Source organism: Halomonas maura (genome assembly GCF_030409305.1).
GTDB classification, from domain to species: Bacteria; Pseudomonadota; Gammaproteobacteria; order Pseudomonadales; family Halomonadaceae; genus Halomonas; species Halomonas maura.
In genome coordinates this window covers 458,541-505,555 of sequence record NZ_JAUFPQ010000023.1, presented here as the reverse complement: position 1 = coordinate 505,555, position 47,015 = coordinate 458,541, and the positions used below count along the sequence as shown (strand labels likewise).

At 67.3% G+C, this 47,015-nt stretch carries 45 protein-coding genes (1 of these 45 only partly in view); 27 read left to right on the top strand and 18 right to left on the bottom strand.

Annotated features, from left to right (window positions below; all coding sequences use genetic code 11):
- Positions 1–215: 215 nt before the first annotated feature.
- The 6 genes from QWY76_RS16985 to QWY76_RS16960 all read right to left on the bottom strand — a co-directional run bounded on the left by QWY76_RS16985 (position 216) and on the right by QWY76_RS16960 (position 9,266).
- Positions 216–1,178 carry a glycosyltransferase family protein gene (locus QWY76_RS16985; protein WP_290312515.1) on the bottom strand — a complete coding sequence of 321 codons (963 nt, stop codon included), beginning with the start codon at positions 1,176–1,178 and terminating at the stop codon, positions 216–218.
- An 86-nt stretch (positions 1,179–1,264) separates the two neighbouring features.
- Positions 1,265–2,317 (bottom strand): hypothetical protein, encoded by a 1,053-nt coding sequence (locus QWY76_RS16980; protein ID WP_290312514.1) that lies wholly within the window; start codon positions 2,315–2,317, stop codon positions 1,265–1,267.
- On the bottom strand, positions 2,314–5,691 hold the full coding sequence (locus QWY76_RS16975) for a toxin VasX (RefSeq protein ID WP_290312513.1): 3,378 nt from the start codon (positions 5,689–5,691) through the stop codon (positions 2,314–2,316). Before QWY76_RS16975 ends, QWY76_RS16980 begins: the two co-directional genes overlap by 4 nt.
- Positions 5,688–7,868 (bottom strand): type VI secretion system Vgr family protein, encoded by a 2,181-nt coding sequence (locus QWY76_RS16970; RefSeq protein ID WP_290312512.1) that lies wholly within the window; start codon positions 7,866–7,868, stop codon positions 5,688–5,690. The genes QWY76_RS16975 and QWY76_RS16970 overlap by 4 nt, the downstream gene beginning before the upstream one ends.
- A gap of 239 nt (positions 7,869–8,107) precedes the next feature.
- Positions 8,108–8,626 carry an Hcp family type VI secretion system effector gene (locus tag QWY76_RS16965; RefSeq protein WP_126483821.1) on the bottom strand — a complete coding sequence of 173 codons (519 nt, stop codon included), beginning with the start codon at positions 8,624–8,626 and terminating at the stop codon, positions 8,108–8,110.
- A gap of 220 nt (positions 8,627–8,846) precedes the next feature.
- Positions 8,847–9,266 (bottom strand): VOC family protein, encoded by a 420-nt coding sequence (locus QWY76_RS16960; RefSeq protein WP_290312511.1) that lies wholly within the window; start codon positions 9,264–9,266, stop codon positions 8,847–8,849.
- A gap of 214 nt (positions 9,267–9,480) precedes the next feature.
- Between QWY76_RS16960 and QWY76_RS16955 the strand changes: the two genes are divergently transcribed.
- On the top strand, positions 9,481–10,140 hold the full coding sequence (locus tag QWY76_RS16955; protein ID WP_290312510.1) for a peroxiredoxin: 660 nt from the start codon (positions 9,481–9,483) through the stop codon (positions 10,138–10,140).
- Between the two features lie 79 nt (positions 10,141–10,219).
- Here the strand turns inward: QWY76_RS16955 and QWY76_RS16950 are convergent, their stop codons facing one another.
- A complete protein-coding gene (locus QWY76_RS16950; protein WP_290312509.1) occupies positions 10,220–12,775 on the bottom strand; it encodes a heavy metal translocating P-type ATPase in 2,556 nt (851 codons plus the stop codon).
- Positions 12,772–13,230: a MerR family transcriptional regulator gene (locus QWY76_RS16945; RefSeq protein ID WP_290312508.1), complete on the bottom strand. Its 459-nt coding sequence runs from the start codon at positions 13,228–13,230 to the stop codon at positions 12,772–12,774. The genes QWY76_RS16950 and QWY76_RS16945 overlap by 4 nt, the downstream gene beginning before the upstream one ends.
- A gap of 286 nt (positions 13,231–13,516) precedes the next feature.
- Between QWY76_RS16945 and QWY76_RS16940 the strand changes: the two genes are divergently transcribed.
- The 8 genes from QWY76_RS16940 (at position 13,517) to QWY76_RS16905 (ending at position 21,816) form a co-directional block, all read left to right on the top strand.
- A complete protein-coding gene (locus tag QWY76_RS16940; protein WP_290312507.1) occupies positions 13,517–14,854 on the top strand; it encodes an OmpP1/FadL family transporter in 1,338 nt (445 codons plus the stop codon).
- Positions 14,855–15,153: 299 nt separating this feature from the next.
- Positions 15,154–16,252, top strand: a protein-coding gene (gene prfB / locus QWY76_RS16935; RefSeq protein WP_435388995.1) for a peptide chain release factor 2 whose coding sequence is annotated in 2 segments (ribosomal slippage) — positions 15,154–15,228 and positions 15,230–16,252 — 1,098 coding nt in all. Because the reading frame shifts where the segments join, the coding sequence is not laid out codon by codon here.
- 163 nt (positions 16,253–16,415) lie between these two features.
- On the top strand, positions 16,416–17,951 hold the full coding sequence (lysS, locus tag QWY76_RS16930; protein WP_290312506.1) for a lysine--tRNA ligase: 1,536 nt from the start codon (positions 16,416–16,418) through the stop codon (positions 17,949–17,951).
- Positions 17,952–18,105: 154 nt separating this feature from the next.
- The gene (locus tag QWY76_RS16925) at positions 18,106–18,492 is read left to right on the top strand and encodes a hypothetical protein (protein WP_290312505.1); all 387 of its coding nucleotides are present in this window, start codon (positions 18,106–18,108) and stop codon (positions 18,490–18,492) included.
- Positions 18,493–18,767: 275 nt separating this feature from the next.
- Complete coding sequence (locus QWY76_RS16920) at positions 18,768–20,180, top strand: MFS transporter (protein WP_290312503.1); 1,413 nt, start codon at positions 18,768–18,770, stop codon at positions 20,178–20,180.
- Positions 20,181–20,208: 28 nt separating this feature from the next.
- Positions 20,209–20,520 carry a BolA family protein gene (locus QWY76_RS16915; protein WP_290312502.1) on the top strand — a complete coding sequence of 104 codons (312 nt, stop codon included), beginning with the start codon at positions 20,209–20,211 and terminating at the stop codon, positions 20,518–20,520.
- Positions 20,517–21,362: a hypothetical protein gene (locus tag QWY76_RS16910; protein WP_290312500.1), complete on the top strand. Its 846-nt coding sequence runs from the start codon at positions 20,517–20,519 to the stop codon at positions 21,360–21,362. Before QWY76_RS16915 ends, QWY76_RS16910 begins: the two co-directional genes overlap by 4 nt.
- Complete coding sequence (locus QWY76_RS16905; RefSeq protein ID WP_290312499.1) at positions 21,355–21,816, top strand: GNAT family N-acetyltransferase; 462 nt, start codon at positions 21,355–21,357, stop codon at positions 21,814–21,816. Before QWY76_RS16910 ends, QWY76_RS16905 begins: the two co-directional genes overlap by 8 nt.
- Positions 21,817–21,823: 7 nt before the next feature.
- Here QWY76_RS16905 and QWY76_RS16900 read toward each other — a convergent pair whose 3' ends face one another.
- Both QWY76_RS16900 and rsmD read right to left on the bottom strand, forming a co-directional pair.
- Positions 21,824–22,021, bottom strand: coding sequence for a cell division protein ZapB (locus tag QWY76_RS16900; protein ID WP_126483849.1), 198 nt, complete (start codon positions 22,019–22,021; stop codon positions 21,824–21,826).
- A gap of 85 nt (positions 22,022–22,106) precedes the next feature.
- Positions 22,107–22,745: a 16S rRNA (guanine(966)-N(2))-methyltransferase RsmD gene (gene rsmD, locus QWY76_RS16895; protein ID WP_290312497.1), complete on the bottom strand. Its 639-nt coding sequence runs from the start codon at positions 22,743–22,745 to the stop codon at positions 22,107–22,109.
- A gap of 91 nt (positions 22,746–22,836) precedes the next feature.
- On the opposite strand from rsmD, the gene ftsY reads away from it, so the two are divergent.
- From ftsY to rpoH, 4 genes are all read left to right on the top strand, one after another.
- A complete protein-coding gene (gene ftsY, locus QWY76_RS16890) occupies positions 22,837–24,129 on the top strand; it encodes a signal recognition particle-docking protein FtsY (RefSeq protein ID WP_290312496.1) in 1,293 nt (430 codons plus the stop codon).
- On the top strand, positions 24,126–24,794 hold the full coding sequence (gene ftsE, locus QWY76_RS16885) for a cell division ATP-binding protein FtsE (RefSeq protein ID WP_290312495.1): 669 nt from the start codon (positions 24,126–24,128) through the stop codon (positions 24,792–24,794). Before ftsY ends, ftsE begins: the two co-directional genes overlap by 4 nt.
- On the top strand, positions 24,791–25,762 hold the full coding sequence (gene ftsX / locus QWY76_RS16880) for a permease-like cell division protein FtsX (RefSeq protein ID WP_290312494.1): 972 nt from the start codon (positions 24,791–24,793) through the stop codon (positions 25,760–25,762). The genes ftsE and ftsX overlap by 4 nt, the downstream gene beginning before the upstream one ends.
- A 106-nt stretch (positions 25,763–25,868) precedes the next feature.
- Positions 25,869–26,735, top strand: a complete 867-nt coding sequence (gene rpoH / locus QWY76_RS16875) for an RNA polymerase sigma factor RpoH (protein WP_290312493.1) — start codon at positions 25,869–25,871, stop codon at positions 26,733–26,735.
- Positions 26,736–26,885: 150 nt separating this feature from the next.
- Here rpoH and slmA read toward each other — a convergent pair whose 3' ends face one another.
- The 5 genes from slmA to coaBC are packed head-to-tail and all read right to left on the bottom strand — an operon-like array spanning position 26,886 to position 31,679.
- Positions 26,886–27,494, bottom strand: a complete 609-nt coding sequence (gene slmA, locus QWY76_RS16870; RefSeq protein WP_290312492.1) for a nucleoid occlusion factor SlmA — start codon at positions 27,492–27,494, stop codon at positions 26,886–26,888.
- A 36-nt stretch (positions 27,495–27,530) separates the two neighbouring features.
- Complete coding sequence (argB, locus tag QWY76_RS16865; RefSeq protein WP_290312491.1) at positions 27,531–28,451, bottom strand: acetylglutamate kinase; 921 nt, start codon at positions 28,449–28,451, stop codon at positions 27,531–27,533.
- A gap of 37 nt (positions 28,452–28,488) precedes the next feature.
- Complete coding sequence (locus QWY76_RS16860) at positions 28,489–29,886, bottom strand: phosphomannomutase/phosphoglucomutase (RefSeq protein WP_290312490.1); 1,398 nt, start codon at positions 29,884–29,886, stop codon at positions 28,489–28,491.
- Positions 29,887–29,919: 33 nt separating this feature from the next.
- Positions 29,920–30,387, bottom strand: coding sequence for a dUTP diphosphatase (gene dut / locus QWY76_RS16855; RefSeq protein WP_183385456.1), 468 nt, complete (start codon positions 30,385–30,387; stop codon positions 29,920–29,922).
- Positions 30,388–30,413: 26 nt separating this feature from the next.
- The gene (gene coaBC / locus QWY76_RS16850; RefSeq protein WP_290312488.1) at positions 30,414–31,679 is read right to left on the bottom strand and encodes a bifunctional phosphopantothenoylcysteine decarboxylase/phosphopantothenate--cysteine ligase CoaBC; all 1,266 of its coding nucleotides are present in this window, start codon (positions 31,677–31,679) and stop codon (positions 30,414–30,416) included.
- 126 nt (positions 31,680–31,805) lie between these two features.
- On the opposite strand from coaBC, the gene radC reads away from it, so the two are divergent.
- From radC to QWY76_RS16800, 10 genes are all read left to right on the top strand, one after another.
- The gene (gene radC, locus QWY76_RS16845) at positions 31,806–32,480 is read left to right on the top strand and encodes a RadC family protein (protein ID WP_290312487.1); all 675 of its coding nucleotides are present in this window, start codon (positions 31,806–31,808) and stop codon (positions 32,478–32,480) included.
- A gap of 152 nt (positions 32,481–32,632) precedes the next feature.
- Positions 32,633–32,869, top strand: a complete 237-nt coding sequence (gene rpmB, locus QWY76_RS16840) for a 50S ribosomal protein L28 (protein ID WP_126483875.1) — start codon at positions 32,633–32,635, stop codon at positions 32,867–32,869.
- Positions 32,870–32,892: 23 nt separating this feature from the next.
- A complete protein-coding gene (rpmG, locus tag QWY76_RS16835) occupies positions 32,893–33,048 on the top strand; it encodes a 50S ribosomal protein L33 (RefSeq protein WP_021819788.1) in 156 nt (51 codons plus the stop codon).
- Positions 33,049–33,162: 114 nt separating this feature from the next.
- Positions 33,163–33,993, top strand: coding sequence for a bifunctional DNA-formamidopyrimidine glycosylase/DNA-(apurinic or apyrimidinic site) lyase (mutM, locus tag QWY76_RS16830; RefSeq protein WP_290312485.1), 831 nt, complete (start codon positions 33,163–33,165; stop codon positions 33,991–33,993).
- 52 nt (positions 33,994–34,045) lie between these two features.
- Positions 34,046–35,242 carry a class I SAM-dependent rRNA methyltransferase gene (locus QWY76_RS16825; RefSeq protein ID WP_290312484.1) on the top strand — a complete coding sequence of 399 codons (1,197 nt, stop codon included), beginning with the start codon at positions 34,046–34,048 and terminating at the stop codon, positions 35,240–35,242.
- Positions 35,243–35,286: 44 nt separating this feature from the next.
- Entirely contained in the window at positions 35,287–35,607 is a 321-nt protein-coding gene (locus QWY76_RS16820; RefSeq protein ID WP_290312483.1) for a putative signal transducing protein, read from the top strand.
- Between the two features lie 49 nt (positions 35,608–35,656).
- Positions 35,657–36,103 (top strand): acyl-CoA thioesterase, encoded by a 447-nt coding sequence (locus QWY76_RS16815; RefSeq protein ID WP_290312482.1) that lies wholly within the window; start codon positions 35,657–35,659, stop codon positions 36,101–36,103.
- 167 nt (positions 36,104–36,270) lie between these two features.
- On the top strand, positions 36,271–37,386 hold the full coding sequence (gene ald, locus QWY76_RS16810) for an alanine dehydrogenase (RefSeq protein WP_290312480.1): 1,116 nt from the start codon (positions 36,271–36,273) through the stop codon (positions 37,384–37,386).
- Between the two features lie 160 nt (positions 37,387–37,546).
- Entirely contained in the window at positions 37,547–38,572 is a 1,026-nt protein-coding gene (gene trpS, locus QWY76_RS16805; protein ID WP_290312479.1) for a tryptophan--tRNA ligase, read from the top strand.
- A 121-nt stretch (positions 38,573–38,693) separates the two neighbouring features.
- A complete protein-coding gene (locus QWY76_RS16800) occupies positions 38,694–40,373 on the top strand; it encodes an NAD-dependent malic enzyme (RefSeq protein WP_290312478.1) in 1,680 nt (559 codons plus the stop codon).
- Between the two features lie 99 nt (positions 40,374–40,472).
- Here QWY76_RS16800 and acnA read toward each other — a convergent pair whose 3' ends face one another.
- Positions 40,473–43,220: an aconitate hydratase AcnA gene (acnA, locus tag QWY76_RS16795; protein WP_290312477.1), complete on the bottom strand. Its 2,748-nt coding sequence runs from the start codon at positions 43,218–43,220 to the stop codon at positions 40,473–40,475.
- A 175-nt stretch (positions 43,221–43,395) separates the two neighbouring features.
- Here acnA and QWY76_RS16790 point away from each other — a divergent pair, with 175 nt between their 5' ends.
- From QWY76_RS16790 to trxB, 3 genes are all read left to right on the top strand, one after another.
- Positions 43,396–43,605 (top strand): zinc ribbon domain-containing protein, encoded by a 210-nt coding sequence (locus QWY76_RS16790; RefSeq protein ID WP_290312476.1) that lies wholly within the window; start codon positions 43,396–43,398, stop codon positions 43,603–43,605.
- Between the two features lie 151 nt (positions 43,606–43,756).
- Positions 43,757–44,359: a peroxiredoxin gene (locus QWY76_RS16785; RefSeq protein ID WP_290312475.1), complete on the top strand. Its 603-nt coding sequence runs from the start codon at positions 43,757–43,759 to the stop codon at positions 44,357–44,359.
- A 142-nt stretch (positions 44,360–44,501) separates the two neighbouring features.
- A complete protein-coding gene (gene trxB, locus QWY76_RS16780) occupies positions 44,502–45,452 on the top strand; it encodes a thioredoxin-disulfide reductase (RefSeq protein WP_290312474.1) in 951 nt (316 codons plus the stop codon).
- Positions 45,453–45,642: 190 nt separating this feature from the next.
- On the opposite strand, the gene QWY76_RS16775 is transcribed toward trxB, so the two are convergent.
- A complete protein-coding gene (locus tag QWY76_RS16775; RefSeq protein ID WP_290312473.1) occupies positions 45,643–45,888 on the bottom strand; it encodes a SlyX family protein in 246 nt (81 codons plus the stop codon).
- 141 nt (positions 45,889–46,029) lie between these two features.
- Here QWY76_RS16775 and QWY76_RS16770 point away from each other — a divergent pair, with 141 nt between their 5' ends.
- Entirely contained in the window at positions 46,030–46,494 is a 465-nt protein-coding gene (locus QWY76_RS16770; protein WP_281380451.1) for a cold-shock protein, read from the top strand.
- Positions 46,495–46,674: 180 nt separating this feature from the next.
- Here QWY76_RS16770 and QWY76_RS16765 read toward each other — a convergent pair whose 3' ends face one another.
- Positions 46,675–47,015, bottom strand: the 3' portion of a protein-coding gene (locus tag QWY76_RS16765; RefSeq protein WP_290312472.1) for a baculoviral IAP repeat-containing protein. 46 nt of this gene lie beyond the right edge of the window; the window shows 341 of its 387 coding nt (coding positions 47–387); the start codon falls outside the window, past its right edge; its stop codon occupies positions 46,675–46,677.

Genomic DNA, 47,015 nt, shown 5'->3' with positions numbered 1-47,015 from the left:
TCAATCAACAGGATACGCCACCCTTCCTACCTTCTCCCGTACACCAGAAATCACCATAGCTCCATCACTGATCTGCTGGTAGGGATCTATGCCAGCGTAATCACCAAACGGCAGCAGGTCTTCTCCCGTACGCTCGCGAGCTTTGGGAGACTCGGGCAGCGGCGGAATAGATTCGGCACGATAGGCGCCAGACGCCGATGTAGAAGCTGAAACCGTTATACCGCCCCCTCAGCAAGCTGCTCACGATACCGCGACATCTCGATTTTCCCGAGCATAGGCGTCAGTCGGCACTGCTGCTTTTGCCAGGGATAATCCATCTGGGCCTTAAGCAGGGCGGCACCCTCTCCTTCTTTCCAGGTCTCGATATCGAGATCACGCCAATACCGCGGGTCACGCCCCGTCTGGCGGTCATGCTCTGCGGTCACAGGATCGCGGTCCCGGAAGGGCTCCAGACGAGGCACATCAGGCAGGGGCTGGGAGACATCCATATAGCGTTGCAGCATATCCCACTGGGCGTGCACCTCCTGCTTGTGCGTCACCGTCTGGCTGAACGAAGTATGGTGGAACTCCTTCCCCGTGTAGCGATGCACCAGCATCAGCTTGTAAAACACCCCGCCACGCTGGATAACGCGCTCGACATAGCCATCGAATTCGACAAAAGGGGCGACAAGGGGAGTTTTCTTCTTTCCTTGGGCCATGCTTACACGGCCGGTGCAGCGGTTGAATTCGCTACACCTATCCTCGGTGTAGCGATCAAAACGATTTTCAAACCATCCGTGTAAAGGCTTGAAAAACCTAGCAATGAGACCCATTAAGGGCTGTGTCGTATAAACTGCTAAAATGCTAGATGCAATAACCCCAGATATAATTATTAATACGTATCCAAAAACAACAGCACCTGATGTTTCCTGGAATGATTTAAAAAATTCGCCAGAAAGATATACAACCATCCCCAGCAATAAAAACCACCACACGACAGGCACTGCCATTAGCAGAATGGACAATCCAGCTTGACTTTTTAGGAAACGAATCCACTGGTGATCCCACCACCAATCTTTGGATTGATAAAACTCCGAATCTTCTTTTTCCTGATACTGAACCAACTCGGCATCTTCACAGAGCTGCTGCTGGGGATCGATACCGGCATAGTCACCAAACGGCAGCAGGTCTTCTCCCATCCGCTCACGAGCTTTGGGAGACTCGGGCAGCGGCGGAATGGCCTCGGCACGATAGGCGCCAGACGCCGATGTAGAAGCTGAAACCGTTATACCGCCCCCTCAGCAAGCTGCTCGCGATACCGCGACATCTCGATTTTCCCGAGCATAGGCGTCAGCCGGCACTGCTGCTTTTGCCAAGGGTAGTTCATCTGAGCCTTGAGCAGGTCGGCGCCCTCTCCTTCTTTCCAAGCCTCAATATCCAGATCGCGCCAGTAACGAGGGTCGCGCCCCGCCTGGCAGTCATGCTCTGCGGTCACAGGATCACGGTCCCTGAAGGGCTCCAGACGCGGCACATCGGGCAGGGGCTGAGAGACATCCATATAGCGCTGCAACATGTCCCACTGGGCGTGCACCTCCTGCTTGTGCGTCACTGTCTGGCTGAACGAAGTATGGTGGAACTCTTTCCCTGTGTAGCGATGTACCAGCATCAGCTTGTAGAACACCCCGCCACGCTGGATAACGCGCTCGACATAGCCATCGAACTCTATAAAGGGGGCCACAAGGGGAGCTTTCTTTTTTCCTTGAGCCATGCTGACAAACCCAGTTTGGCGGTTAAATTCACTGCAGCGATCTTCGGTGTAGCGATCAAAACGATTTTCAAACCATCCGTGTAAAGGCTTGAAAAACCTAGCAATGAGAACCATAAGAGGCTGTGTTGTATAAACCACCGCAATACTGGACACAACAAATCCTAAAACAAGAATCAAGATATATCCTAAAAAAACAGCGCCTGACTTTTCGGAAAAAAAATTAACAAAGGTGCCAGACAGGTATAGAGTCCCCCCCAACAATAATAGCCACCACACGACAGGCACTGCCATTAGTAGGATGGACAATCCAGCTTGACTTTTAAGGAAACGAATCCGCTGGTGATCCCACCACCAATCTTTGGATTGATAGAACGCCGAATCCTCTTGTTCCTGATACTGCACCAATTCAGCATCTTCACAGAGCTGTTGGTGGGGGTCTATACCGGCATAGTCACCGAACGGCAGCAGATCTTCTCCCCTTCGCTTTCTGGCCTTGGGTGGTTCAGGCAACGGCGGTATAGCATCGGCACGATAGGGCGCCGTCTCATAGGACGATGCTTGCAGACTCATAACCTTACCTCCACCTCAGTGATCGACCAGTAGGGAGTTGTCTCTTGCCCCATAAACATTGATGCCATCATGTCTATTATCGGGTTTTGGTAGCCGGTTTCGACCTCAGGCGGCTGGCGATGGTCACTGGCCTGATAAGCCTCATAGCTCTCCAAAGTAGGGGTCGGCAATACCATCGAGCCAAGTTCAGTATCAATACGAGCCTGCACGGCCACTCTAAGGGCACCATTACGCATTTTGCTGCCAAAGATACCGGAACTGTGTGAAGGCATCACCTCTCGATGCGCCAGGAAGCGGACAGCACTTTGTTCGGGCAGCACCTGCCGCTTCTCGACACGGCGCAACTCCCTCACCTTATCGACGAAAAGCGAACTGGTGCTGCTATAACCGGCACTGGTAGTACTCAGGTTGTACTCCAACTCTTGAACCTGCAGACGAAGCGACTCACCGATACGAAAACGACTTATCAGCGGTGTGGTCACCGTCACCACATAATCCTGAGGCGAGATATCATCGATCTGTCCGGCACCATCATGGCGCAGGGCGTCAACCTCGTCTCGAGGCATTTCGGCAACACTCTGTGCCTGTACCTGAACTGGACAGAACCGAGTCAGTAACTGCGGATAGTAGGTCTGATCGTCAATGCCCACGACGTCTTGATCAGGGTAGGTGCCGAGCGGCCCCTGCTTGAGCAGTCGCTCCAATGGATCGTCTTTGGCAAAGCCGGCATAACTACCGCCGCCAAGTGCCATCCCCAACCCAAGCAACACCCAACCCCAGCCTGGCACCATTAACAAGCCAGCCATCAACGGAGCGGCCAGGAAGAGAGCGCCACCTGCCATGGCGATGCCATGCCCCAAGGCAGCGTCGAAATCGCCTTGAGAAAGACTGTTGCGAAGCTCCCAGCCGCTGACGCCCACAGCTATCAAGCCAGCACCGAAGTTGAAAAGACCAATAGTTCGGACGACTGTGCCGGCACCGACCCGAGTCAGTCTGGCTCCTATCAGCGGCCAGCGTTTCATATCGAACAATTGCCGTTGGATAAACATACCTGTTGATGTTGTTGAATTGGGATACAACAGACTATGTAGCTTCATCCAAGCGGCGGTCAGGTCTGCCAAGCTTCCCAGAACTTTGGCACCGTGGTCAGGATAAGAAAAATTATCTTGCTTGTATGCTCGACTAGCATTAGATATTTCAGCAAAAAGGTTATAAATGGCCATCCCTATAAGCATCCCAGACATAGCTGGCCCATCAACCACGGCGTTAGCGCCTTCAGCCAAGTGCAGGCGTAAAGCACTGAATTTGAGTGCCTCGGGATGATCTACCGGCAGCACAAATACCAGGGTATGACCCGCCGCTTTGCGAATAGCTTCCTCAAGCTCATCGGCCATGCGTGACGGGCTGGTGGAAGCCAAAAGCTTGCCTCCTGCTCCACGCTGATCGGCATACAGATAGTGCTGGTTGCGGGTCATTGCACTGCTCTGACGATCGGAGGGAGTAAGGCCCCAGCGCAGATTCTTGCCATGCACCCCCACGATGACATAACGCGTATGATCCACGGCACCGCGAGGCATAACCTGAAGCTCTCCGTTCAGATTACGATTGATCAGGTTGGCATGTAACCCGACGGCCGTGAAAACACGCTGAAACTTGATGACTTCCACATCTTCCGCAAGCTGACTGGCGGCCTTCAGCACTGCCTGGCTCCACTTGTCCAGCACGTTGTTGAGCAGCCCACTCACTCTGCCTGCATAGACCACGGAAACATGGGCCAAGGGGGAAGCCGATGCGTATTCATCCTCGGATGACTGCGCGATGATGCCAAGTGACTGCAGACCAAGCCCCTCGATCTGTTTGTCATTTATCTCGCTATCATCATTGGCCAACATCTCAAGAAAATCTTGACGGAATCTACCGCTGCCATCGTTGTTGTTATCCGCGTCAGAACTTCCCTGGGATGCCTCCGCCTCACTCCACAGGGCAAGCATCTCTTCATCGGTCAGCAGCCTATTGAGAAGGCCCGGCATTCTTCCCGCGACCTCTCGATCTCCCTGGTCACGCAGGATACCGGGAAGTTGCTGCAGAACGCCGAGCAGGTCCCCGCAGAGGGCATAGCTTTCACAAACCCCAAGCCCCTCGTGACTGGTGAAGTCGCGCAATATAGGTGTTAGCTGACTTCCTTGAACCAGCATTTCGATAGCATCGATTCGTTGCTTGATGTTGGCTAGCGCCTGGTCGCGCTCTGCCTGATCAAGCACCTTATCCAGTTCGGCTTGATCGATGGCCTCTCGATATTTCTCAAGCCCACTCGCTTGACCATTCGAACGCTCCTCGAAGAGTGCCTGCCGAACCAGCTTGGCCGAGTGACCTAGGGATTTGTCCTGCAGGGTGCTGTCCAGACCGTCCAGATAGTGCATGGCCAAGTGGAGTTGGACCAAGGCATGGCGTAGCCGGAACAAAGGATCGGGCAAGGCCAACGCCACTATGCCGGGCGTGGAGCGCAGGCCCTCTAGCAGATCCTCGCTGGCTGCAGCATCGAGTGTGAGTGTCTCGGCACGCTGGGTTTCACCGGCTTGCGCCCACAAAGCCTTCAGACGCTGGCAGAGATCATCGTCGTTCGGTTCGTTATAGTCCGGCGTGAAATCCGCAGGGTTGGTGAGCATTAATTCGATGCCCAGGTCGCGCTGTCGCACCTCTGGGGCCGACTCGACACGTTGCGCGGAAGAACCGTTGGCAAAGGTAAGAGATGTCACCAGGGCCGCAGGATAAGCCTGGCCCACAGATACGGTGCGTTTCGTCAAATCGCTTTCATGCTGCTCGAGCCATTCGATCCGCGGCCAACTCCAGGCGATCTCGCTATAGGCAACACGTACCTCCTGAAGCGTCGACTGACCCTGCAGCAGCACCGGCAGCAGTACGTCGGAGAGCCATTGCCCCTCACTGTTGCGGTCGTTGGGAACTGCTCCGTTCTCGGCTTCACGACGATACCTTGAGACATCGACATCGCTCAGTTGCCCCATGACATCGACTTCGAGTTCTCTCCATAACTTGCCACGCAGGAACACGTAGAGATATCCAGGCCGCAGCATGGCCACTGACTTGCCGGTGTAGGTCGTGACACCCTGATGGGTGGAGGGCACTTCCCCGCTCAGCTCGGCCAGAGGACGCACACGTATCAGTGTATTGTCCTGGTAGCTGTCTTTTTCTTGAGTGGTTCTGGCCCCTTCCAGCAAGGGAATAAGAATCTCACCTCCCTGGCGCTTGGGGATCGTCAGCACCAAGGAGCCGTTCTCATCATCCTTGTACTCGGTGCGGCGTCGGGTGCCGAGGTCGATCTCTTCGTCCTGGAGCGATTTAAGTTCTTCGCTCATGTCGGCTCTCCTTCGCTATGCGAGTGGCCCTTGTGCAGACGTACTTGCCCGGCAGGTTCTCCACCACCGATAACATCGACAATCAGCTCCTTCGGGCCCAGCTCCTCGAAGGGTATCAAGTCGCTTTCCTCGGTGGGCGACTGGCTAGACGCCTTTATTCGATTGTGTCCAACCTCAGTGGCTTCCCCCGGCAACAGCGGCGCCTGGGCGCCCTGACCGGTGCCGCTACCGGGGCTGCCGCCGGCGTTCACCTTGACGCTGGGGCCGCTGATGGTGATGCCGCTGCCGTCAACCTTGAGGAAGCTGCCGCCGGCCTTGAGGGTCAGCTCGCTGCCGGCTTCCATGACCACCTTCTGGCCGGCCTTGATGTGCAGCTCGCGGCCGCTCTCGGTGAGCCAGGCCTGGCCGGCGCTCAAGTGCAGGCTGCCGTCGATGGTCAGGTGCTGGGCGCCGTCGCTCTTCTCGCGGCGCTCGCCGTGCACGCTGTGATGATCGTCGCGGTCGATCTCCGTGATGCGGTCGCGCTTGACCTTGAGATCGCTGTCGCGGCGGATCTCCTCGGTGCGGTCGTTCTCGGTCAGCAGTTCCAGATCTTTCTGGGCGTGCCACCAGATCTGCTCCTGGTCGTGCTGATCCTCGAAGCGCAGTTCGTTGAAGCCCTCGCCCTGGTGGGTCTGGGTGCGCAGCACGGTGCGCGTCTTGTGCTCCGGCAGCGAATACGGCGGGGTATTGACCGCGTGGTAGGTGCGGCCGGTGATCAGCGGCTGGTCGGGGTCACCTTCCAGGAAGGAGACGATCACCTCGTGGCCGATGCGCGGAATCGCCAGCATGCCGTAGCCGCCGCCGGCCCAGCCCTGGCTGACCCGCAGCCAGGCGCTACTGGTTTCGTCACCTGGTGCGTAGCGGTCCCAGGGGAACTGGCAGCGCACCCGGCCGTGTTCGTCGCAGTGGATCTCTTCGCCCTCGGGGCCGACCACGAAGGCCACCTGGGGGCCATCGACACGCGGCCTGGGCTGGGGCTCGGGGCGCCAGGCGGCGTCGTCCGGGGTCAGCGTCAGGGTGTTGTGATAGCGGGTCATGGCTTCCGACCCTGACTTTCCGTCCTGGCCCCGCAGGCCATCACGATCACTGGCCGTAATACCCACGGCATCGTCTTCCAGCGCCTGGGGCTGCTCGCCCTGGTGGACCACCTTGATGACCTGCCAGCCGCGGTTGAAGTCGGCGACGTCGTGGTCGGCCAGGGTAAAGCGCGCGCGCGGGGAAAGCTCCGGCAGGTCGCTCTCGCCCTCGAGGGTCAGGGCGTCGTGGCGCAGGTGCTCGAGGCGGTGGCGGGTAAAGGCCTGGCCCGAGGCGTCGGCCTTGTAGCGGCCCGGGTAATCGTAGTGCTCGTAGTCCGCTCGTTGCGAGTGGGCTTCCAGCCCCGGTGCCTCCCGCTCGTGCAACTGACCGTAGGCAGGCTGTTTAAAGCTGTAGTCCTTGAGCTGGGCGCGGGCCGGGCGCACCCGGGCGGTCTGGGTCAGCCGGCGCAGGTGGCGCTGGGGCGCGCTGCCGCCGGCGCGATGGTGATAGGTGCGCTCGCCGAGCCCGGTGAGCACCTGGGGGTCGTCGGCAAACACCAACCGCTGGGCGCCGAGGTCGGCATCCTCGAATTCATGGAAGTAGAACAGCCCTTCCTCGGCGGCCAGCCGTTCGATGAAGTCGAGGTCGGTCTCGCGGTACTGCACGCAGTACTCGCGTTCCTCGGGCTCGCGGGTCACCGCGAAGGCCACATCACGAAGGCCGCGCTCCTCGCACAGGGTGTTGAGGATCGTCAGCGGCGAGACGCGCTGGAAGATCCGCGAGTTCTGGCGCAGCGAGAGGCGCCACAGCGAGGGGCGGATGACCGCCTCGTAGTGGCTGCGGCGATGGCCGCGGTCGCCGCGGCCGAACTCGGCGACGATGCCGTGGACCCGCCGCTGGGCCACGCCACCCTGCCAGACGGTGAGACTCGCCGGGCGGTCGAGCAGCGTCTCCGGCGAGAGATCGGCGGCGCGACTGGCGAAGCGCACGCGCAGGTGGAAGGGTGCCGAGAGCGCCTCTTCATGGGTGAAGTCGATCACCGCCAGCTCGGCCTGGCCTGGGCCACGAGGGAGACCGGCAAGGCTCAGGGTGAACTGGAGTCCCTTGGGCTGAAGCATGGCATCCCTCCTGGAGGCCGTATCCGTTCCGTGGTCCGCCAGCGCCAGACGGCCAACGGCATCGGTAGGTTACGCGCTCGCGTCGCCAAGACAAGGCGTCGTCGGCATGCGTAAGCGATCGCTTACAAGGAAGATGGGCAAACGCTGACGCATGCCGCCGCCAGGGCCGGAGCCCTGGCGGCGGGATCGGTGCCCGCCGGCGCGAGCATTGGCGTGGGCACCGTCGGTGACGCGAGGCCTCAGGCCTCGATGGGGGCGCGCCAGTCGTCGGAGCCGGAGGTGCCGGCGACGGTGTGCTCCCAGTCGATCTTGCGGTAGGCCAGGGAGACATCCATCAGCTGGGTGAACTCGGACTTGTTGATGTCCTGGGCGTGGGGCATGCGCAGGTTGATGTCGACGATGGTGGCGTCGGTCAGGGTGGTGGTGAAGAAGTGCTCCTGCTTGCCCTCCACGGAGGTGCGGTACCACTTCAGCTCGACGTTGGGCAGCATCTCGCCGGAGGCCAGGGCGTTGTACATCAGCGGCACGGCCTTGTTGAGGGCCACGGTGAAGATGAACGGCTTGTGGGCACGCTGGCCGGAGGGCTGGCCGGACTGCGGGTCGGTGGGGACGGTGACGATGTGCTTGAATTCCTGTACCAGCATCTGGTCCTCGTGGCCCTCGACATAGATGTTGCCGACGGACTCGGGGGTGAAGGCACCGGCGGTGATGTTGCCCTGGGTCTGGCCTTCGATGCTGATATAGCACGGGGTAGGCATGAGTCTGCTCCTTGACGATGAATGACGATGTCCGATGGACACCCCTGAGGGAGCAGGCGGCATGCCAGTCACTGGTTAACGTTTTTATTTCAGTTGCTTATGGGTTCTTTGCGGCAGGCGGCGAGGTTTGGTTAGGCAACGTCTTGCCCCAGGCGGGCAAGAACTTGCCCCGCTGGCAAGCTCTTGCCCGCCCGGGCAGGGGCCGGGTGCGAGGCATGTCTCAGTAGTTGGGCCAGACGCCGGGCGTGGCCAGTTCCAGGAGGTGGCCATCGGGGTCCCGGAAGTAGAGGCTTTCCCCGCCCCGTGGCCAATGGGTGCGGCCCTCGATCTCGACGCCGTGGTCGGCCAGCTGGGCCTCCCAGGCCGGCAGCTGTTGGGCGGTGATGGCGAAGGCCATGTGCACGCGGCCCTGGCCGTCGTGGGGGGGAATGGTGCCCATCTCGTCCGGCAGGACCACGGTCTCCAGGGTCTCGCCATGCAGGAATACCAGCAGGACCGAGCCGCCACCGGCGTCGTAGGCGGTGAAGCGGTGGTCCGCGGTGAAGGGGGTGAGTCCCATCACGCCCTCGAAGAAGACGCGAGCCCGGGGCATGTCCTTCACGTAGAGCGCGGTTTCCAGTACGCCGTTCAGGCTTGGCATGCATTGCCTCCCTAGCTGCTGCAGATGCCGTTCTGCCGTTCACCGGCAGAGGTTTGCCTATATTCAATCTAGCAGCCGTTGCGCCTTGCGGATGAGTGAAAGTGGCATACGCTGAACATGGCGCCGGCCCCGGGGAATGCCACGGGGCAGGCCGTCTGCTGGTGGCGATGCCGCCTCCACCACGAACCGCTCCTATCTCCCGAGGGACAAGACCATGAGCCTACGAATCGGCAGTACCGCACCGGACTTTACCGCGGAAACCACTCAGGGGACCCTGCACTTCCACGAGTGGATCGGCGATGGCTGGTGCATCCTGTTCTCGCATCCCAAGGACTTCACGCCGGTATGCACGACGGAGCTCGGCTACATGGCGAAGCTGAAGCCCGAATTCGACAAGCGGGATACCAATATCATCGGCCTGTCGGTGGACCCGGTCGACAACCACCAGGCCTGGTCCAAGGATATCGAGGAAACTCAGGGCGCAGCGCCCAACTATCCGATGATCGGCGACGACAGGCTCGAGGTCGCCAAGCTCTACGACATGTTGCCGGAGGACCTCGAAGGGAACGCAGAAGGGCGTACCCCGGCGGACAATGCCACGGTGCGTTCGGTGTTCATCATCGGGCCGGACAAGAAGGTCAAGGCGATGCTGACCTATCCCATGACCTCGGGGCGCAACTTCGACGAGGTGCTGAGGCTGCTGGATTCCATCCAGCTGACGGCCGCCCATACCCTGGCGACACCCGTGAACTGGCGCCCGGGCGAGGATCTCATCATTCCGCCCTCGGTCAGCGACGAGGAGGCGCGGCAGAAGTATCCGCAGGGCTTCACGACCCTGAAGCCCTACCTGAGAACGGTCAAGTCACCGGTCTGAGGGCCCGCCTAGCCGGCCACCCAGAACCACCAGACGATCAGGGCGATCAGCGCGAGGCCGGCGAGATTGACGATCCAGCTCATGCGGGCGACTCCTGTGGGGTAGTGGCCGGGGCAGGGGAATCGCTCGCGCGGCTTGGAGCGAACAGGCGCAGGCGATTGGCATTGCTGACCACGGTGATCGATGACAGCGACATGGCGGCGCCGGCGATCATCGGCGAGAGCAGGGTGCCGGTCAGGGGATAGAGCGCCCCGGCGGCGATGGGGATGCCCAGGGCGTTGTAGCCGAAGGCGCCCACCAGGTTCTGCTTGATGTTGGTGAGCGTCGCGCGGCTGATCTCGATGGCGGCGGCGACCCCATGCAGCGAGCCGCGCATCAGGGTGATGCCGGCACTCTCGATGGCCACGTCCGTGCCCTGGCCGATGGCGAAGCCGACGTCGGCCCGGGCCAGGGCCGGCGCATCGTTGATGCCGTCGCCGACCATGCCCACCACCTCGCCGACGGCCTGGCGCCGCTCGATCTCGGCGTGCTTGTCCTCGGGCAACAGGTCGGCGTGGAAGTCGTCGATGCCCACCTCGGCGGCGATGGCGGCGGCGGTATGGGCGTTGTCGCCGGTGAGCATCACCACCCGCAGGCCATCGGCCTGCAGCCGCCGGATCGCCGCGACGGTGTCATGACGCAGCGGGTCACTGATGCCGAACAGGGCGGTCAGGGTCCCGTCGACGGCCAGGTAGACCACGGTGCGGGCCTGGTCTTCCAGTTCGCCGGCGATCTCGCGGCCCGCCGTAAGGGCAATGCCGGCGTCCTCCAGCAGTCGGGCATTGCCCAGCAGCAGCGGCCGGCCGTCGGCGGTCGTCGCCGTGACGCCGCCGCCGGTGACGGTATCGAAGCCCGTGATCTCGGCGGGGGCGATGCCCTGTGCCTCGGCATGCGCCATCAGCGCCGCGGCCAGCGGGTGCTCGGAGCCCCGTTCCAGGGCCGCCACCAGGGCGAGGGCCTGCCGTTCGTCCCCGTCGAGGACCTCGGCCTCGGTGACCCGCGGCCTGCCCTCGGTGAGGGTGCCGGTCTTGTCCACCACCAGGGTGGTGAGCCGGCTGGCGGTCTGCAGGGCCTCGCCGCTGCGCACCAGCACGCCGTGCTCGGCGGCCTTGCCGACCCCGATCATGGTGGAGATCGGCGTGGCCAGGCCCAGGGCGCAGGGGCAGGCGATGATCAGCACCGTGGTGGCGGTGACCAGCATATGGATCACCCGGGGCTCGGCGCCGACGTTGAACCACACCAGCGCGGTGATCACCGCGATGATCATCACCGAGGGCACGAAGAGGCTCGACACCCTGTCGGCCAGTTGGCCGATGGGCGGCCGGGAATTCTGGGCGCTGGCCACCTGTTCGGTGATCCGGCCGAGTCGCGTGTTCGCCCCGACCCGGGTGGCGCGGTAGACGAGGCCGCCCTTGCCGTTGACGGTGCCGGCGCTGACCTCGTCGCCCTGGCCCTTGGCCACCGGCAGGGGTTCCCCGGTGAGCATCGACTCGTCGATATGGCTGTGGCCCTCGGTCACCTCACCGTCCACCGGCAGGCGTTCGCCGGGGCGTACGCGGAGTCGGTCGCCCTCGCGCACCGCGTCGATGTCGACCTCGCGTTCCTCGCCGTCGCGGATCACCCGGGCGGTCCGGCTCTGCAGGTCGAGCAGCCGCTTGAGGGCCTCGCTGGTGCGGCCGCGTGCGCGCAATTCCAGGGCATTGCCCAGCAGCACCAGGCCGATGACCATCGCCGAGGCCTCGAAGTAGATGCCCCGCGCCGCCTCGGGCAGCGCCGGCCCGACGGCCACCACCGCCATGGAGTAGAGCCAGGCGGTGCCGGTGCCCATGGCGATCAGGGTGTCCATGTTGGCCTGGTGGTGGCGGAGGTTCTTCCAGGCATTGACGAAGAAGTGGCGGCCCGGCCCGGCCATGACACCAAGCGTCAGCACACCCACCGCCAGCCAGTAGAGGCGGCCGGCGCCCAGCGGCTGGGGATGATGGACGAACATGCTGGCCATCAGCGGCACGGCCAGCGCCAGCGACAGGAGGCTGCCCCGGATGCGCCGGCGATACGTCGCCTGGTCCTTCTCCGCCCGGGCCCGTTCCGCCTCGCGCATGTCGACGATGGGCTCGGCGCCGTAGCCCACGCCCACCACCGCCCGAACCAGCGCGTCCGGGTCGGCATCGCCGCGCACCTGGGCGGTATGGGTGCCGAAATTGACGGATGCCGAGACCACGCCGGGCGTTCGCGCCAGGGCCTGCTGCACGGTCCTGACGCAGCCGGCGCAGCTCATGCCGCTGATCGACAGCCGCCGGGTGGTGGCGCGGCCGGTGTCATCGGGAGGTGCCGCCGTCTCGATGGTCCCCCCCGGTGGCCCGTCGTCGTGCTCGGCAGCCGGCGAGGCGCCGTCGTCAGGCGGGTAGCCGGCAGCCTCCAGCGTCTCGTCCAGGGCGGTAACCGAGAGGGCGGTGACGACCTCCAGGCGTTTCTCCGAGGGGATGCCGGTGACCTCGGCCGTCGCGTCGCGGGCCTGGATGGCCTGGCGCATCCTGCTTACGCAACCCTGGCAGCTCATGCCGGGGATGCGACGAGAATGCTCGACAGGGACGTTCATGACACCTCCTTGTCCGGTTCCCCGCCGCGAGCGTCCCGGAAGTGGGTGAGGGGTTCCGGAAAGCTCTCGATCAAGCGGCACAGGCTGTGGCCATCCGGGGTGCCGTCGGGCATGTCGGCCCAGGCGTCGAGGGCCTGTTCCATGCGGGTGGCCAAGGCCTCGAGCTCCCGGATGCGGGCGCGAATCTCCGGCAGCCGGCTGGCCAGCAGGTCTCGCACCAGGGGGCAGGGCGAGTCGCCCTGGTCGGCGTGCTCGAGGATCTCGCGGATCTCGGCCACCCCGAATCCCAGGGTGCGGGCCCGCTGGATAAAGCGCAGCCGTTCCAGGTTGGTCTCGTCATAGAGCTGGTAGCCGTTGTCGGGGTGGCGCTCGGGGCGCAACAGCCCTTCCCGGGTGTAGTGGCGTACCGTCTCGGCGGTCACGCCGGCCTGGCGGGCGAGTTCGCTGACTTTCATCGCATGGCCTCGTGGGGCTTGGCAGTGAGGGCCAGTGTAAAACCCTTGGGTTACACAAAGGTCAAGCGACAAGCTAGGCGTGCCGGGTGCAGGCATGGATCAAGAGCTAACTGCTTGAAAAGGCGAGGTGCCGAACTGTCGTGCCACTAAAGTATTAGCAATTTTAGGATTAAAACGAACGTTTGGACTTGATCCCGTCGGCGAGATGCGCAAACACTGACTCCACCTGACCGTCCAGCGGCAAGAACGACAACAATCCTCCACCAGGAAAGGGATGCCTCGCCATATGTCCATCAAGTACAACAAGCTGACCGTTGCCATCGCCCTCGCCTCCGGGGCCCTGATCACCAGCCAGGCGACCGCCTCCGGCTTCCAGGTTCGGGAACAGAGCGCCAAGACCCTCGCCAATGCCCTGGCCAACGCCACCGCCGGGGCCGAGGACGCGAGCTTCATGGCCTACAACCCGGCCGCCATCGGCAACATCGATGGCAACCAGGTGGCCGGCGGCCTCGCCTTCATCGATGCCACCTTCGAGCTGCACGATGCCCGGGCCAGCAGTGCCAACGGCTTCATCGATTACGATCGTGGTGGTTCGCGGGCAGGCGGGGAGACCGCCTGGGTGCCGAGCTTCGCCGCCAAGACCCAGCTCAACGAGCGCTTCGACCTGGGCCTGGCGATCTACTCGCCGTACGGCCTCTCCACCCACTACGACGACGACTGGATCGGGCGCTATCACGCCATCGAGACCGAGCTGAGGACGATCGATATCCAGCCGACGCTGAACTACCGGGCCACCGAGCGCCTCAACCTGGCGGTCGGCCTGCGGGCGCAATATGCCGATGCCACCCTGTCGAACGCCATCGACTTCGGCTCGGCTGCCGCCATGATGGGCAATCCCCTGGCCACCCCCGGGCAGAACGATGTCATCGGGGAGTTGACCGGGGACGACTGGGGATATGGCTATACCCTGGGCGCCCTGTTCCAGGCCACGGAGCGGACCCGCTTCGGTGTCAGCTATCGCTCCGAGATCGACCTCACGCTCGAGGGCGACCTGGACGTCGACGGCACCGATCCCCTCTCCGAAGGCGCCATCGATGCCGGCCTGGTCTCAGGCACCAGCGGTTCCGCCGACCTGACCACCCCGGCCAACCTGAACCTGGGGGTCCACCACCAGCTGACCGATCGGCTGGCGCTGATGGCCAACGCCGAGTGGACCGAGTGGAGCAGCTTCGACGAGCTGGTCGTCGAACTCGACGATGGCAGCGAGAGCCGCACCACCGAGAACTGGGACGATACCTGGGCCTTCTCGGTGGGCGCCAACTACTCCCTGAACCGGCAGTGGATGCTGCGGGCCGGCCTGGGGGTCGACCGGACGCCGGTCCCCAGCGCCGAGTTCCGCACCCCCCGGGTGCCGGATGCCGATCGCCGCTGGGCGACCCTGGGCGCGACCTGGATGCCCACGCCCCAACTGGGCGTCACGGCCGGCTATATGCACGTCTTCGGCGATGACGCCGAGATCGACCAGCAGGGCAGCAAGGAAGAGAACGCCACTCGGGGCAACCTGTCCGGTGACTACGAGGTCGAGGCGGACGTCTTCGCCCTCTCGGTGGACTATCGCTTCTGACCCGAGCACCAGGCCTCCCATGACAAGCCCGGCGTTGGCCGGGCTTGTTGCGTCGTGGGGCCGGCGGGCTGTGCCCTGCGAGCCTTCCGGGGGACGACTCCCCGACATCGCCCCGTCGCGTCGCGGCCATCGATGGGGCGACTCGCCTCAGCCGGAGGCGTCGGATGCCCGCCGTCTGCCCCGGCGATTCGGGAGGATGGCCGCTGACGCCGCATTTCGCTACAATGCCCGTCTTTTCTCCGCCGTCGGCGCCCGGGCGCCGGCGCGCGCCTCATCTCTTTCAGATTCAGGCGAATGCCATGCTGGAAACCAATCCGATCAACCACCTCATCAAGGACCTGTCTGAGCGGACAGATGTCCTGAGGGGGTATCTTTGACTATGCCGAGAAGAAGGATCGGCTAGAGGAAGTCACTCGCGAGCTCGAGGATCCCAACGTCTGGAACGACCCGGACCATGCCCAGAAGCTGGGCAAGGAGCGGGCGGCCCTGGAAATGGTGGTGGCGACCATCGACGAACTGGACCAGGGGCTGACGGACAGCGCCGACCTGCTCGAGCTGGCCGAGATGGAGGAGGACGAGGGCACCGTCGAGGAGGTCCAGCGCGAGCTGGAGGGCCTCCAGGCCAGCCTCGAGAAGCTCGAGTTCCGGCGCATGTTCTCCGGCGAGATGGACGAGAACAACGCCTATCTCGACATCCAGGCGGGCTCCGGCGGCACCGAGGCCCAGGATTGGGCCAACATGCTGCTGCGCATGTACCTGCGCTGGGCCGAGCATCATGGCTTCAAGGCCGAGATCACCGAGCTGTCCGCCGGCGAGGTGGCGGGCATCAAGTCGGCCTCCGTGCACGTCCAGGGTGAGTACGCCTTCGGCTGGCTGCGCACCGAGACCGGCGTGCATCGCCTGGTGCGCAAGAGCCCGTTCGACTCCGGCGGCCGTCGCCACACCTCCTTCGCCTCGGTGTTCCTGTCGCCGGAGGTGGACGACAGCTTCGAGATCGAGATCAATCCGGCGGACCTGCGCACCGATACCTATCGCTCCAGCGGCGCCGGCGGTCAGCACGTCAACACCACCGACTCGGCGGTGCGCATCACCCACGAGCCGACCGGCATCGTGGTGGCCTGCCAGAGCCAGCGCAGCCAGCACGCCAACCGCGACTTCGCCATGAAACAGCTCAAGGCGAAGCTGTGGGAACACGAGATGGAGAAGCGCAACGCCGCCAAGCAGGCCGCCGAGGACTCCAAGGCCGATATCGGCTGGGGCAGCCAGATCCGCTCCTACGTGCTGGATGACCAGCGCATCAAGGATCTGCGCACCGGCGTGCAGTCCAGCAACTGCGACAAGGTGCTCGACGGCGATCTGGACGCGTTCATCGAGGCCAGCCTCAAGCAAGGCCTATAGCCTGCTGCGCTCGCCGATACGGCGTTGCCCCTCCGCTCGAGCCGCTCGTTGACGAATCGTCGACTCCGCGCGCTTGCTGAGGGGCGCCTTGCCTCGGCGTCGCTCGCGCGGCTCTAGGTGAGATGTCTCTGTATTCGACCCCATGATTTCAACAGGTAGCGACATGGCTAACCAGGACACTTCCCAGGACGAGAACCGCCTGATCGCCGAGCGCCGCGCCAAGCTGGCCGAGCGCCGCGAGCGGGCCGCCGAGCAGGGCGGCAGCGCCTTCCCCAACGACTTCCGGCGCGACAGCCATGCCGCCGAGCTGATCGATGAGCTGGGCGACCAGGACAAGGCCGAGCTCGAGGCGCTGGCGCGGCCGGCGGCCGTGGCCGGGCGGATCCTGCGCAAGCGCGGCCCCTTCATCGTCATCCAGGACGCCAGCGGCCAGATCCAGCTGTATGTCGACAAGAAGGGCCTGCCGGCGGAGGTGCTCGAGGGCATCAAGGGCTGGGACATCGGCGACATCGTCGCCGCCCGCGGTCCGGTGCACAAGTCGGGCAAGGGCGATCTCTACGTGATGATGGAGGAGGCGCGGCTGCTGACCAAGAGCCTGCGGCCGCTACCCGACAAGTTCCATGGCCTGACCGACATGGAGGCGCGCTATCGCCAGCGCTACGTGGACCTGATCATGAACCCCGATTCGCGGCGGGTCTTCGAGACCCGCGCCGGGGTGATCAGCGCCATGCGTCGCTTCTTCGAGGAGCAGGGCTTCATGGAGGTCGAGACGCCGATGCTCCAGCCGATCCCCGGCGGCGCCACGGCCCGGCCCTTCATCACCCATCACAATGCGCTGGACATCGACATGTACCTGCGCATCGCGCCGGAGCTCTACCTCAAGCGCCTGGTGGTGGGTGGCTTCGAGCGGGTCTTCGAGATCAACCGCAATTTCCGCAACGAGGGGCTGTCCACGCGGCACAACCCCGAGTTCACCATGATCGAGTTCTATCAGGCCTACGCCGACTACCAGGACCTGATGGACCTCACCGAGGCCATGCTGCGCGAGGTGACCCGCCAGGTGCTGGGCACCACCACCGTGGTCAACACGGTGCGCGACGCCCGGGGCGAGGTGCTCGAGACCTACGAGTACGACTTCGGCCGGCCGCTGCGCCGTCTGAGCGTCTTCGACGCCATCCTCGAGTACAACCCGGACATCCACGCCGAGGCCCTGGCCGACGAGGCCGCCGCCCGGCAGGTCGCCGAGCGCCTGGACATCGACGTGAAGGACGGCTGGGGGCTGGGCAAGGTGCAGATCGAGATCTTCGAGAAGACCGTCGAGCATCGCCTCCAGCAGCCGACCTTCATCACCGACTATCCCACCGAGGTCAGCCCGCTGGCCCGGCGCAAGGACAGCGATCCCTTCGTCACCGAGCGCTTCGAGTTCTTCGTCGGCGGCCGCGAGATCGCCAACGGCTTCTCGGAGCTCAATGATGCCGAGGACCAGGCCGAGCGCTTCGCCGCCCAGGTGGCCGAGAAGGAGGCCGGCGACGACGAGGCCATGTACTACGACGCCGACTATATCCGCGCCCTGGAGTATGGCCTGCCGCCCACCGCCGGCGAGGGCATCGGCATCGACCGGCTGGTGATGCTGCTGACCGACAGCGCCTCCATCCGGGACGTGCTGCTGTTTCCCGCCATGCGCCCGTCGGGAGATTGAAGGCGCGGCGCGCCTGGGCTGGCCCTGGCTCGCTGCCTTCCGCGCGTCCCGGTGAGGTCATCGGCGGCCGAATGCGGTGGACGGGTCGGTTAGTGTTGGTAAGGGGCGCCCCGAGCGCCCATAATGGCAGCGTTTCGACGTCGAGGAGACCGTGATGAAACTGCTCAACCGCTCCGCCCTGAGCGTCAGGCCGACCCAGCACTTCGTCGACTGGATCAATGCCCTGGAACCCACCGTGGGGGACGAGGACCTGTCCCTCGCCGATGTCGAGCGGGAAAGCACCATCTACCTGATCCCGGAGATGGATACCCCCGAGGCCCTGGAGGGCTTCGTCCGCGAGCGCTACCTCGAGATCCTCGAGACCGAGCTGCGGGCCTGGGAGGAGGACGAGCGCCAGTGGCCCGAGGCCCTCGACTGGGCGCTGTTCCAGCGTTTCCTGCGTTTCGAGCACAGCTACCTGGCCATCGACCTCGACGACGAGGCGGCCCTCGAGGTCGCCGAAGTGGACGACAACCTGCTGCTGGAAACCGACCAGGACTAGCAAGACAGCGGCTCACTACTGCGCTCGACGACCCACATGGATGCGGGAAGTGCGATGGTTCGTCGGGAACGAACCTGGCCAATCTGACCGCCGGCGTTACCGAAACGTCGGACCGTCGCAATCCTCATTGAGCAGTCAGTCGACTCCGGTTGCTCCGCTCCGGCGGCGGCCAACTTATCTTCGCTCGTAACGTGACTCGATGCCTCGCGGCCTCGGTGCTCCATGAGTGTTTCAGAACCGGCTACGGCCGGTTTCCTTGTGACCGACGATTCGCCATGCGCCGACTCTTCACGACACGTCCCGGCGACGATGGCCTGCCGGGTCCCGAGCGCCGTCAGGCCGTGCTGGCACTGATCCTCGGCACCACCATGGCGGTGGTGGATACCACCATGGTCAACCTCGCCCTGCCGTCCATCGCGGCCGACCTGGGCGTGGCCCCCGCCCGGGCCGTGTGGGTGACCAACCTCTTCCAGGTGGTGTGTGCCGCCTTCCTGCTGGTGTTCGCCGCCCTGAGCGAGCTGGTCAGTCGCCGGCGGCTCTACGTGGCGGGGCTGGCGCTGTTCGTGGTCGCTGCCCTGGGCAGTGCCCTGTCCCGCGAGTTCGAGACCCTGCTGGCCTTCCGCGCCTTGCAGGGCATGGCGGCCGCCGCGACCCTGTCCATCGGACCCTCGCTGTACCGGGCGATCTTCCCCTCGCGCCTGCTGGGCAGCGCCCTGGGACTGAGTGCCCTGGTGGTGGCCACGGGCTATGCTGCGGGGCCCGCCATCGGGGGGCTGGTGCTCTCGGTGGCCGACTGGCCCTGGCTGTTTGCCCTGCCCGTGCCGCTCGGCCTCGGTGCCCTGGTGCTGGCCTGGCGGGCGCTGCCCCGGGAGGTCGGCCGCCCCGGCGGCTTCGACATCGCTGGCGCCCTGCTGTCGATGGCCATGCTGGCCAGCGTCTTCGTCGCCATGGACCGTGCCGGCCACCAGGCGCCGCTCGGCCAGACCCTGGCCTGGCTGGCGGCCGGCCTGGTGGCCGGGGCGCTGTTCGTCGGCCGCCAGCGCCGGGCGCCACATCCGCTGCTGCCGCTGTCGCTGTTCGCCGAGCGGCGCTTCAGCCTGGCGGTCTCGGCCTCGGGGCTGGCCTTCGTCGGCCAGGGCCTGGCCTTCGTGGCGCTGTCCTTTCTCTACCAGCAGGAGATGGGCTTCTCGCCCCTGGAGACCGCCTGGCTGTTCACGCCCTGGCCGTTGACGATCATGGTGGTGGGCCCCCTGGCCGGGCGCCTGGCCGACCGGGTCAACCCCAGCCTGCTGTCCTGCGCGGGGCTCGCGGTGCTGATGAGCGGCCTGGCGACGCTGGCCTGGCTCGACACCGAGGCCGGGGTGGCCGACTGCCTGTGGCGCACGGCGCTTTGCGGGCTGGGCTTCGGCCTCTTCCAGCCGCCCAACAACCGCGAGCTGATGGCCAGCGCGCCCGCCGAGCGGAGCGCCAACGCCTCGGGCGTCATGAGCACCACCCGCACCGTGGGACAGTCGCTGGGCGTCGCCCTGGTCGGCGCCGGCCTGGCCGCCGGCGCGCCGGTGCAGGCCACCCTGTGGGGCGGCGTCGTCGCCGCCGCGCTGGCGCTGCTGGCCAGCCTGGGGCGTGTCTCGCTGGCCGGGGAGGCACTGCGTGCCCGTCGTCGTGCCGCGGCCGAACGCGTACAATGACGACATCATTCACCATCGGGAAGCCGACATGAGCACCCAGTCGACCATCGAACACAAGCTCCAGGCCCTCGAGCCCACCTTCCTGGCGGTGGAGAACGAGAGCCACATGCACAACGTGCCGCCGAATTCCGAGACCCACTTCAAGGTGACCCTGGTCTCGCCCCGTTTCGAGGGCATGATGCCGGTCAAGCGCCACCAGCAGATCTATGCCCTGCTGGCCGATGAGCTGGCCGGTCCCGTGCATGCCCTGGCGCTGCATCCCTACACCCCCGCGGAGTGGCAAGCCCGCGGCGAGGACCGCCCCGACTCGCCGAACTGCCGGGGCGGCGGGCGCTCGTGACCACCGAGCCCCAGCGGCTGCAATACCTGGAGGCCATGGGCCTGACGGCCTGGACGGCCCGCTACCGGCTGCCCAATGCACGGCCTACCGAGGCCTGCGACTGGGAGCTGCCGGCGCCAGACGAGGCCGCTTCCCAGGCGCCCGGGCAGCGCCTGCATGCCCTGCTCGAGTCGTCCGGCGCGGAGAAGACACCGGCCCCGCCGGCCTCGCCGGCGAGCGCGCCGGAGGCCCGCCAGCGCCCGTCCAGCGGACCCGGCAAGGCCCGGGCCCTGCTCGGGGACATGGTGCCCGGCGCGGAAGACGCCGCCACGACCGGGCCCTCCGTCCCTGCCGAGCCCGAGGCGGCCACGCCTCGGGAGGAGGCCCCGCAGGAGCCGCTGCGCTTCTCCCTGCAGGTCGCCTGCCTGGATGGCCGCTGGCTGGTGATCCTGCCGCGAGGGGCCGCCCCCGGGGCCATGGAGCGGCGCCTGCTGGCGAACCTGCTGCGCGCCGCCGGGGTGGTGCCGGAGCGGCCGCCGTCCTTCGAGGCCTTCCACTGGCCTCAGATCGAGGGGCTGCCGGTCCAGGCGCCTCTCGAGGAGGCGGGGGAGGGGGTGCAGGCCTTCCTGGCCGGTCGCCGCCGCCGGGGCTGGGCACCGGAGCGGCTGCTGGTGTTCGGCGAGGAAGCCGCCCTGGCCTCGCTGCTGGCGCTGCAGGACGGCCGTTGCCCCCTGCTGGACCTGCCGGCCTGGCAGGGGCCGGCCTTGACCGAGCTGGCCGGCAGCGCCGCGGCCAAGCGGGCCCTCTGGCCGACCCTGGCCGGTTGGCGCCGGGCCTGGCTCGGCGAGGTCGATGATGCCTGAGCGGCGACTGCGCCGACTGACGGGGGCCGACCTGGCGGCCCTGGTCGCCCTGGAGCGAGCCGGCCAGGCCCGGCCCTGGCCGACCGCCCGACTCGAGGCGGCGCTGGCCTCGGCGGAGCATGCGGTGCTCGGGCTCGAGGCGGGGGGGCTGATCGGTCATGCGGTGGTCGCGCGACAGCCCTTCGATGCCGAGCTCGAGGCCATCCTGGTGGCGCCGGCCCATCGGGGGGGCGGCCTGGCGGCCCAGTTGCTGTGCGGGGTGATCGCTCAGGCGCGCGGCTGGGGAAGCGAGCGGCTGCTGCTGGAGGTGAGGGCGAGCAATGCCCCGGCGATCGCGCTGTACCGTCGCGCCGGACTGGTCGAGGACGGGCGCCGGCACGGCTATTATCCACCGCTGGCCGGCACCCGGCGGGAGGACGCCCTGCTGATGTCACGCCCGCTGGGTGGGGCGTGACACGGGGTCAACCCGGCTCGCGCTCGGTCTCGACCTCGTCGAACTTGCCCAGCAGGGCGGACAGGCGGCGTTCCCAGTCCTCGCGTTCCTGCTTGAGGCGAGCGTTTTCCTCGCGCAGCTCCTCGGCTTCCATCTTCATCAATTCCAGCGCCTCGACGGCGCTGGAGACCTTCTGTTCGAGCTGGTTGAAGAGTTCGATGCTCATCCGTATCTCCTGACGATATCCTGCTGGGCCGAGCCTGGCCCGTGAAAGGCGTCCTGCAGCGGCAGCGTAACGCCGCGGGCGGGGCTCAGCAAGCGTCGCCTTCGGGCGACTCGCCGGCCTCGCCGGTGCGTCGGTACAGCCGTCCCGTGCTGTCTCCGGCGCGCACCTCGCGGTGCAGCGTCCAGGTCGCCGGCACTTCGGGGCTGAGCGTCGTTTCGGTCTCCAGGTAGATCCAGGCGTCCTCGGCCAGCCAGCCGGCCTCCAGGGCGGCACAGCAGTCGCCCGCGAGCCCCTGGCGGAAGGGCGGGTCGACGAAGACCAGCGAGAACGGGCGCGGCGACGAGGCGAGGAACGGCCGGACATCGGCGGTGATCACCTCGGCCTGTCGCAGGCCGAGGGTGGCCAGGTTGTCGGTCAGTGCGCCGGCCACCCGCGGATCGCGCTCCACCAGCACGGCCTCGGCGGCCCCCCGGGACAGCGCCTCGAGCCCCAGGGCGCCGGTCCCGGCGAACAGATCCAGCACACGCGCCCCGGGGGTGACGGCGCTGAGCCAGTTGAACAGGGTCTCGCGTACCCGGTCGGGGGTGGGGCGCAGGCCAGGGCTGTCGAGCACCGGCAGCAGGCGGCGGCGGAAGTCGCCGCCGATGATGCGCAGCTTGCCACCGCCCCGGCCGGAGCGGCGGGACGGGCGTGAGGAGCGGGGGGAAGGGCGGCGTCGAGTCATGGGCGCCGATTGTAGCGGGCGGCTTGTCCACAGTCATGGTGCGCGATGGTAGGATGTGGCGATTCGTTCACCCGCGAGGCTGAATCCCCCCATGTTCGGTTTTCTCAAGCGCAAGAAGAAGCAGGAAGAGCAGCAGGATCCCCAGACGTCCCCGGAACCCCAGGCCGAGCACGAGGCGCCGGACGACGGTGTCCCGGCTGGCGGGGCGTCGGACGAGGCGGTCTCGGACACGGCGGTGGAATCGCCGGTGGCGCCTGAGCGGGAGGCGGCGCTCACCGAGGCGCCCGAGGCCGAACCGACCCCCGAGCCCGCGCCGACCCCCGAGCCCGCGCCGACCCCCGAGGTCGAGCCGACCCCCGAGCCCGCGCCGACGCCTCGGCCCGAACCCGCCGCCGAGCCGGCACCGCCGGCCAGGGCCGCGCCCCGGGAGAAGCCCCGGGCCGAGAAGAAGGGCTGGTTCGCCCGCATGCGCGAGGGGCTGGGCAAGACCCGCTCCAGCCTCACCGAGGGGCTCGCCGGCCTCTTCCTCGGGCGCAAGCAGATCGACGACGACCTGATGGAGGAACTCGAGACCCAGCTGCTGATGGCGGACGTGGGCATCGAGGCCACCACCGGGATCATCGACCGGCTCACCGAGCGGGTTTCCCGCAAGGAACTCAAGGACCCGCAGGCGCTCTATACGGCCCTGCAGGACGAACTCGCCGGCCTGCTCGAGGGCGTCACCGAGCCCCTGGCGCTGCCGCCCAAGGGCGAGGGGCCCTTCGTGATCCTGGTGGTGGGCGTCAATGGCGTGGGCAAGACCACCACCATCGGCAAGCTCACCCAGCGCTTCCAGCGCGAGGGGCGCAGCGTGATGCTGGCCGCCGGCGATACCTTTCGTGCCGCCGCCGTGGAGCAGCTCAAGGTATGGGGCGAGCGCAATGACGTGCCGGTGATCGCCCAGCACACCGGCGCCGACAGTGCCTCGGTGGTCTATGACGCCCTGGCCGCGGCCCGGGCCCGGGGCGTCGACGTGCTGATCGCCGACACCGCCGGTCGCCTGCACAACAAGGCGCACCTGATGGAGGAGCTCAAGAAGGTGCGCCGGGTGATGGGCAAGCTCGACGACCAGGCGCCCCACGAGGTGATGCTGGTGCTCGATGCCGGCACCGGCCAGAACGCCCTGTCCCAGGCCGCCACCTTCAACGAGGCGGTGCCGGTCACCGGCATCACCCTGACCAAGCTCGATGGCACCGCCAAGGGCGGCATCATCTTCGCCCTGGCCCAGCAACTGGGCACGCCGATCCGCTTCATCGGGGTGGGCGAGTCGCTGGATGACCTGCGGCCCTTCGCCGCCCGGGAGTTCGTCGACGCCCTCTTCGACCGGGACGATGCCTCGGCATGATCGCCTTCGAGCACGTCGGCAAGCGCTATGGCGGTCGCTTCGAGGCGCTCGCCCATCTCGACTTCCGGGTGCGCCGTGGCGAGATGGTCTTCCTCACCGGCCACTCGGGGGCCGGCAAGAGTTCGCTGCTGCGCCTGATCATGCGCCTGGAGCGGCCCAGTCGCGGGCGCATCCTGGTGGCCGGGCACGACATCGATCGCCTCCACCACAGCCAGGTGCCCTTCTACCGGCGCCAGATCGGCGTGGTCTTCCAGGATCACCAGTTGCTCTTCGATCGCTCCATCTACCACAACGTGGCCCTGCCGCTGGAGATCCAGGGCGTGGAGCCTCGTGAGGCGGCCCGCCGGGTACGTGCGGCGCTGGACAAGGTCGGGCTGCTGTATCGCGAGAAGGCCTTGCCCATCGAGCTCTCCGGCGGCGAGCAGCAGCGGGTGGGCATCGCCCGGGCGGTGGTCAACAAGCCGGCGCTGCTGCTGGCCGACGAGCCCACCGGCAACCTGGATCCCCAGCTCTCGGCGGACATCATGAGGCTGTTCGAGGACTTCCACCGCATCGGCACCACGGTGATGATCGCCAGCCACGACCTGGCGCTGATCGCCCGCCTGCGCCACCGCACCCTGCGCCTGCACGAGGGCCGCCTGGTGGCCGACGAGGAGGCCGCATGAGCCGTGAATCCGCTCCCGCCCGCGGGGCTCGCACGCATCGCGCCACCAGCGGCAGCCGTTGGCGCGCCTGGCTGCGCCATCATCGTGCCATGGGCCTGGACAGCGCCCATCGGCTGCTGCGCCATCCCCTGGGCAGCCTGCTGACCATGCTGGCCATCGCCATCGCCCTGGTGCTCCCGGCGGGGCTCTGGCTGGCCCTGGACGGCGCCCGGCTGCTGGATGCCGAACTCGACGAGAGCGCGACCCTGACGGTGTACCTGGCGCCGCGGGTCGAGGCCGCCGAGGCCGGTCGCATCGAGCAGGCCCTGGCGGCCCGGCCGGGGGTGGCCGACACTCGCCTGATCACCGCCGCCGAGGGCATGGCCGAGTTCCAGCAGGCGCTGGGCCTGGAGGATGCCCTGACGCGGCTGCCCGGCAATCCGCTGCCGGCCAGCATCGTGGTGTACCCCGTCGAGCCCGCCCCGGCGGCGGTGCGCGACCTGGCGGAAGGCTTCAGGGAGATCGCCGGAGTCGAGGAGGTGCGGCTCGACCTGGCCTGGCTCGAGCGGCTGCGCCACCTGGCGGAGCTGGGGCGCCGCGTCACCCTGGGGCTCGCCGTGCTGTTCGGGCTGGGGGTGCTGCTGGTGGTGGGCAATACCATCCGCCTGGCGGTGGAGAACCGTCGCCAGGAGATCGAGGTGGTGACCCTGATCGGCGCCACCCATCCCTTCGTGCGCCGTCCCTTCCTGTACAGCGGGGCCTGGTTCGGCCTGGGCGGCGGCCTGCTGGCCTGGGCCCTGCTGACCCTGGGCAGCGACTGGCTGGCGGCGCCGGTCTCCGCCCTGGCGGCCAGCTACGGCGCGAGTTTCTCGCTGCCGCGGCTGGGCCTGGCGGGCTCGGCAACGCTGCTGGCCTGTAGTACACTACTTGGCTGGCTGGGTGCCTGGATCGCCGTCAGTCGCCATCTGGCGCAGATCCGCCCCCGCTAGTGACAGCCCCCGGGAACGGGGCTATCGTCGGAACCAAATCGAGATCTCGCCGTCAAAGGCGGCGACACGGATACCACACACGGGCTTCGATGGAGACAACCTGCACATGAGCACCAGTCTTCTGCCGGTGGGACACCTTTCCCCGGGCCACGACCTCAACGGCTACATCCAGGCGGTGAACGGCATTCCCATGCTCACCGTCGAGGAGGAGCGTGAGCTGGCCTACCGCCTGCACGACGAGGGCGACCTCGAGGCGGCCCGTCGCCTGGTGCTGTCGCACCTGCGCTTCGTCGTGCATATCGCGCGGAGCTACTCCGGCTATGGCCTGGCCCAGGCCGACCTGATCCAGGAGGGCAACGTCGGCCTGATGAAGGCGGTCAAGCGCTTCGACCCCAATCAGGGCGTGCGCCTGGTGTCCTTCGCCGTGCACTGGATCAAGGCCGAGATCCATGAGTTCGTGCTGCGCAACTGGCGGATCGTCAAGATCGCCACCACCAAGGCCCAGCGCAAGCTGTTCTTCAACCTGCGCAGCGCCAAGAAGCGCCTGGCCTGGCTGAACACTGACGAGGTCGAGGCCATCGCCAAGGACCTCGACGTCAAGCCGGAGGTGGTGCGCGAGATGGAGGGCCGGCTGTCGGCCCACGACGCCGGCTTCGATGCCGCGCCGGGCGAGGACGAGGAATCCGCCTACCAGGCACCGGTCCACTACCTCGACGACGCCAGCCAGGATCCGGCGAGCCAGCTCGAGGACAGCGACTGGGAGGAGGATGCCACCCGTCGCCTGCAGGTGGCCCTCGAGGGCCTGGACGAGCGCTCCCGGGATATCCTCCAGCGTCGCTGGCTGAGCGACGACAAGTCGACCCTGCACGACCTGGCCGACGTCTATGGCGTGTCCGCCGAGCGCATCCGCCAGCTCGAGAAGAACGCCATGAAGAAGATCCGCCAGCATATCGGCGATACCCTGGCGGCCTGACGGCCGTTGGGTAGCGTCACCCTGCGAGCGCCAGGCTGCTTGGTGGCGCGCGCCGGGTGACGAGGCGCAACACGCGAACCCCAGCGGATGTCGAGTCCGCTGGGGTTTCTTCGTTGATGTCGGTGACCGCAACCTGCTCGGCCCGCGACGTCAGGCCGGCTGGACGCCCTCGCGCATCAGCCTGGCCGAGAGCACCGGCCACTGGTCGTCCCAGTGCTCGGTGGGCAGGCGGCGGAAGTCGCTGCGCACGTACTGGGAGATGCGCCCCTCGACCTGGGCGATCAGCAGGTTGGCGGCGGCCGGGGTCGGCAAGCTGGGCCTCAGGCCCTCGCGCGGCTCGGCCTCCCGCAGCACCTGCTTGAGCTGCGTCTCCAGGCGCTCGAAGAGCTGGTGGATGCGCAGCCGCAGGCGTGCCGTCTCGCCGGTCAGGGCATCGCCGCCCAGCAGGCGCGACAGCCCCGGGTTCTTCTCGGCGAAGGCCAGCACCAGGGTCAGGATCTGCCCGCAGCGAGGCAGCGCCTCGGGGACCTCCTCGAGGATGCGGTTGATGCGTTCGAACAGCGTCTGCTCGATGAACTCGATGAGTCCCTCGAACATCCGCGCCTTGCTGGGAAAGTGGCGGTAGAGGGCGGCCTCCGAGACGCCGACCTGGCGCGCCAGGGCGGCGACGGTGATGCGCTTGCCGCTGTCTTCCTCCAGCATCATGGCCAGCCCCTGGAGGATCTGCTCCCGGCGGCTGGGGGGGGTTGCCTGCGTCATGTTGGCTTTTCTTATGGTCGGTTCGATGGGGCAGCGTCAGTCGGCCGAGGTCTCGTCGCGTCGGGCGTTGGTGATCAGGGTGCCGACCCCGGCGTTGGTGAAGATCTCCAGCAGGGTGGCGTGGGGGACCCGGCCATCGACGATATGCGCACTCGCGACGCCGCCCTTCACGGCGTCCAGGGCGCAGCGGATCTTCGGCAGCATGCCGCCATGGATGGTGCCGTCGGCGATCAGGGCGTCCACCTGGCCGGTGGTCAGGCCGGTGAGCACCTCGCCCTCGGCGTTCATCAGGCCGGCGACATTGGTCAGCAGCATGAGCTTCTCGGCGTCCAGGGCCTCGGCCACCTTGCCGGCCACCAGGTCGGCGTTGATATTGTAGCTGCGCCCGGCGTCATCGACGCCGATCGGGGCGATCACCGGGATGAAGTCCCGGGCCGCCAGCATCTCGATGAGATCGGTGGAGATGTGCTCCACCTCGCCCACGTGGCCGATGTCGATGATCTCCGGGGCGGTCATCTCCGGACTCTGGTGCTCCACCTTGAGCTGGCGGGCACGGATCTGGGCACCGTCCTTGCCGGTCAGGCCGATGGCCTTGCCGCCACACTGGTTGATCAGGTTGACGATGCCCTTGTTGACCAGGCCGCCGAGCACCATTTCCACCACGTCCATGGTCTCGGCGTCGGTGACCCGCATGCCGTTGACGAACCGCGACTCGATCTTGAGCTTCTCCAGCAGATCGCCGATCTGCGGGCCGCCGCCATGCACCACCACCGGATTGATGCCGACCTCCTTCATCAGCACCATGTCGCGGGCGAAGGAGTCGATCAGGGTGTCCTCGGTCATGGCGTTGCCGCCGTACTTCACCACCACGGTCTTGCCGGAGAAGCGCTGGATGTAGGGCAGCGCCTCGGAGAGCACCTCCACCACCTGGCGCGGGTCGCGGGTCTGTTCGGTCATGTCGGGTTCCCTTGGTCTCGTCTCTTGGAGGCTCGCCTTACAGCGGCAGCTCGAGCGTCGGCGCCACCTGCTCGAGGGCCGCGGCGAAGCGGCCACGGATGCGGGCGAGGGCCGCGTCGTCCTTGCCCTCGAAGCGCAGCACCAGCACCGGCGTGGTGTTGGAGGCGCGGCACAGGCCCCAGCCGTCCGGATAGTCGACCCGGATGCCGTCCAGGGTGGTCTTGACGCCGTCCTCGCCGAAGTCGCCCTCCCGGGCCAGGCGGTCCACCAGGTCGAACTTGGTCTCGTCGGTCACCGTGATGTTGATCTCGGGGGTGCCGATGTCCTGGGGATAACGCTCGAAGAAGGTGTCGGCGTCGTCGCCCTGCCGCGACAGGATCTCCAGCAGCCGGGCGGCGCCATACAGGCCATCATCGAAGCCGTACCAGCGCTCCTTGAAGAAGATATGGCCGCTCATCTCGCCGGCGAGCAGGGCCCCGGTCTCCTTCATGCGCGCCTTGATCAGCGAGTGGCCGGTGCGCCACATCTCCGGCGTGCCGCCGGCCTCATCGATCACCCGGGCCAGGTTGCCGGTGCACTTGACATCGAAGATCACCCGGGCGTCGCGATTGCGCGACAGCATGTCCTCGGCGAAGGCCATCATCAGGTGGTCCGGATAGATCAGCTTGCCCTGGGGCGTGATCACCCCCAGGCGGTCGCCGTCGCCGTCGAAGGCCAGCCCGATGTCGGCACCGGTCTCGCGGACGGTGCGGATCAGGTCCTCGAGGTTCTCCGGCTTGCCGGGGTCCGGGTGGTGGTTGGGGAAGGTGCCGTCGATCTCGGCGAACAGCGGCAGCGTCTCGGCGCCCAGGCGCTCGACCAGCTGCGGACCCAGTTCGCCGGCCACGCCATTGCCGCAGTCGACCACCGCCTTGAGCGGCCGGGCCAGGCTCACGTCGCCGAGGATGCGCGCCAGATAGGCTTCGCGCACGTCCTCCTCGCGGACCTCGCCCCGGCCCTCGGCCAGGTCGCCTTGCTGGAGGCGGCGATACAGGTCGGTGATCGCCTCGCCGGAGAGGGTCTCGCCGCCCAGCACGATCTTGAAGCCGTTGTAGTCGGGCGGGTTGTGGCTGCCGGTGACCATCACCCCGGAGGTGGTGCCCTCCAGCACGTGGGTGGCGTAGTAGAGCACCGGCGTGGGCACCATGCCGATGTCGATCACGTCGCAGCCGGTGGCGGTCAGGCCGCGGGTCAGGGCGGCGAGCATGCGCGGGCCGGAGAGGCGTCCGTCCCTGGCGACGATCACCGTGGATTCGCCCCGGGCCCGGGCCTCGCTGCCGATGGCGCGGCCGATGGTCTCGACGCCGGGCTCGGTGAGGGTGTCGTCGACGATCCCGCGGATGTCGTAGGCACGAAAGATCGAGGCGGGAGCGGTAGTGGCGGTGTCTGACGTCATAGCATCGTTTCCTGTTGGAGAGCGCGGGGTGGCTCAGTGTCGTCCGGAACTGCCGAAGCCGCCGTCGCCGCGCACGCTGGCGTGGAAGTCGTCGACGACCTGGAGTTCGGCCTGCACCACGGGAACAAGCACATACTGTGCCAACCGCTCGAAGGGCTCCACCGTGAAGGGCGCCGCACCGCGGTTCCAGACCGAGACCATCAGCTCGCCCTGGTAGTCGGAGTCGATCAGGCCGACCAGGTTGCCGAGCACGATGCCATGCTTGTGGCCCAGGCCCGAGCGGGGCAGGATCATCCCGGCGAGCCCCGGGTCGGCGATATGGATGGCCAGCCCGGTACGCACCAGCTCGCAGTCGCCGGGCGCGAGCACCAGGGGGGCGTCGAGAAGGGCGCGCAGGTCCATGCCGGCGGAGCCGGCGGTGGCGTAGTGGGGCAGGTGGTCGCGCAGGCGCTCGTCGAGCAGCTTGACGGCGAGGCGAGGGCGGTCGGGGATCGTCGGCATCGGGGTGTCCAGTAGCGGTCGTGTCGTCAGGATGGGGGGGCGGCACGCAGCCGGTCGATCGCCTGGCGAACCACGGCCATGGCGAGCTGCGATTTCGGCTGCGGCGGCAGCGTGCGCTGGTCGGTGGCCCCGGCCTCCCGCCACACCAGCAGGGCGGCGTTGTCGTCGGCGCCGAAGCCCAGGCCGGCCCGGGAGACGTCGTTGGCCACCACCATGTCGAGGCCCTTGCGGGCGAGCTTGTCGCGGGCGTAGGCCTCCAGGTCGCGGGTCTCCGCGGCGAAGCCGACCACGTAGGGGCGATCCTCGCGGGCGGCGATGCTGGCGATGATGTCGGGATTCTTCACCAGCCGCAGGGTCAGGGTGTGCTCGCCCTCGCGTTTCTTCATCTTGTGCTCGGCCGGGGTCTCGGCCCGGTAGTCGGCGACGGCGGCGCAGCCGATGAAGAGGTGGCAGCCCTGGGCCAGCCGGTGGGCCGCGTCGTGCATCTCCCGGGCGCTCTCCACGTCGTGGCGCTCGACCCCCGCCGGCGTGGGTAGCGCCACGGGACCGCTGATCAGCAGCACGCGGGCGCCGAGGGTGGCGGCGGCGGCGGCCAGGGCGAAGCCCATCTTGCCCGAGCTGTGGTTGGAGAGGTAGCGCACCGGGTCCAGGGGCTCGCGGGTCGGCCCCGCCGTGATCACCACGGTCAGGCCGGCGGCGTCCCCGGGCGTGTCGTCCAGCGCCGCGAGGATCGCCTCGGGCTCCAGCATGCGCCCGGGCCCCACGTCGCCGCAGGCCTGGTCGCCGCTGTCCGGGCCCAGCAACCGCCAGCCGTCCTCGGCCAGCCGGCGGGCGTTGCGCACTGTGGCCGGCTGGCGCCACATCGCCTGGTTCATGGCCGGCGCCATGACCTTCTCGGCATCGCTGGCCAGGCACAGGGTGGTGAGCAGGTCGTCGGCATGACCGTGGGCCAGGCGCGCCATCAGGTCGGCGGTGGCCGGGGCGACGAGGATCAGCTCGGCCCAGCGGGCCAGCTCGATATGGCCCATGCCGGCCTCGGCCTCGGGGTCGAGCAGCGAGGTGCGCACCGCTTCGCCGGTCAGGGCCTGCAGGGTCAGCGGGGTGATGAAGGCCTGGGCACCCTCGGTCATGACCACGCGTACCTCGTGACCCGCCTGCTTGAGCAGGCGGGCCAGCTGGGCGCTCTTGTAGGCGGCGATGCCGGCGCTGATGCCGAGCAGTATGCGGCGGCCCTCGCCAGGGCGGTCCTCGCCAGGGCGGCTGGCCTTGCGACGGCCGGGCGATAGCGACATAGGGCGGTGTCCGAGCGGAAATTCGGTCGACCACTTTATCATTCGCCGGGGGGATTGCGTAGCCACGCGCCCGGCGTGGGGCGGCTACACTGGGGGCGAGCACGCCGGGCGAGCAGGGAGGCCGGGATGTCGATTCGCGACTGGCCGGAGGGTGAGCGGCCGCGGGAGAAGTTGCTGGCGCTGGGGGCCGAGGCCCTGTCCGACGCCGAGTTGCTGGCGATCTTCCTGCGCGTGGGGGTGGCGGGGCGCTCGGCGGTGGACCTGGCCCGGGACCTGCTGTCGGGCTTCGGCGGCCTGCGTCCCCTGCTGGAGGCCGACCAGGCGAGGTTCTGTGCCCAGCGCGGCCTGGGCCAGGCCAAGTTCGTGCAGCTGCAGGCCGTCATGGAGCTTTCCCGGCGCCACCTGGCCAGTCGGCTCGAGCGCGACGCGGCCCTGACGTCGCCGGGCCTGGTGCGCAGCTACCTGGCCTCGCGGCTGCGTCACCTGGGTCACGAGGAGTTCGCCGCCCTCTTCCTCGACAGCCAGCACCGGGTGATTCGCTACGAGTCGCTGTTCCGCGGGACCCTGGACAGTGCCTCGGTGTATCCCCGCGAGGTCGCCCGCCGGGCCCTGGAGCTGGGCGCCGGCGCCATCATCTTCGCCCACAACCATCCCTCCGGAGTGGCCGAGCCCAGCGACGCGGACCGCCGCATCACCGCGCGGCTCAAGGAGGCCCTGGGCCTGTTCGAGATCCGGGTGCTCGACCATTTCGTGGTGGGAGACGGCGAGGTGGTGTCCTTTGCCGAGCGGGGGCTGTTATAATACCGCGCATCGCTTGTCTGGCCCGGCCGACTCTGGTATAAAGTGCAGCCTTTGAATTCCCTTGGGTCAAATGACAACGGGGTCGTCCCGGTTTGCCCGACAGGTTTTGAACACTCAGGTAGCAATACCTGGCCAAGCGGTTGGAGGCTCTCATGTCCAAAGTATGTCAGGTTACCGGCAAGCGCCCGGTGACTGGTAACAACGTTTCACACTCCCAGCGCAAGACGCGTCGTCGTTTCGTGCCCAACCTGCACAGCCACCGGTTCTGGGTGGAGTCCGAGAAGCGCTTCGTTCGCCTGCGCGTCTCCTCCAAGGGCATGCGCATCATCGACAAGAAGGGCATCGAGGCGGTGCTCAGCGACATTCGCAAGCGCGGCGAAGCCGTCTAAGCGACCCCGAAGGGAGAAGACTCATGCGTGACAAGATCAGAATGGTGTCCAGCGCCGGTACCGGCCACTTCTACACCACCGACAAGAACAAGCGGAACACCCCGGACAAGCTCGAGATGAAGAAGTTCGACCCGGTGGTCCGCAAGCACGTGATGTACAAGGAAGCCAAGATCAAGTAATCCGGGAATGTGCGGTTTCCCGTGATCGCTTCCGCCGCAGGCCCTCGCCTGTCCGCCTGAACCCGGCCCGATGGTCGGGTTCTTGCGTAGTGTCCCCGAGCCGGAATGCTGCCCATGCCCGAGCTGCCCGAAGTCGAGACCACCCGGCGCGGCATCGCCCCCCATGTGGAGGGCCGCGAGATCGTCGAGGTCATCGTGCGCCAGCCGCGCCTGCGCCTGTCGGTGCCCGACGACCTGGTCGAGCGGCTGGTGGGCGCGCGCATCGGTGTCCTGTCGCGGCGGGCCAAGTACCTGCTGGTGCCGGTGCAGGCGGCGGACGCGGCGTCGGCCAGCCTGCTCTGGCACCTGGGGATGTCCGGCAGCCTGCGCATCGCACGGCTCGGCGAGCTTCCCAAGAAGCACGACCATGTCGACCTGGTGCTCGACGACGGCGCCATCCTGCGCTATCACGACCCGCGCCGCTTCGGCTTCGTCGACTGGCTCCAGGGCGATGCGGCACGCGACCCGCGCCTGGCCCGGCTGGGGCCCGAGCCCCTGTCCGAGGCCTTCGATGGCGAGCGGCTGCATGCGCTGTCCCGCGGCCGTCGCCTGGCCGTGAAGCCGTTCCTGATGGACAATGCCGTGGTGGTGGGAGTCGGTAACATCTATGCCGCCGAGGCGCTGTTCCTGGCCGGCATCGATCCGCGCCGCGCCGCCGGACGCATCTCGCTGGCGCGCTACCGGAGGCTGGCGGCGGCCGTCCGCGAGGTGCTGGCCGCCGCCATCACCCAGGGCGGCACCACCCTGCGCGACTTCGTCGGCGGCACCGGCGAGCCCGGCTACTTCGCCCAACGGCTCAATGTCTATGGCCGCGACGGCGAGCCCTGTCGGCGCTGTGGCGCCGAGCTGCGCCTGGTGACGCTGGGCCAGCGGGCCAGCGTCTTCTGCGCCGAGTGCCAGCGCTGAACCGGTCGCCCCCGTGCCGCCGGCCCCTATCCGATTTCCTCGAGAGTTCCCGATGACTGCCCTACGCTCCCTGCGCCTGAAGAAGCATGCCGACCGCCGCCTCAAGGCGGGCCACCTGTGGCTCTACTCCAATGAGGTCGATACCGACGCCACGCCGCTCAAGGCGTTCGCGCCCGGCGAGCAGGCGGTGGTGGAGGCCGCCAACGGCAAGCCCATGGGCGTGGCCTACGTCAACGGCCATTCATTGATCTGCGCACGCCTGGTATCGAGGGACCCGGCCTCGGGGCTCGACCGGTCGCTGCTGGTGCACCGGCTGAACCAGGCCCTGGCGCTGCGCCAGCGGCTCTTCGACAAGCCCTTCTACCGCCTGGTGCACGGCGAGGGTGACCTGCTGCCGGGGCTGATCATCGACCGCTTCGACGATGTGCTGGTGGTGCAGCTCAATACCGCCGGCATGCAGGCGGCCCTCGAACCGCTCCTGGACGCCCTCGACAAGGTGCTCGCGCCGCGGGTCGTGGTGCTGCGCAACGACACCGGCGGCCGCCGCCAGGAGGGCCTGGAGAGCCATGTCGAGGTGGTCAAGGGCGAGCTGCCGGAGGCCGTGCGGCTCGAGGAGAACGGCGTGCGCTTCACCGTGCCGGTGCTCGACGGCCAGAAGACCGGCTGGTTCTACGACCACCGCGGCAACCGCGCCTGGCTGAATGGCCTGGTGGCCGGCAAGCGGGTGCTGGACCTGTTCAGCTACGTCGGCGGCTGGGGCGTGCAGGCCGCCGCCCATGGCGCCCGCGAGGTGCTGTGCGTGGATGCCAGCGCCCGGGCCCTCGAGCAGGTCGCCGAGAATGCCGCCCTCAACGGCCTGCACGAGCAGGTGGCGGTGGGCGAGGGCGATGCCTTCGAGGCGCTGGCCGCGCTCAAGGCCGACGACGAGCAGTTCGACGTGGTGATCCTCGACCCCCCCGCCTTCATCAAGAAGCGCAAGGACATCCCCGCCGGCGAGCGGGCCTACGGCAAGCTCAACCGCGAGGCGATGCGCCTGCTGGGCCGCGATGGCCTGCTGCTCTCGGCCTCGTGCTCGATGCACCTGGCGCCGGAGCGCCTGGTCGACGTCGTGCGCGGCGCCGCGCGCCACCAGGATCGCCACGGCCAGATCCTCTTCCAGGGACATCAGGGGGCGGACCACCCGGTGCACCCGGCGATTCCCGAGACGGCCTATCTCAAGGCGCTGGGTGTTCGCGTCTTCCGCGACTAGCAGGCCGCATGGCGGCCCCTCGGGCGCGCCCATGTCTCGACGCCATGAGTGACTTCGACTTCGTTCGCGTCTTCGCCCACTCGAATCCGCTGCTGGTCGGCCATATGGCCAACCTGCTGGAGGCGGCCGGCGTGCCGGTGGAGCGGCGCAACCTGGCCCTCGGCGGGGGCGCCGGGGAGTTGCCCCCCGGCGAATGCGAGCCCGAGGTCTGGGTGGCGCCGCACAACCGGCAGCGGGCCGAGACGCTGATCCGCGAGGCGCAGTCCGACGGCGACGACCGGCCGGCCTGGACCTGCCCCGGCTGCGGCGAGCGCCTCGAGGCGGCCTTCGACACCTGCTGGCAGTGCGGTCGCCACCGGCCATGAGCGGCGCCGCACGCCCCCTGACCGTCATGCCCATGGAGGGACAGCTGCCATGCCCTGGGACCTGCCCGACCCCTTCGTGATCGAGGTCGACGTCGAGGCGGCTGCCATCGACGCCTTCGGTCATGCCAACAACGCCGAGTACCTGCGCTGGGTGGAACAGGCCAGTTGGGCCCATTCCCGCTGGCTGGGGCTGGGCCTGGACCGTTACCGGGCGCTGGATCGGGCCATGGCGGTGCATCGCCACGAGCTCGACTACCTGGCGCCGGCCCTCGAGGGGGATCGTCTGCAGCTGGCCACCTGGATCGTCGCCTGCGATGGCCGCCTGACCCTGACGCGTCGCTTCCAGCTGTGGCGTCCCGCCGACGGCCGCACCCTGATGCGGGCCCGCACGCGCTATGCCTGTATCGCGCTGTCCAGCGGCCGGCCGCGCCGCCTGCCCACGGAATTCCTGGCCGGTTATCGCCCGGCGCTGGTCGATGAGTCGCCAATGGGCTGAAGAAATTCTGTATGCCTGGCATTATTTGGATCAATGCTCGGCAACTAGGCGTTCATATCTACTATTTTTTTGTTTTTGTCGCGCTATCTCATCGTGATTGTTCTGTTGTGCTGTAATGAAGGGACGGGCCACCCTCATCCAACAATTCAAGCACCGGAGGACCTCCCATGCAGATCGCCGTTCCCAAGGAAATCAAGAACCATGAATACCGCGTCGCCCTGACCCCCAGCGGCACCCGCGAGCTGGTCGGTCGTGGTCACACGGTGACCGTCCAGGCCGGTGCCGGCGAAGGGGCCGGCTTTCCCGACGCCGACTACGCGGCCGCCGGGGCTCGCCTGGAGGCCGATGTGGCCAGGGTGTGGAGCGAGGCCGAGCTGATCCTCAAGGTCAAGGAGCCCCAGGCCGAGGAGGTCGCCCGCCTGTCACGGGGCCAGACCCTGTTCACCTACCTCCACCTGGCCGCCGAGGAGCCCCTGACCCGCGGGCTGATGGAGAGCGGCGCCACCTGCATCGCCTACGAGACCATCACCGCCCCCCAGGGCGGCCTGCCGCTGCTGGCGCCGATGAGCACCGTGGCCGGCCGCATGGCCGTGCAGGCCGGGGCCCACAGCCTGGAGAAGGCCCAGGGCGGCGCCGGCGTGCTGCTGCCGGGCGTGCCGGGCGTGGCGCCGGCCAGGGTCACCGTCATCGGTGGTGGCGTGGTCGGCGAGAACGCCGCGCGCATGGCCCTGGGCCTGGGCGCCGAGGTCAGCGTGCTCGACAAGTCCATCCCGCGCCTCGAGACCCTGGACGACCGCTACCAGGGGCGCATGAAGACCGTCTTCTCCACCGCCGATGCCCTGGAAGAGGCGGTGCGCGAGTCCGACCTGATCATCGGCGCCGTGCTGGTGCCCGGTGCCGCCGCACCCAAGCTGATCACCCGCGCCATGCTCGCCGAGATGAAGCCGGGTAGCGTGCTGGTGGACGTGGCCATCGACCAGGGCGGCTGCTTCGAGACCAGCAAGCCCACCACCCATGCCGAGCCGACCTATGTGGTGGACGGCGTGGTGCACTATTGCGTGGCCAACATGCCGGGGGCGGTGGCGCGCACCTCCACCCAGGCCCTGACCAACGCCACCATGCCCTTCGTCACCGCCCTGGCCGACAAGGGCTGGAAGCAGGCGCTGGCCGATGACCGCCACTTCGCCGCCGGCCTCAACGTCCACGAGGGACAGCTGACCTACCGGGCCGTGGCGGAGGCCTTCGGCCTCGAGTACGTGGCGGCCGACAAGCTGATCGGCTAAGGCCGCGCCGTCATCGGCGGGTCCGTCGGGCCGATGTTCCGCGAGCGCGGGGCATCGACCCGGTCGCCATGCCCCCCCCGGTGACCCGCCCCCAGGTCGCCTTGGCCGGGGCGCCGCGTTACCATAGCGGGCATTCGAGAGTCAGCAGAGTCCCGCCTTCATGACCGCACCGTCCGACAAGACCCGTGTCCTCACGGGCATCACCACCACCGGCACCCCCCATCTCGGCAACTATGTCGGGGCCATCAAGCCGGCCATCGCCGCCAGCCAGGACCCCAGCGTCCAGTCCTACTACTTCCTCGCCGACCTGCATGCCCTGATCAAGTGCCAGGATCCCCGGCGGGTCGAGGCGTCGCGCCTGGAGATCGCCGCCACCTGGCTGGCGCTGGGCCTGGACACCGACAACGCCATCTTCTATCGCCAGTCGGACATTCCCGAGATCCCCGAGCTGACCTGGATGCTCTCCTGCGTCTGCGCCAAGGGGCTGATGAACCGCGCCCATGCCTACAAGGCGGCGGTGGCCGAGAACGAGGACGCCGGCAACCAGGACCCCGACCGCGGCATCACCATGGGGCTGTTCGGCTATCCGGTGCTGATGGCGGCGGACATCCTGATGTTCAACGCCCAGCGCGTACCGGTGGGGCGCGACCAGATCCAGCACATCGAGATGGCCCGCGACATGGCGGGGCGCTTCAACCATCTCTACAAGGGCCAGTACTTCACCCAGCCCGAGGCGGTGGTGGATGAGCGGGTCCAGGTGCTCAACGGCCTGGACGGGCGCAAGATGTCCAAGAGCTACGAGAACACCATCCCGCTGTTCGTCTCCGAGAAGAAGCTGCTCAAGCTGGTGCGCAAGATCAAGACCAACTCGCTGGAGCCCGGTGAGCCCAAGGATCCCGACACCTGCACGCTGTTCCAGATCTACTCGGCCTTCGCCACGGCCGAGGAGACCGCGGCCATGCGCGGCGAGTACGCCAACGGCATCGGCTGGGGCGAGGCCAAGAACCGCGTCTTCGAGTACCTGAATGCCCACCTTCGCGAGCCCCGCGAGCGCTACCAGGCGCTGCTGGAAGATCCCGGCCATATCGAGGCCGTGCTGCGCCAGGGCGCCGAGCGGGCCCGGGCCGAGGCCGCCCCCTTCATGGATCGCCTGCGCCACGCCGTGGGCCTCGGGCGTTTCGTCTAGTCTGGAAGGCGTCATGTCCCGCGCTGCCCCGTCTGCATGGCCGGGGCATCGGCGTGGTAGAGTAACGACCAAGGAGCCTTAGAGCATCACGGCCCGGATTCCCGACACAGCTGAGACGACTATGACTACCGAAGCCAAGCGCCCCCTCTATGTGCCCTATGCCGGGCCCCCCCTGCTCGAGATGCCGCTGCTCAACAAGGGGAGTGCCTTCACCCGGGAGGAGCGACTGGAGTTCAACCTGATCGGCCTGCTGCCCCAGAACGTCGAGACCATCGAGGAGCAGGCGGAGCGCGCCTACCGGCAGTATCGTCAGTGCCAGACCGACCTGGATCGCCATATCTACCTGCGGGCCATCCAGGACGACAACGAGACCCTCTACTTCCGGCTGGTCGGCGAGCATCTCGAGGAGATGCTGCCGATCATCTACACGCCCACGGTGGGCCAGGCCTGCGAGGAATTCTCCAACATCTATCGCAACCACCGCGGCCTGTTCATCGCCTACCCCGATCGCGACCGCATGGACGACATCCTGCGCAGCGCCACCAAGGACAACGTCAAGGTGATCGTGGTCACCGACGGCGAGCGCATCCTCGGCCTGGGCGACCAGGGCATCGGCGGCATGGGCATCCCCATCGGCAAGCTCTCCCTGTACACCGCCTGCGGCGGCATCAGCCCCGCCTATACCCTGCCGATCATGCTCGACGTGGGGACCAACAACCAGGCCCTGCTCGACGACCCCATGTACATGGGCTGGCGCCACCCGCGCATCTCCCAGGAGGAGTACGACGCCTTCGTGGCCGACTTCATCGCTGCGGTGAAGCGCCGCTGGCCCAAGGTGCTGCTGCAGTTCGAGGACTTCGCCCAGGCCAACGCCATGCCGCTGCTCGAGCGCTACCGCGACGAGCTGTGCTGCTTCAACGACGACATCCAGGGCACCGCCTCGGTCTGCGTGGGGACCCTGATGGCGGCCTGCCAGGCGCGTGGCGAGGGCGTGGCCGACCAGCGGGTGGTGTTCGTGGGGGCGGGCTCCGCCGGCTGCGGCATCGCCGAGCAGGTGGTGGTGGCCATGCAGGCCGAGGGGCTGTCGGAGGCCGAGGCGCGTCGGCGCATCTTCATGGTCGACCGGGAGGGCCTGGTGACCAGCGAACAGGGCTGGCTGCGGGACTTCCAGCGCCGGCTGGCCCAGGCCCCGTCGCTGGTGGCCGACTGGGACGGCCAGTCGCTGCTCGAGGTGGTCAGGCAGGTCAAGCCGACGGTGCTGCTGGGCGTGTGCGGCCAGCAGGGCATCTTCACCGAGGAGGTGATCCGCACCATGCACGCCGGCTGCCCCTCGCCGCTGGTGATGCCGCTCTCCAATCCCACCTCCCGGGCCGAGGCGCTGCCGGAGGACGTGATCCGCTGGACCGATGGCCAGGCCATGGTGGCCTCCGGCAGTCCCTTCGCGCCGGTGGAGTACCAGGGCAAGCGCTATCCCATCGCCCAGTGCAACAACGCCTATATCTTCCCCGGGATCGGCCTCGGCGTGGTGGCGGCCGGCGCCAAGCGAGTCACCGACGCCATGCTGATGTCGGCGTCCCGGGCGCTGGCCCGCGAGGCGCCGGTGGCCAAGACCGGCCAGGGCGCGGTGCTGCCGGCCCTGTCGGAGATCCGCGAGCTGTCCAAGGCCATCGCCTTCGAGGTGGCGGCCCAGGCCCAGCAGGAGGGCGTGGCGCTGAAGTCCGACGGACCGGCCCTGCGCCGGGCGATCGAGCGCAACAGCTGGTCGCCGGAGTATCGCCGCTATCGCCGCCGCTCCTTCTGACGCCCCCTCGCCAGTGGCGCTACGACAGAGAAGCCCCCGCCGGGTCACCGGCGGGGGCTTTCGCTTGTGGGACTCAGGCGGCGGGTCAGGCCGAGCCCGTTACGCTGAGCCGATCATCTTGCGCAGTACATAGTGGAGGATGCCGCCATGGCGGTAGTACTCCAGCTCGTTGGCGGTATCGATGCGGCACAACGCCTCGAACCGCTTCTCGCCCTTGGCGCTCGTGATGGTCACCTCGACGCCGCCGCCCGGGGTCAGCTCGCCGAGCCCCGTCACCGAGACCCGCTCGTCGCCGGTCAGGCCCAGGGTCTCGCGGCTCTCGCCCTCGGGGAACTGCAGCGGCACCACGCCCATGCCGATCAGGTTGGAGCGGTGGATGCGCTCGAAGGACTCGGCGAGCACCGCCCGCACGCCGAGCAGCCGGGTGCCCTTGGCGGCCCAGTCGCGGCTGGAGCCGGTGCCGTACTCCTTGCCGGCGATCACCACCAGGGGCGTGCCCTCCTGCTGGTACTGCATGGCCGCATCGTAGATGGCCATCTGGTCGCCGGAGGGCACGTGGCGGGTCTCGCCGCCGACCACGCCGTCGAGCATCTCGTTTCTGATGCGCACGTTGGCGAAGGTGCCGCGCATCATCACCTCGTGGTTGCCGCGCCGTGAGCCGTAGGAGTTGAAGTCCACCGGCTTGACGCCACGCTCCTGCAGGTAGCGTCCGGCGGGGCTGTCGGGCTTGATGGCGCCGGCCGGCGAGATATGGTCGGTGGTCACCGAGTCGCCGAGCAGGGCCAGGATATGCGCGTCCTGTATGTCCTCCAGCGCCTCCGGCGTCCGGCCCATGCCCTCGAAGAAGGGCGGGTGCTGGATGTAGGTGGAGTCCGCCGACCACTGGTAGACCTGGCTCTGGGGCACGTCGATGGCCTTCCACACCTCGTCGCCCTCGAAGACCTCGGCATATTCCTTGCGGAACATCTCGGTCTTGACCTTCTCGACCGCCTCGGCGATCTCGGCCTGGGAGGGCCAGACGTCCTTGAGATAGACGGGCTTGCCGTGGCGGTCGACCCCCAGGGGATCCCGGGCCAGGTCCTGCTGGATGTTGCCGGCCAGGGCGTAGGCCACCACCAGGGGCGGCGAGGCCAGCCAGTTGGTCTTGACCAGCGGGTGGATGCGGCCCTCGAAGTTGCGGTTGCCGGAGAGCACCGAGGCCACCGTCAGGTCGCCGTCGTTGATGGCCTGCTCGATGGGCTCGGGCAGCGGGCCGGAATTGCCGATGCAGGTGGTACAGCCGTAGCCCACCAGGTTGAAGCCCAGGGCGTCCAGGTCCTCCTGGACGCCGCCGGCGGCCAGGTAGTCGGTGACCACCTTGGAGCCGGGCGCCAGGGAGGTCTTCACCCAGGGCTTGGTGGTCAGGCCCTTGGCCCGGGCGTTGCGGGCCAGCAGGCCGGCGGCCATCATCACGCTGGGGTTGGAGGTGTTGGTGCAGGAGGTGATGGCGGCGATCACCACCGCGCCGGGGTCGAGGCGGAAGGCCTCGCCGTCCAGGCTGACCTCCTGGCTGTCGTGGTGCTCGTAGCTCTCCTCGACGCCCACGGCGGTCTGGCCGCCCTCGGAGAACAGCCGGCCCTTGTCCTCGGAGGAGGACGGGGGCTTGCCGTCGTCGCTCATCACCTTGGCGAAGGCCGCGGGCATGTCGCGCAGGGCGACCCGGTCCTGGGGCCGCTTGGGGCCGGCCAGGCTGGCCTCGACCTCATGCATGTCCAGCGCCAGGGTATCGCTGTAGATGGGCTCGGCGCCCGGCTCGCGCCACAGGCCCTGGGCCTTGCAGTAGGCCTCGACCAGCGCGACCTGGTCGTCGTCGCGACCGGTCAGGCGCAGGTAGCGCAGCGTCTCGTCGTCCACCGGGAAGAAGGCGCAGGTGGCGCCGAACTCCGGCGACATGTTGGCGATGGTGGCGCGGTCGGCCAGCGGCAGGTCCTTGAGGCCGTCGCCGTAGAACTCGACGAACTTGCCCACCACGCCGCGTTGGCGCAGCATCTGGGTCACCGTCAGCACCAGGTCGGTGGCGGTGATGCCCTCGCGCAGCTTGCCGGTGAGCTTGAAGCCCACCACCTCGGGAATCAGCATCGACACCGGCTGGCCGAGCATGGCGGCCTCGGCCTCGATGCCGCCCACGCCCCAGCCCAGCACGCCGAGGCCGTTGATCATGGTGGTGTGGGAGTCGGTGCCGACCAGGGTATCCGGGTAGGCCAGGGTCTTGCCGTCCTCCTGCCTGGCCCACACCGTCTTGCCCAGGTACTCCAGGTTGACCTGGTGGCAGATGCCGGTGCCCGGCGGCACCACGCGGAAGTTGTCGAAGGCCTGCTGGCCCCAGCGCAGGAACTCGTAACGCTCGCGGTTGCGCTGCATCTCGATGGCGACGTTGTCCTTGAAGGCGCTGGCGTTGCCGAACTCGTCGACCATCACCGAGTGGTCGATGATCAGGTCCACCGGCGACAGGGGGTTGATCCGCGACGGCTCCTCGCCGAGGGCCTCGACGGCGGCCCGCATGGAGGCGAGGTCCACCACGCCCGGCACGCCGGTGAAGTCCTGCATCAGCACCCGGGCCGGCCGATAGCCGATCTCCCGGCTGGAGGCGGCGTCCTGCTGCCAGTCGACCAGGGCCTGCATGTCCTCGCGGGAGACGCCCTCCCGGTCGGCGAAGCGCAGCTGGTTCTCCAGCAGGATCTTCAGCGTCATCGGCAGGCGGTCGATGTCACCGAGCGTCTCGGCGGCCTTCGCCAGGCTGTGGTAGTGGTAGGTCGTGCCGGCGGCCTCGAGGGTCTGCAGGGTATCCGGTGTGGACTCGGTGCTCATGGTGTCCTCCTTTCGCAGGGGAGTAAGCGAACCATCCTGGTCCTGATGAGATTACATGGTCATGATAGAAGCCGTTTTCAACACCTGCGTCGGCCCGGTCTCGCTGCCGTCCCCTTGAAATGCCGACCGTCACGCCTCATATTCCCTGGCTGTGACACCAGGCCCGGGAGGTCCCGTGCACGAGGAAGAGCTCGACAGTCAGACGGTCCGCTGTCCCTACTGCGACACGGCCTTCGACCTGCAGGTGGATGCCTCCCAGGGCAGTCACGCGACCTGGGAGGATTGCCCGCGCTGCTGTGCGCCGATCCAGCTGCGCATCGAGGTCTCGCCGGTGAGCGGCGAACTCGAGTCGGTGACCCTGGGCCGCGACGACGACGTGCTGTGAGTGCCCCTCGGCGGGCACCCTGCATCACGATAGATTTTCACTATCCGTGCCATTGAGCAGGCCTAGTGGCGCGGCGGGCCGACCTGCCCTAGCGTAGGCGGCTCCTTATCCCTTCACCATCGGGTATCATCGACCCTCATAGGAGATCTGCATGAGCGTACTGGTTGGACGTCAAGCCCCTGAATTCGAAGCCGCCGCCGTCCTCGGCAATGGCGAGATCGTCGACAACTTCAAGCTGTCCGACAGCAACGGCAAGCTCCGCGTGCTGTTCTTCTGGCCGCTGGACTTCACCTTCGTCTGCCCGTCCGAGATCATCGCCCACGACAACCGTCTGGCGCAGTTCAAGGAGCTCGGCGTCGAGGTGATCGGCGTGTCCATCGATTCCCAGTTCACCCACCATGCCTGGCGCCTGACCGCGCCGGAGAAGGGCGGCATCGGCGAGGTCGGCTTCCCGATCGTGGCCGACGTCAAGCACGAGGTCACCCAGGCCTACGGCATCGAGCATCCGGAAGCCGGCGTCGCCATGCGCGGTTCCTTCCTGATCGACGAGAGCGGTGTCGTCCAGCACCAGGTGGTCAACAACCTGCCGCTGGGCCGCAACGTCGACGAGATGCTGCGCATGGTCAAGGCCCTCAAGTTCCACCAGCAGAATGGCGAAGTCTGCCCGGCCGGCTGGGACGAAGGCCAGGAAGGCATGAAGGACACCGCCGAGGGTGTCGCCAAGTACCTGGGCAGCCACGCCGAGGCGCTCTAAGCCCGGTCCCGGCGTCATGGAGGGCGGCCTGCGGGCCGCCCTCTTCGTCGCTTCACCGCCCAGCGGCCTGGGCCATGCCGACCCGCGGTCGCCATCGCCGAGCCCGTTGCCCCTTTCCCCCTTCCAGAGTTGCGAGGTCCCCATGAGCGAAGCGCGCCACGAACGCCTGATCATCCTCGGTTCCGGACCGGCCGGCTACACGGCCGCCGTCTATGCGGCCCGGGCCAACCTCAAGCCGCTGCTGATCACCGGCATGCAGGCCGGTGGCCAGTTGACCACCACCACCGACGTGGACAACTGGCCCGGTGACGATATCGGCGTGCAGGGCCCGGAGCTGATGGAGCGCATGAAGCGCCATGCCGAGCGCTTCGACACCGAGGTGCTGTTCGACCACATCCACGAGGTCGAGCTGCGCGACAGGCCCTTCACCCTGAAGGGCGACAACGGCACCTATACCTGCGATGCGCTGATCATCGCCACCGGCGCCAGCGCCCGCTACCTGGGCCTGGCATCCGAGCAGCAGTTCATGGGCCAGGGGGTCTCGGCCTGCGCCACCTGTGACGGCTTCTTCTACCGCAACCAGGAGGTCGTGGTGGTGGGGGGCGGCAACACCGCCGTGGAAGAGGCGCTGTACCTCTCCAACATCGCCGCCAAGGTGACCCTGGTGCATCGCCGTGACAGCCTGCGTGCCGAGAAGATCCTGCAGGACAAGCTGTTCGAGAAGGCACAGAACGGCAACGTCGAGCTGATCTGGAACCACACCCTCGACGAGGTGCTGGGCGACAACACCGGCGTGACCGGGGCGCGGCTCAAGTCCACCCGGGACGGCAGCACCCGGGAGCTCGATGCCCCGGGGGTGTTCATCGCCATCGGTCACAGCCCCAATACCGGCATCTTCGAGGGCCAGCTGGACATGGCCGGCGGCTACATCAAGGTGAGGTCCGGCCTCGAGGGCAATGCCACGGCCACCAGCGTGCCCGGCGTCTTCGCCGCCGGCGACGTCATGGATCACGTCTATCGCCAGGCGGTGACCTCGGCGGGCAGCGGTTGCATGGCGGCCCTGGATGCCGAGCGCTATCTCGATGAACTGTAAGACGCGGCTACGCCACTCGGAGAGAGAAGAACGCGGCTACGCCGCTTGAAGAAGGAAGACCGGCGCTGCGCGCCTGGCAGCTGGAAGAAAAAAGCGTGGCCCCGTCGATGATGGCTCACGCTGCCTGGAGAGATGTCTACTCTTTCAGGGCCACCTCACACCTCCCTCTTCTTTCTTCCCTCTTCGTTCTTCAGTAATGCGGCGGCACCTCATCCTGCGGACGAGGTGCCGCCGCTTCGTCGTCCTGGCGGGCCAGTTGCTGCTCGCGGATCTTCTCCTGCATCAGCGCGCCGAGGCGCTCGAGGTGCATCAGGCGACGCTCCTGCTGGGCGACCGCCCGGTCCAGGGTGTCGAGCCAATGTTCCTGGTGGGCGATGCGGCTCTCCAGGGCCTCCAGCCGGCTGTCAAGGGTGGAGGGCGTGTCATCATCGCGCATGATAGAATCCTTATGCTGTGTGCCACCGTTCATCGTGGTGCCGGCCTGTCCCGTGCAGTCGGGTCGAGGGCGACGCCAGGCGTCGTCGGGTACCTCGGCCCCGAGACTTCCTTTACTACGACAAGAGAGCATCCAAGGTTTATGAATCGAAAGGTCGTGTTTCGCTGCAGTATCATCAGCCTGCTGCTGGCCGCGCCGGCCCCGTTGCTGATCGCCCTGGGCATCCATCTCACCGGTGGCCAGCTGTCCCGGGAGTTGTTCGCCAGCCTCGAGGTGGGCGGCGTGGCCGTGGTCTATGTCGCCGTGGCGGTGGCCGTCTTCCTGCTGTTGCTGGTCGCCACCCTGGCGGTCAACGCCCTGACCCCGCAACTGGTCAACCTGGCGGAGGTCGAGGACGACGACCGCGAGATCGGCGAGGTCAAGTGGTTCAACGTCAACAAGGGCTACGGCTTCATCACCCGCGACAGCGGTGAGGACGTCTTCGTCCATTTCCGCGCCATCCGCGGCCGTGGCCATCGTACCCTGGCCGAGGGCCAGAAGGTGAAGTACCACGTATCGCGCAATGAGCGGGGGCTGCAGGCCGACGACGTCACCGTCATCACCTGAACACCGGCCGGCGCTCGGTCAGGCATGGCGGGAAGGGCGCCGCGTGATGCTCATTGACGAAAGCAAGCTCCGCTCCCTCGCCGCGCTTCGCCTCGCCTGATCATCGCTCGCCAGCCTGCTGATCGGTCTGCAGTTCAGCACTTGACGACCATCGCCCCGCCGCTGCGGGGCGATGTCGTTTCAGCGGCCGGAGTCCGGCCAGTCGATGGCGCTCTCGCGGCCGTCCGGCAGGACGCGCAGGAAGCGGTCGGGGTCGTCGCCGGGTTGCCAGCCGCCCAGCGAGCAGCGCACCTCGAAGCCCAGGGTCGCGGCGGCCTCGCGGGCGAGGTCGGCGTCGGTGGGCCAGGGGGTGTGGGGGCTGTCGAGCCACAGGCTGGCGAAGCCGTCGGCGGCCTGGGTCACCAGCAGCACCGGGATGTCCTCGTCCCCGCCGTGCCCCCGGGTGCGCCAGCGGTGCTTGCCGGCGGGCGTCAGGGGCGCGGCGCCGAGGGTCTCGCCGAGCCAGCGGCTCAGGGCCTCCA

What these genes read in the sequence shown, in the direction of transcription:
- dut (WP_183385456.1), bottom strand. Translation starts at nt 30,387, where the DNA reads ATGCCGACGATCCCCGACCGCCCTCGCCTCGCCGTCAAGCTGCTCGAC.
- QWY76_RS16915 (WP_290312502.1), top strand. Translation starts at nt 20,209, where the DNA reads ATGAGCACCCAGTCGACCATCGAACACAAGCTCCAGGCCCTCGAGCCC.
- QWY76_RS16950 (WP_290312509.1), bottom strand. Translation starts at nt 12,775, where the DNA reads ATGAACGTCCCTGTCGAGCATTCTCGTCGCATCCCCGGCATGAGCTGC.
- QWY76_RS16900 (WP_126483849.1), bottom strand. Translation starts at nt 22,021, where the DNA reads ATGAGCATCGAACTCTTCAACCAGCTCGAACAGAAGGTCTCCAGCGCC.
- trxB (WP_290312474.1), top strand. Translation starts at nt 44,502, where the DNA reads ATGAGCGAAGCGCGCCACGAACGCCTGATCATCCTCGGTTCCGGACCG.
- ftsE (WP_290312495.1), top strand. Translation starts at nt 24,126, where the DNA reads ATGATCGCCTTCGAGCACGTCGGCAAGCGCTATGGCGGTCGCTTCGAG.
- QWY76_RS16775 (WP_290312473.1), bottom strand. Translation starts at nt 45,888, where the DNA reads ATGCGCGATGATGACACGCCCTCCACCCTTGACAGCCGGCTGGAGGCC.
- QWY76_RS16940 (WP_290312507.1), top strand. Translation starts at nt 13,517, where the DNA reads ATGTCCATCAAGTACAACAAGCTGACCGTTGCCATCGCCCTCGCCTCC.
- QWY76_RS16925 (WP_290312505.1), top strand. Translation starts at nt 18,106, where the DNA reads ATGAAACTGCTCAACCGCTCCGCCCTGAGCGTCAGGCCGACCCAGCAC.
- QWY76_RS16785 (WP_290312475.1), top strand. Translation starts at nt 43,757, where the DNA reads ATGAGCGTACTGGTTGGACGTCAAGCCCCTGAATTCGAAGCCGCCGCC.
- QWY76_RS16955 (WP_290312510.1), top strand. Translation starts at nt 9,481, where the DNA reads ATGAGCCTACGAATCGGCAGTACCGCACCGGACTTTACCGCGGAAACC.
- QWY76_RS16860 (WP_290312490.1), bottom strand. Translation starts at nt 29,886, where the DNA reads ATGACGTCAGACACCGCCACTACCGCTCCCGCCTCGATCTTTCGTGCC.
- coaBC (WP_290312488.1), bottom strand. Translation starts at nt 31,679, where the DNA reads ATGTCGCTATCGCCCGGCCGTCGCAAGGCCAGCCGCCCTGGCGAGGAC.
- QWY76_RS16800 (WP_290312478.1), top strand. Translation starts at nt 38,694, where the DNA reads ATGACTACCGAAGCCAAGCGCCCCCTCTATGTGCCCTATGCCGGGCCC.
- trpS (WP_290312479.1), top strand. Translation starts at nt 37,547, where the DNA reads ATGACCGCACCGTCCGACAAGACCCGTGTCCTCACGGGCATCACCACC.
- QWY76_RS16945 (WP_290312508.1), bottom strand. Translation starts at nt 13,230, where the DNA reads ATGAAAGTCAGCGAACTCGCCCGCCAGGCCGGCGTGACCGCCGAGACG.
- rpmB (WP_126483875.1), top strand. Translation starts at nt 32,633, where the DNA reads ATGTCCAAAGTATGTCAGGTTACCGGCAAGCGCCCGGTGACTGGTAAC.
- ald (WP_290312480.1), top strand. Translation starts at nt 36,271, where the DNA reads ATGCAGATCGCCGTTCCCAAGGAAATCAAGAACCATGAATACCGCGTC.
- QWY76_RS16960 (WP_290312511.1), bottom strand. Translation starts at nt 9,266, where the DNA reads ATGCCAAGCCTGAACGGCGTACTGGAAACCGCGCTCTACGTGAAGGAC.
- QWY76_RS16905 (WP_290312499.1), top strand. Translation starts at nt 21,355, where the DNA reads ATGCCTGAGCGGCGACTGCGCCGACTGACGGGGGCCGACCTGGCGGCC.
- QWY76_RS16920 (WP_290312503.1), top strand. Translation starts at nt 18,768, where the DNA reads ATGCGCCGACTCTTCACGACACGTCCCGGCGACGATGGCCTGCCGGGT.
- QWY76_RS16820 (WP_290312483.1), top strand. Translation starts at nt 35,287, where the DNA reads ATGAGTGACTTCGACTTCGTTCGCGTCTTCGCCCACTCGAATCCGCTG.
- QWY76_RS16970 (WP_290312512.1), bottom strand. Translation starts at nt 7,868, where the DNA reads ATGCTTCAGCCCAAGGGACTCCAGTTCACCCTGAGCCTTGCCGGTCTC.
- rpoH (WP_290312493.1), top strand. Translation starts at nt 25,869, where the DNA reads ATGAGCACCAGTCTTCTGCCGGTGGGACACCTTTCCCCGGGCCACGAC.
- slmA (WP_290312492.1), bottom strand. Translation starts at nt 27,494, where the DNA reads ATGACGCAGGCAACCCCCCCCAGCCGCCGGGAGCAGATCCTCCAGGGG.
- QWY76_RS16965 (WP_126483821.1), bottom strand. Translation starts at nt 8,626, where the DNA reads ATGCCTACCCCGTGCTATATCAGCATCGAAGGCCAGACCCAGGGCAAC.
- QWY76_RS16815 (WP_290312482.1), top strand. Translation starts at nt 35,657, where the DNA reads ATGCCCTGGGACCTGCCCGACCCCTTCGTGATCGAGGTCGACGTCGAG.
- rsmD (WP_290312497.1), bottom strand. Translation starts at nt 22,745, where the DNA reads ATGACTCGACGCCGCCCTTCCCCCCGCTCCTCACGCCCGTCCCGCCGC.
- QWY76_RS16985 (WP_290312515.1), bottom strand. Translation starts at nt 1,178, where the DNA reads ATGGGAGAAGACCTGCTGCCGTTTGGTGACTATGCCGGTATCGATCCC.
- argB (WP_290312491.1), bottom strand. Translation starts at nt 28,451, where the DNA reads ATGACCGAACAGACCCGCGACCCGCGCCAGGTGGTGGAGGTGCTCTCC.
- QWY76_RS16825 (WP_290312484.1), top strand. Translation starts at nt 34,046, where the DNA reads ATGACTGCCCTACGCTCCCTGCGCCTGAAGAAGCATGCCGACCGCCGC.
- radC (WP_290312487.1), top strand. Translation starts at nt 31,806, where the DNA reads ATGTCGATTCGCGACTGGCCGGAGGGTGAGCGGCCGCGGGAGAAGTTG.
- lysS (WP_290312506.1), top strand. Translation starts at nt 16,416, where the DNA reads ATGGCTAACCAGGACACTTCCCAGGACGAGAACCGCCTGATCGCCGAG.
- rpmG (WP_021819788.1), top strand. Translation starts at nt 32,893, where the DNA reads ATGCGTGACAAGATCAGAATGGTGTCCAGCGCCGGTACCGGCCACTTC.
- mutM (WP_290312485.1), top strand. Translation starts at nt 33,163, where the DNA reads ATGCCCGAGCTGCCCGAAGTCGAGACCACCCGGCGCGGCATCGCCCCC.
- QWY76_RS16975 (WP_290312513.1), bottom strand. Translation starts at nt 5,691, where the DNA reads ATGAGCGAAGAACTTAAATCGCTCCAGGACGAAGAGATCGACCTCGGC.
- ftsX (WP_290312494.1), top strand. Translation starts at nt 24,791, where the DNA reads ATGAGCCGTGAATCCGCTCCCGCCCGCGGGGCTCGCACGCATCGCGCC.
- QWY76_RS16980 (WP_290312514.1), bottom strand. Translation starts at nt 2,317, where the DNA reads ATGAGTCTGCAAGCATCGTCCTATGAGACGGCGCCCTATCGTGCCGAT.
- ftsY (WP_290312496.1), top strand. Translation starts at nt 22,837, where the DNA reads ATGTTCGGTTTTCTCAAGCGCAAGAAGAAGCAGGAAGAGCAGCAGGAT.
- QWY76_RS16770 (WP_281380451.1), top strand. Translation starts at nt 46,030, where the DNA reads ATGAATCGAAAGGTCGTGTTTCGCTGCAGTATCATCAGCCTGCTGCTG.
- acnA (WP_290312477.1), bottom strand. Translation starts at nt 43,220, where the DNA reads ATGAGCACCGAGTCCACACCGGATACCCTGCAGACCCTCGAGGCCGCC.